Annotated in this window: 54 protein-coding genes, 1 tRNA gene and 1 pseudogene (1 of these 56 running past the window's edge); 34 read left to right on the forward strand and 22 right to left on the reverse strand. The window is 63.2% G+C overall.

Going from position 1 to position 51,636, the window contains the following annotated elements:
• Positions 1 to 188 carry the beginning of an NAD-dependent succinate-semialdehyde dehydrogenase gene (locus tag CH339_RS02755; protein WP_111432748.1) on the reverse strand. Its footprint begins 1,255 nt before the window's first position, so 188 of the gene's 1,443 nt are visible here — the first part of the coding sequence; it begins with the start codon at positions 186 to 188; its stop codon lies beyond the left edge, outside the window.
• A gap of 347 nt (positions 189 to 535) precedes the next feature.
• Between CH339_RS02755 and gph the strand changes: the two genes are divergently transcribed.
• Together gph and CH339_RS02765 are read left to right on the forward strand one after the other, a co-directional pair.
• Positions 536 to 1,222: a phosphoglycolate phosphatase gene (gene gph, locus CH339_RS02760; RefSeq protein WP_111432749.1), complete on the forward strand. Its 687-nt coding sequence runs from the start codon at positions 536 to 538 to the stop codon at positions 1,220 to 1,222.
• A gap of 87 nt (positions 1,223 to 1,309) precedes the next feature.
• Positions 1,310 to 1,384: transfer RNA gene (locus CH339_RS02765), tRNA-Val, on the forward strand.
• A 315-nt stretch (positions 1,385 to 1,699) separates the two neighbouring features.
• On the opposite strand, the gene CH339_RS02770 is transcribed toward CH339_RS02765, so the two are convergent.
• The 3 genes from CH339_RS02770 to CH339_RS24245 form a co-directional block, all read right to left on the reverse strand.
• Complete coding sequence (locus CH339_RS02770) at positions 1,700 to 2,071, reverse strand: DoxX family protein (RefSeq protein WP_111432750.1); 372 nt, start codon at positions 2,069 to 2,071, stop codon at positions 1,700 to 1,702.
• 127 nt (positions 2,072 to 2,198) lie between these two features.
• Entirely contained in the window at positions 2,199 to 2,489 is a 291-nt protein-coding gene (locus tag CH339_RS02775; RefSeq protein ID WP_170138378.1) for a type II toxin-antitoxin system RelE/ParE family toxin, read from the reverse strand.
• Positions 2,479 to 2,667 carry a hypothetical protein gene (locus CH339_RS24245; RefSeq protein WP_146610098.1) on the reverse strand — a complete coding sequence of 63 codons (189 nt, stop codon included), beginning with the start codon at positions 2,665 to 2,667 and terminating at the stop codon, positions 2,479 to 2,481. The genes CH339_RS02775 and CH339_RS24245 overlap by 11 nt, the downstream gene beginning before the upstream one ends.
• A gap of 131 nt (positions 2,668 to 2,798) precedes the next feature.
• On the opposite strand from CH339_RS24245, the gene CH339_RS02780 reads away from it, so the two are divergent.
• Positions 2,799 to 3,176, forward strand: coding sequence for a hypothetical protein (locus CH339_RS02780; RefSeq protein WP_201240978.1), 378 nt, complete (start codon positions 2,799 to 2,801; stop codon positions 3,174 to 3,176).
• Positions 3,177 to 3,304: 128 nt separating this feature from the next.
• Here CH339_RS02780 and CH339_RS02785 read toward each other — a convergent pair whose 3' ends face one another.
• Together CH339_RS02785 and CH339_RS02790 are read right to left on the reverse strand one after the other, a co-directional pair.
• Positions 3,305 to 3,583, reverse strand: a complete 279-nt coding sequence (locus CH339_RS02785) for a hypothetical protein (protein ID WP_111432752.1) — start codon at positions 3,581 to 3,583, stop codon at positions 3,305 to 3,307.
• A 560-nt stretch (positions 3,584 to 4,143) separates the two neighbouring features.
• Complete coding sequence (locus CH339_RS02790) at positions 4,144 to 4,656, reverse strand: Rrf2 family transcriptional regulator (RefSeq protein ID WP_111432753.1); 513 nt, start codon at positions 4,654 to 4,656, stop codon at positions 4,144 to 4,146.
• A gap of 260 nt (positions 4,657 to 4,916) precedes the next feature.
• Here CH339_RS02790 and CH339_RS02795 point away from each other — a divergent pair, with 260 nt between their 5' ends.
• The 10 genes from CH339_RS02795 to CH339_RS02840 all read left to right on the forward strand — a co-directional run bounded on the left by CH339_RS02795 (position 4,917) and on the right by CH339_RS02840 (position 13,679).
• Positions 4,917 to 5,885 (forward strand): SLAC1 anion channel family protein, encoded by a 969-nt coding sequence (locus CH339_RS02795; protein WP_111432754.1) that lies wholly within the window; start codon positions 4,917 to 4,919, stop codon positions 5,883 to 5,885.
• Between the two features lie 150 nt (positions 5,886 to 6,035).
• Positions 6,036 to 6,593 carry a Spy/CpxP family protein refolding chaperone gene (locus CH339_RS02800; protein WP_111432755.1) on the forward strand — a complete coding sequence of 186 codons (558 nt, stop codon included), beginning with the start codon at positions 6,036 to 6,038 and terminating at the stop codon, positions 6,591 to 6,593.
• A gap of 24 nt (positions 6,594 to 6,617) precedes the next feature.
• Complete coding sequence (locus CH339_RS02805; protein WP_111432756.1) at positions 6,618 to 6,929, forward strand: cupin domain-containing protein; 312 nt, start codon at positions 6,618 to 6,620, stop codon at positions 6,927 to 6,929.
• The gene (locus CH339_RS02810; protein WP_111432757.1) at positions 6,929 to 7,558 is read left to right on the forward strand and encodes a LysE family translocator; all 630 of its coding nucleotides are present in this window, start codon (positions 6,929 to 6,931) and stop codon (positions 7,556 to 7,558) included. Before CH339_RS02805 ends, CH339_RS02810 begins: the two co-directional genes overlap by 1 nt.
• Positions 7,559 to 7,732: 174 nt before the next feature.
• On the forward strand, positions 7,733 to 8,320 hold the full coding sequence (locus tag CH339_RS02815) for a YceI family protein (RefSeq protein WP_111432758.1): 588 nt from the start codon (positions 7,733 to 7,735) through the stop codon (positions 8,318 to 8,320).
• Between the two features lie 125 nt (positions 8,321 to 8,445).
• The gene (locus CH339_RS02820; protein ID WP_111432803.1) at positions 8,446 to 9,033 is read left to right on the forward strand and encodes a cytochrome b; all 588 of its coding nucleotides are present in this window, start codon (positions 8,446 to 8,448) and stop codon (positions 9,031 to 9,033) included.
• Between the two features lie 27 nt (positions 9,034 to 9,060).
• Positions 9,061 to 9,651: a YceI family protein gene (locus tag CH339_RS02825; protein WP_111432759.1), complete on the forward strand. Its 591-nt coding sequence runs from the start codon at positions 9,061 to 9,063 to the stop codon at positions 9,649 to 9,651.
• 247 nt (positions 9,652 to 9,898) lie between these two features.
• Positions 9,899 to 11,518 carry a fumarate hydratase gene (locus tag CH339_RS02830; RefSeq protein ID WP_111432804.1) on the forward strand — a complete coding sequence of 540 codons (1,620 nt, stop codon included), beginning with the start codon at positions 9,899 to 9,901 and terminating at the stop codon, positions 11,516 to 11,518.
• Between the two features lie 360 nt (positions 11,519 to 11,878).
• Positions 11,879 to 12,487: a L,D-transpeptidase gene (locus CH339_RS02835; protein WP_111432760.1), complete on the forward strand. Its 609-nt coding sequence runs from the start codon at positions 11,879 to 11,881 to the stop codon at positions 12,485 to 12,487.
• Positions 12,488 to 12,596: 109 nt separating this feature from the next.
• Positions 12,597 to 13,679, forward strand: coding sequence for a sulfotransferase domain-containing protein (locus tag CH339_RS02840; protein WP_111432761.1), 1,083 nt, complete (start codon positions 12,597 to 12,599; stop codon positions 13,677 to 13,679).
• Between the two features lie 150 nt (positions 13,680 to 13,829).
• Here the strand turns inward: CH339_RS02840 and CH339_RS25075 are convergent, their stop codons facing one another.
• The gene (locus CH339_RS25075; protein ID WP_245408092.1) at positions 13,830 to 14,198 is read right to left on the reverse strand and encodes a gamma-butyrobetaine hydroxylase family protein; all 369 of its coding nucleotides are present in this window, start codon (positions 14,196 to 14,198) and stop codon (positions 13,830 to 13,832) included.
• Positions 14,199 to 14,424: 226 nt separating this feature from the next.
• Here CH339_RS25075 and moaA point away from each other — a divergent pair, with 226 nt between their 5' ends.
• From moaA to CH339_RS02860, 3 genes are all read left to right on the forward strand, one after another.
• Positions 14,425 to 15,453: a GTP 3',8-cyclase MoaA gene (gene moaA / locus CH339_RS02850; RefSeq protein ID WP_111432762.1), complete on the forward strand. Its 1,029-nt coding sequence runs from the start codon at positions 14,425 to 14,427 to the stop codon at positions 15,451 to 15,453.
• Between the two features lie 137 nt (positions 15,454 to 15,590).
• Positions 15,591 to 16,502, forward strand: a complete 912-nt coding sequence (locus tag CH339_RS02855) for a DMT family transporter (RefSeq protein WP_111432806.1) — start codon at positions 15,591 to 15,593, stop codon at positions 16,500 to 16,502.
• Positions 16,503 to 16,610: 108 nt separating this feature from the next.
• Positions 16,611 to 17,828, forward strand: coding sequence for a multidrug effflux MFS transporter (locus CH339_RS02860; protein WP_111432763.1), 1,218 nt, complete (start codon positions 16,611 to 16,613; stop codon positions 17,826 to 17,828).
• A gap of 284 nt (positions 17,829 to 18,112) precedes the next feature.
• Here CH339_RS02860 and apbC read toward each other — a convergent pair whose 3' ends face one another.
• Positions 18,113 to 19,237, reverse strand: coding sequence for an iron-sulfur cluster carrier protein ApbC (gene apbC, locus CH339_RS02865; RefSeq protein ID WP_111432764.1), 1,125 nt, complete (start codon positions 19,235 to 19,237; stop codon positions 18,113 to 18,115).
• A 307-nt stretch (positions 19,238 to 19,544) separates the two neighbouring features.
• Here apbC and mobA point away from each other — a divergent pair, with 307 nt between their 5' ends.
• From mobA to CH339_RS02895, 6 genes are all read left to right on the forward strand, one after another.
• Entirely contained in the window at positions 19,545 to 20,267 is a 723-nt protein-coding gene (gene mobA, locus CH339_RS02870; protein WP_111432765.1) for a molybdenum cofactor guanylyltransferase MobA, read from the forward strand.
• Complete coding sequence (gene mobB / locus CH339_RS02875) at positions 20,264 to 20,827, forward strand: molybdopterin-guanine dinucleotide biosynthesis protein B (protein WP_111432766.1); 564 nt, start codon at positions 20,264 to 20,266, stop codon at positions 20,825 to 20,827. Before mobA ends, mobB begins: the two co-directional genes overlap by 4 nt.
• The gene (locus CH339_RS02880; RefSeq protein ID WP_111432767.1) at positions 20,814 to 22,115 is read left to right on the forward strand and encodes a molybdopterin molybdotransferase MoeA; all 1,302 of its coding nucleotides are present in this window, start codon (positions 20,814 to 20,816) and stop codon (positions 22,113 to 22,115) included. The genes mobB and CH339_RS02880 overlap by 14 nt, the downstream gene beginning before the upstream one ends.
• A 115-nt stretch (positions 22,116 to 22,230) precedes the next feature.
• The gene (locus CH339_RS02885; protein ID WP_111432768.1) at positions 22,231 to 22,995 is read left to right on the forward strand and encodes a transporter substrate-binding domain-containing protein; all 765 of its coding nucleotides are present in this window, start codon (positions 22,231 to 22,233) and stop codon (positions 22,993 to 22,995) included.
• Positions 22,996 to 23,062: 67 nt separating this feature from the next.
• A complete protein-coding gene (locus CH339_RS02890; protein WP_111432769.1) occupies positions 23,063 to 24,214 on the forward strand; it encodes a trans-sulfuration enzyme family protein in 1,152 nt (383 codons plus the stop codon).
• Between the two features lie 106 nt (positions 24,215 to 24,320).
• Positions 24,321 to 25,202 (forward strand): NAD(P)-dependent oxidoreductase, encoded by an 882-nt coding sequence (locus CH339_RS02895; protein WP_111432770.1) that lies wholly within the window; start codon positions 24,321 to 24,323, stop codon positions 25,200 to 25,202.
• A gap of 225 nt (positions 25,203 to 25,427) precedes the next feature.
• Here the strand turns inward: CH339_RS02895 and CH339_RS02900 are convergent, their stop codons facing one another.
• From CH339_RS02900 to CH339_RS02910, 3 genes are all read right to left on the reverse strand, one after another.
• Positions 25,428 to 27,632 (reverse strand): DNA/RNA non-specific endonuclease, encoded by a 2,205-nt coding sequence (locus CH339_RS02900; protein WP_111432771.1) that lies wholly within the window; start codon positions 27,630 to 27,632, stop codon positions 25,428 to 25,430.
• A gap of 366 nt (positions 27,633 to 27,998) precedes the next feature.
• Entirely contained in the window at positions 27,999 to 28,511 is a 513-nt protein-coding gene (locus CH339_RS02905) for a hypothetical protein (protein WP_146610099.1), read from the reverse strand.
• 110 nt (positions 28,512 to 28,621) lie between these two features.
• The gene (locus tag CH339_RS02910; protein WP_111432773.1) at positions 28,622 to 29,641 is read right to left on the reverse strand and encodes a hypothetical protein; all 1,020 of its coding nucleotides are present in this window, start codon (positions 29,639 to 29,641) and stop codon (positions 28,622 to 28,624) included.
• 125 nt (positions 29,642 to 29,766) lie between these two features.
• Between CH339_RS02910 and CH339_RS02915 the strand changes: the two genes are divergently transcribed.
• From CH339_RS02915 to CH339_RS02935, 6 genes are all read left to right on the forward strand, one after another.
• Positions 29,767 to 31,836, forward strand: a complete 2,070-nt coding sequence (locus CH339_RS02915) for an ATP-dependent helicase (RefSeq protein WP_111432774.1) — start codon at positions 29,767 to 29,769, stop codon at positions 31,834 to 31,836.
• A gap of 365 nt (positions 31,837 to 32,201) precedes the next feature.
• Positions 32,202 to 33,137, forward strand: coding sequence for a hypothetical protein (locus CH339_RS24250; RefSeq protein WP_146610100.1), 936 nt, complete (start codon positions 32,202 to 32,204; stop codon positions 33,135 to 33,137).
• 10 nt (positions 33,138 to 33,147) lie between these two features.
• Positions 33,148 to 33,624 (forward strand): hypothetical protein, encoded by a 477-nt coding sequence (locus tag CH339_RS02920; RefSeq protein WP_146610101.1) that lies wholly within the window; start codon positions 33,148 to 33,150, stop codon positions 33,622 to 33,624.
• Between the two features lie 147 nt (positions 33,625 to 33,771).
• Positions 33,772 to 35,160 carry an FAD-dependent oxidoreductase gene (locus tag CH339_RS02925; protein WP_111432776.1) on the forward strand — a complete coding sequence of 463 codons (1,389 nt, stop codon included), beginning with the start codon at positions 33,772 to 33,774 and terminating at the stop codon, positions 35,158 to 35,160.
• A 161-nt stretch (positions 35,161 to 35,321) separates the two neighbouring features.
• Positions 35,322 to 35,981 carry a LysE family translocator gene (locus tag CH339_RS02930; protein ID WP_111432777.1) on the forward strand — a complete coding sequence of 220 codons (660 nt, stop codon included), beginning with the start codon at positions 35,322 to 35,324 and terminating at the stop codon, positions 35,979 to 35,981.
• Positions 35,982 to 35,987: 6 nt separating this feature from the next.
• Complete coding sequence (locus tag CH339_RS02935) at positions 35,988 to 36,398, forward strand: MFS transporter (protein ID WP_111432778.1); 411 nt, start codon at positions 35,988 to 35,990, stop codon at positions 36,396 to 36,398.
• Between the two features lie 249 nt (positions 36,399 to 36,647).
• Here the strand turns inward: CH339_RS02935 and CH339_RS24255 are convergent, their stop codons facing one another.
• From CH339_RS24255 to CH339_RS02945, 3 genes are all read right to left on the reverse strand, one after another.
• A complete protein-coding gene (locus tag CH339_RS24255; RefSeq protein ID WP_146610102.1) occupies positions 36,648 to 37,163 on the reverse strand; it encodes a hypothetical protein in 516 nt (171 codons plus the stop codon).
• Positions 37,164 to 37,184: 21 nt separating this feature from the next.
• The gene (locus CH339_RS02940) at positions 37,185 to 37,967 is read right to left on the reverse strand and encodes a phage minor head protein (RefSeq protein ID WP_111432779.1); all 783 of its coding nucleotides are present in this window, start codon (positions 37,965 to 37,967) and stop codon (positions 37,185 to 37,187) included.
• Between the two features lie 427 nt (positions 37,968 to 38,394).
• Positions 38,395 to 38,871, reverse strand: coding sequence for an Lrp/AsnC family transcriptional regulator (locus tag CH339_RS02945; RefSeq protein WP_111432780.1), 477 nt, complete (start codon positions 38,869 to 38,871; stop codon positions 38,395 to 38,397).
• Between the two features lie 210 nt (positions 38,872 to 39,081).
• On the opposite strand from CH339_RS02945, the gene CH339_RS02950 reads away from it, so the two are divergent.
• Complete coding sequence (locus tag CH339_RS02950; RefSeq protein ID WP_111432781.1) at positions 39,082 to 39,555, forward strand: protein tyrosine phosphatase family protein; 474 nt, start codon at positions 39,082 to 39,084, stop codon at positions 39,553 to 39,555.
• Between the two features lie 95 nt (positions 39,556 to 39,650).
• Here CH339_RS02950 and CH339_RS02955 read toward each other — a convergent pair whose 3' ends face one another.
• The 4 genes from CH339_RS02955 to CH339_RS02970 form a co-directional block, all read right to left on the reverse strand.
• Positions 39,651 to 39,986, reverse strand: a complete 336-nt coding sequence (locus tag CH339_RS02955) for a YARHG domain-containing protein (RefSeq protein WP_244668953.1) — start codon at positions 39,984 to 39,986, stop codon at positions 39,651 to 39,653.
• A 17-nt stretch (positions 39,987 to 40,003) separates the two neighbouring features.
• Positions 40,004 to 40,612, reverse strand: coding sequence for a uracil-DNA glycosylase family protein (locus CH339_RS02960; RefSeq protein WP_201240873.1), 609 nt, complete (start codon positions 40,610 to 40,612; stop codon positions 40,004 to 40,006).
• A 44-nt stretch (positions 40,613 to 40,656) separates the two neighbouring features.
• Entirely contained in the window at positions 40,657 to 41,298 is a 642-nt protein-coding gene (locus CH339_RS02965) for a glutathione S-transferase family protein (protein ID WP_111432783.1), read from the reverse strand.
• An 88-nt stretch (positions 41,299 to 41,386) separates the two neighbouring features.
• On the reverse strand, positions 41,387 to 41,878 hold the full coding sequence (locus tag CH339_RS02970) for a thermonuclease family protein (protein ID WP_170138379.1): 492 nt from the start codon (positions 41,876 to 41,878) through the stop codon (positions 41,387 to 41,389).
• Positions 41,879 to 42,031: 153 nt separating this feature from the next.
• On the opposite strand from CH339_RS02970, the gene CH339_RS02975 reads away from it, so the two are divergent.
• On the forward strand, positions 42,032 to 43,564 hold the full coding sequence (locus tag CH339_RS02975) for a sensor histidine kinase (protein ID WP_111432785.1): 1,533 nt from the start codon (positions 42,032 to 42,034) through the stop codon (positions 43,562 to 43,564).
• A 22-nt stretch (positions 43,565 to 43,586) separates the two neighbouring features.
• On the opposite strand, the gene cobT is transcribed toward CH339_RS02975, so the two are convergent.
• On the reverse strand, positions 43,587 to 44,621 hold the full coding sequence (cobT, locus tag CH339_RS02980; protein WP_111432786.1) for a nicotinate-nucleotide--dimethylbenzimidazole phosphoribosyltransferase: 1,035 nt from the start codon (positions 44,619 to 44,621) through the stop codon (positions 43,587 to 43,589).
• Between the two features lie 244 nt (positions 44,622 to 44,865).
• Here cobT and CH339_RS02985 point away from each other — a divergent pair, with 244 nt between their 5' ends.
• Together CH339_RS02985 and CH339_RS02990 are read left to right on the forward strand one after the other, a co-directional pair.
• Positions 44,866 to 45,063, forward strand: coding sequence for a DUF1289 domain-containing protein (locus CH339_RS02985; protein ID WP_111432787.1), 198 nt, complete (start codon positions 44,866 to 44,868; stop codon positions 45,061 to 45,063).
• Positions 45,060 to 45,764 carry a retropepsin-like aspartic protease family protein gene (locus tag CH339_RS02990; protein ID WP_111432788.1) on the forward strand — a complete coding sequence of 235 codons (705 nt, stop codon included), beginning with the start codon at positions 45,060 to 45,062 and terminating at the stop codon, positions 45,762 to 45,764. Before CH339_RS02985 ends, CH339_RS02990 begins: the two co-directional genes overlap by 4 nt.
• A gap of 117 nt (positions 45,765 to 45,881) precedes the next feature.
• Here the strand turns inward: CH339_RS02990 and CH339_RS02995 are convergent, their stop codons facing one another.
• Together CH339_RS02995 and dusA are read right to left on the reverse strand one after the other, a co-directional pair.
• The gene (locus tag CH339_RS02995; RefSeq protein ID WP_111432789.1) at positions 45,882 to 46,712 is read right to left on the reverse strand and encodes a sulfite exporter TauE/SafE family protein; all 831 of its coding nucleotides are present in this window, start codon (positions 46,710 to 46,712) and stop codon (positions 45,882 to 45,884) included.
• 32 nt (positions 46,713 to 46,744) lie between these two features.
• Positions 46,745 to 47,755 carry a tRNA dihydrouridine(20/20a) synthase DusA gene (dusA, locus tag CH339_RS03000; RefSeq protein WP_111432790.1) on the reverse strand — a complete coding sequence of 337 codons (1,011 nt, stop codon included), beginning with the start codon at positions 47,753 to 47,755 and terminating at the stop codon, positions 46,745 to 46,747.
• Between the two features lie 168 nt (positions 47,756 to 47,923).
• On the opposite strand from dusA, the gene CH339_RS03005 reads away from it, so the two are divergent.
• Both CH339_RS03005 and CH339_RS03010 read left to right on the forward strand, forming a co-directional pair.
• Entirely contained in the window at positions 47,924 to 49,063 is a 1,140-nt protein-coding gene (locus CH339_RS03005; RefSeq protein ID WP_111432791.1) for a tyrosine-type recombinase/integrase, read from the forward strand.
• Positions 49,064 to 49,835: 772 nt separating this feature from the next.
• Positions 49,836 to 50,324, forward strand: a complete 489-nt coding sequence (locus tag CH339_RS03010) for a protoglobin domain-containing protein (RefSeq protein ID WP_111432792.1) — start codon at positions 49,836 to 49,838, stop codon at positions 50,322 to 50,324.
• 231 nt (positions 50,325 to 50,555) lie between these two features.
• On the opposite strand, the pseudogene CH339_RS03015 reads toward CH339_RS03010, so the two are convergent.
• A pseudogene (locus CH339_RS03015) lies at positions 50,556 to 51,223 on the reverse strand (IS3 family transposase); the annotation flags it as partial.
• Between the last annotated feature and the right edge of the window lie 413 nt (positions 51,224 to 51,636).

A 51,636-nucleotide genomic window follows, 5' to 3' on the forward strand; every position in this document is an offset into this window, starting at 1 on the left:
TTCGCCCAGGCCGGGAACGCGGCCTTTGCCTTGTCGATCGCCTCGCGGGTCTCCTCGGCGCCGAACTGGGGCACCTTGGCGAGTTCGGCGCCGGTCGCCGGATCGGTGACGGCCATCGTCGGCTCGCCGACCCATTGGCCGTTGATATAGCACTGCTCCTTCAGCAGCGACGGATCTGAAAGCCGCATCGGGATTTCCTCCTTGAATGACGGTTCTGGCCGCCGAGGCCCGGAGCGCCGGCGGCGCGCAATGGTGGCAGCCGGCGGGGCGATCGGCGGTCTCCTCCGGGACGATCCCGGAAAGACGGGAACGGCGGTGTGCGGCGCTCCTTCCGGGGCCGCATGCCGTCATGATCGGCGGCACGATAGTGGAAAGTCCGAACGGCGTCGATAGGTTCCGAACGGCGCGCGCAAAGGGTTGCCGGAGCGGCGCCAGGGCCCCATTGTATAAACCATTCCCGGATCGCCGGGTCGGGCCGGCGCGCCCGCTGCCGATCCACAGCTTCCTCGCCAGACCGCTCAGATAGAGACAAAAAATGCAGAAACCGCCCGTCCTTGCCATCGATCTCGACGGCACGCTGATCGAGACCGCCCCCGACCTGATGGGGACCCTCAACGTCATCCTGGAGCGCGAGGGACTTGCCCCCGTCAGCCTCAAGCAGGTGCGCGGCATGGTCGGCCAGGGCGCCAAGATCATGCTGCAGCGCGGCTTTGCCGCCCATGGCGAAACACTCGAAGGCGCGCGGCTGGAGACCCTTTTCGAGGCCTTCCTGGAGCACTATGCGGAGCATATCGCGGTGGAAAGCCACCCCTTCCCCGGGGTCGTCGAAGCGCTCGAAGGCTTCCGCGCGGAGGGCTGGAAGCTCGCTGTCTGTACCAACAAGCTGGAGGCGCTGACCCGGCGGCTGCTCGACGAACTCGACCTGACGCGGCTGTTCGACGCGATCGGCGGGCCGGACACCTTCGGCGTGCGCAAGCCCGACCCGCAGCACCTCATCAAGACCATCGAGGCGGCCGGCGGCGAAGCGACCAACGCGATCATGGTCGGCGACTCGGCCGCCGACATCAACGCGGCCAAGAACGCCGCCGTCCCCGTCGTCGCCGTCGATTTCGGCTACACCGACATCCCGGTTGCCGAGCTCGGGCCGGACCGGATCATCTCCCATTTCGACGAGCTCGCCGGGGCGGTTTCGGAGCTGCGCGGGGCGATGACCGCGGGCTGAGGCCACGCCGGCGCGGCCATTCGGCCGGCGTGCACTGCAAAGGCTTGACTTCCCGGGGGGCCAACCCTTAAATCCGCGCACCCAATCGGGCGGTTAGCTCAGCGGGAGAGCACTCGCTTCACACGCGAGGGGTCACTGGTTCAATCCCAGTACCGCCCACCATTTTTTCGCTCACGGTCAATTCGCTTCGCTCATGACCTCCGCGGGGGCCTCGCATCGGCTCGGGCGCGCAGTCGCGCTTGCGAAGCCAACGGCTTCGATTTCTCTCACGCCAAACTCGCTTCGCTCGCTGGCTCCGTGAGGGCCTCGCATGAGCTCTGGCGGCCGGTCGGCCTTGCGAAGCCCTTGGCTTCGTTGGGGCATCTCACGGCAGTTCGCTTCGCTCACGCCTGCGATGGCGCGGCGCATAAGCGCCGGCGGCCGGTCCGCCTTGCGAAGCCCTTGGCTTCGATTTCTCTCACGCCGACTTCACTTCGTTCAACGCTGCCATCCGCGCCACAGCGTCCGAGGGCTTTGCGCGGCAATCGCCAATAGCCCGCCGGCAATGGCCCAGTTCTTGACCATGATCGTGACCTGCCAGGGATCGGCGCGGAGCTGCCAGTGGAACCAGCTCGTGAACAGGCAGTAAACTGCCAGCGCCAGCGCCCACAGCCGGATGTGCGGCCCGGCAACGAGGCAGACCGCGGCAACGGCGTTGAACGCCGCGACCGGCCAGACGAACCATTCGGGAAGACCGATGCCGGCGATCATCTGCTGGACGGGCGCCGGGTCGAGGATTTTTTGGACCGCACCGCCCACGAACAAGAGAGCAATCAGGACGCGGCCGGTGATGCTGAGAAAAGCGTTCATCACTGCCTAACTGCGGTAGCCGGCAGGCACGGCAAGAGCGGAGGCGCTCAGTCACCGTTGTCAGCTACCTTCAGACCTGCGGCAGAAACGATGCCTATCGAGATCGAAAGGCCGACAGTTTCTCGCGTCAATGGTCTTGCCGCGGATAGATCATACGTGTGTGCAACACTCCAATCACATCGACTTCCGTCTCGCTCGCGATCCGGTAGACGGCGAAATACGGCAGACCGGGAATAGTTAGTTCACGGGTGGAACGCACCCTGCCCGGTCGCCCAATCAGCGGAAATTGCTCAAGCATTGCAATGGATTGCAAGATGCGGGCAATCGTGTTTTGCGCCGACTGCCGGTCATGTTCACTAATGAAGCCGTGTATGTTTTCCAGATCGGCCAGCGCGTCGGCCGTGAAGCTAATGTTCAAGGCCGAACTTTTTCCAGACGTCGCGCATGGATACACGGCCGTTCGGGTCCGCGTCGGCAGCTTTTAGCGCGCGTTCGATCTTTGACTTGGCAAATGCCTGGTATTCCGGATCGTCGGATTCGGGTTGTTCCGTCACCAGATGCGCCGGTACCGGCTTCTTGTCAGCGATCTCGTCCATGACCGGATCATACCAATCCTTCCTCTGCACTTCCAGATCGCCACAACGATTCCCCTAGCACTCATTCGTGTTTTTGAATTAGTCTTCCCGAATAAGACAAACAAAAAATCAATCGGGGGGGGAAACCGACCATGAGGACGAGGTTTCTTGTGACGTTTGCGGTGCTGTGCACCGCCCTTTTTGCGCTGTCCGACGTTGCGTCGGCGGCGGCCGAGACGCTGACCTGGCAGGTGCGCAGCGAGCATCCGAACACCGTTGCCGTGGAGTTCTACTCCCAGGACCGCAACGCGGCCTGGCCGGGCGACGGCGAGGTCTACCTGATCCGCGACTGGGACACCCACACCTTCAAGCTCGACTGCCGCCGGGGCGAATCCATCTGCTACGGCGCCTGGGTCCGCAACCAGAGTTCGAGCTACTGGGGTGTCGGCAAGGACAATGCCAGGGGCTGTCAACGCTGCTGCTATGTCTGCGGCGGCGGCCGGACCAAGACCCAGGTGCTCAATCCTTGACGCGCACCGGGCCCTGACGCACGTCGGGCCACAACAAAGCAAAGGGGCTCCGCGGATCGCGGAACCCCCCGTTGCCCCAGACATGCGGCGACCGGTGCATGCCGGCGCCGTCCGGGTCGTGTCGGCGGCTACTGCCACCAGCACTGTTTCTTGACGACGACGACCCGTTCGCCGAGATCCTCGTCGTAAACGGTTGTCGGCAGGTTCTGGCAGACCCGGTAGCGCACCATGCCGGGGGCGCGGGCGCCTTCGACCCAGGGGCCGCCGCGAGCCTCGTCGCGGTCGAGTTCTTCCAGCATGGCGCGGTCGGAGCCGGTGTCGCGCCTGCCGGCGGAGGCGGAGGTGGAGACGACCGCGGAGCCGGCGATGGTCAGGGCAATGATGGCCAGGGTGGTCTTCTTGAACATCGGATTTTCCTTTCGTCGCTGTTCCCTCGAGGACCGGCCCCATCGGCGTCGCCTCGTTGTCCCCAATATGCGGAGATACGCCGGCGCCGACTGTGACGGCCGTCACGTTTTGAGGGTTTGCCGAAGGGGAAAAGAAAAATCCGCGGAAACCGGCAGGTTTCCGCGGAAAAGTTAGTCCGGCCGCTCGCAGAAGAAGGGAGGCTGCGACCGTCGACAAACAGAGAGGAACCCCGAAAAGCCTCGGGGGAGCTGCATCAGGACATTCAGGAGGACCGCCGCCGGCTCCCTCGGAACAAAACAGTCCGCGGAAGGAACGCTCCGGCCATCGATCCGCTACACCACTGGATGGATTCTAATATAAGCTATTACTCAAATAAGAATAGTGTATTTCTGCAACAATGTTAAGCGCAGGTTGCGCGATTTCCTCGCATTTCCTGGGGAATACAATCTATACGCGATCTACCGTTGCGCGAAGGGCACAGAGCCGTCTGCTGCGCGCCGTTTTCGGCAGCAAACCGGCCGTTTCGGCGATATTCCGGGAGAGGCGCGGCCCGCCTGACTCAGCTGGCGGCAACCTGGCGGATGGCCTTTGCCCCGTCGCCGCGGCCGGGCACCACGGGCGCGCCCTCGGCAGCCTCTTCCTCAAGCCCGAGGCCGGAGCGCAGCGGTCCCGGCGAGGCAATGAGGTCGGCAAGGGTGTAGCCGTCGAGCACCGACAGAAAGGCGTCGAGGCCACGCTCCAGGATCGCCTTCAGCCGGCAGCAAGCGGCGATCGGACAGGTGTTGGTGCCGTCGTCGAAACACTCCACGAGGCACAGATTCTCTTCCGTCACCCGGATCACGGCGCCGACATTGATGTCCTCGGGCGCCGCGGACAGGCGCACGCCGCCATTGCGGCCGCGGACCGTCTCGATGACGCCGATATGCGACAGGCACTGGGCGATCTTGGTCAGGTGGTTTTCCGAGATCCGATAGGCCTTGGCGATGTCGGCGATGCGCGATACCGGCCGGTCGGACAGCGCGCAGAACATCAAGAGCCGCATCGCATAGTTCGAATGATGTGTGAGGCGCACTGGTTCCGGACTCCTGAACCCATTCCGATGGTTGTATAAATGAGCATTAACGGCGCCGCTTTAGCCGGTGTCAAACGGGATTGGCGTTTTCGTCGTGGAATCCGGAAAAACGGGACGTAAGGTCGCAATAAACTGGGTTGGAAATTGCTAATTAGCATTGATTTCGATCATAGCCCCCCTGTAAACGACGCATATTAGCGACCTCGAATGGACCCGAGTCGCCATTCCCGAAACACGGCCGAAACCATGGAGTGACCCGGATGGACGCGGTGAATAGCGGTGCGCGATTGATACATTTCCCGGTTTCCTTTTTTGCCGTGGTCATGGGCTTGTCCGGCCTCACCCTGGCGGTGGAACGCATGGAGGCGACCCTCGGCGTGCCGCATGTCTGGAGCCTTGCGTTCGTCGTCGTCTCCGTCGCCGCCTTTATCATCATCGGTGCCTTCTACCTGACCAAGCTGTTGCGGCACCGGGCCGCGGTCATCGCGGAATGGAACCACCCGGTGCGCATCGCCTTCTTCCCGGCGATCACCATCGGCCTGATCCTGCTGGCCACCGCGCTCCGGCCCTACCAGCCCGACGTCGCCCGCATCCTCTGGTTCGTCGGCACCGCCGGACATCTCGGTGCCACGCTCGCTGTGATCTCGACCTGGATCGGCCACCGCTCGTTCGAGACACCACACATCAACCCGGCCTGGTTCATTCCCGCCGTCGGCAACGTCATCGTCCCGGTCGCCGGCACGGATTTCGGCTATACCGAGATCTGCTGGTTCTTCTTTGCCATCGGCCTCGTCTTCTGGGTCATCCTGCTGGTCCTCGTCTTCAACCGCCTGATCTTCCACCATCCGCTGCCGGAGCGGCTCTACCCGACGCTGGTCATCCTGATCGCGCCGCCGGCGGTCGCGTTCCTCGCCTATATGAAGCTGACCGGCGGGCCGATCGATGCCTTTGCCCGCATCCTCTACTATGCGGGCCTGTTCTTCACGCTGCTCGTGACCATGCAGCTCGACCGGCTGGCGCGGCTGCCCTTTGCCATGTCGTGGTGGGCCTATTCCTTCCCGATGGCCGCGATCACCATCGCCACCTGGGTCTATGCCAAGGGAACGCAATCCGGCTTCCACACCGGCCTCGGCTTTGCCCTCTTCGCGGTCCTGTCGGCGATCATCCTGATCCTGCTCTACCGCACCACGAAGGCCATCGCCGGCGGGGAAATCTGCCAGCCAGAATAGCGCCCCGTTGCCTTGCCCCGAGGCCGTTCCGGCCGGCGGATCGTTCGTGATAGGCTGGCGCAAACGGAAAGGCCGTTCCCAGGGGCCTTTCCGATCGGCCCTCGCGCCACATCTTCTGGTGCCGGGCGACATCACGGACGGAGGCAAGGTATGGGCATTCTCACACGGACTGCGGTGACGGTTTTCGGGCTGTTGATGAGCGCTGCCGCCGCGATCGCCAATTCCGGGCTGCCGCACGCGCACTATGCAGATCAGCAGGACCGCGCCGTCAGCACGCTTTCGGCCGAAGACGTCGAGGCGCTGAAGGCCGGCGCCGGCTGGGGGCTGGCACGGCCCGCCGAGTTCAACGGCTATCCGGGCCCGCGCCACATCCTCGACATGGCGGACGAACTGGCGCTGAGCCCGCAGCAGCGCGACGACATCGCAGCGCTGTTCGAGACGATGCAGGCCGATGCGCAGCGGCTCGGGCCGGAACTGATCGCGGCGGAAAAGGCCCTCGACGCGGCGTTCCGCGCCGGCACCATCGATGCCGAGACGTTGCGGGCGCGGGTCGCGGCGGCCGAAGACGCGCGCAGCAGATTGCGGGTCGTCCATATGGAGGCGCATCTTGCGGCAACGCCGCTTCTGACGCCGCACCAGCGCCACCTCTACAACACGCTGCGCGGCTATGCCGGCAACGCCCACGACATGCACCACCCTCACCAGTAGCCCGACGCGCGGACGGATCCTTCCATGAGCCTCATCGACTGGCGCGATTTTTCCGGCACAGCGGCGTGGGACGCGCTCGACATTGCCGAGGTCGAGGGCGCCACGGTCCGCGTCCACTGGACCGACGCGCCCTATCGCTGGCACGTCAATGACGGCGAGGAGGTGTTCGTGGTGCTCTCCGGCACCGTCGACATGAAGCTGCGCGAGGGAGGCATCGAGAAATCCGTCCGCATGACCGCCGGCGACATCTTCCATGCCGGCGTCGGCACGGAGCACGTCGCCCATCCGCTGGAGCCGTCGCGCATTCTCGTGGTAGAAAAGAAAGGCAGCGTCTGATGTCCGCGTTTTCCCTGGAAGGCCTTGTCATCGGCTGGGTCGCGCTGCTCGCCGCCGCGGCGGCGCCCGGCCCCAATCTCCTGGCCGTCGCCGCCAGCGCGCTCGGCAACGGACGCCGCTTCGCGCTTGCCGTTGCCGCGGGCGTTGCCGCCGGCACCTTCTTCTGGGCGCTCGCCGCCGTCCTCGGCCTCACCCTCGTCTTTTCCGCCTATCCCTGGTCGACCGACATCCTGCGCATTGCCGGCGGGGTCTATCTCATCGTCGTCGGGGCGCGGGCGATCCGGGCCGGCCTTGCGGGCAACGCCGCCCTGATGCGCAACGGCGCGGCGTCGGCGAGCATCGGAAATTCGTTCCTGCGCGGCTTCGTCGTCGTCGGCACCAATCCGAAGGCGATGCTGTTGTGGACCTCGATCGCGGCCCTTGTCGTCGTGCCGGGCATGCCGCTTGCCGTCGCCGTTCTGTTTGCCGGCGTCTCGATGGCGATCTCGTTTGCGGTTTATGCGATTTATGCACTGGTCTTTTCGCTGCCGCGCCTGCGCGCCGGCTATCGCGGTTTCGCCAACCAGCTCGAGATCGCCTTCGGCGCTGTTTTCTGCCTGTTCGGAGCGCGCCTCCTAGCCAGCCGCTAGGCGTTCGGCACTCTATTAGCGTTCACTAACGCGCGACCCAATGCACCTCACGCGCCTGTGACTGTTTCGCACCGGTAAACAGTCAATCCACGCCGGTCATATTGATGGCAGGCGGCCACGGTGCCACCTAGCGGGAACACACATTCCTTTTTCCTTCCACGAGGTACGTCCCGCATGATCCGCAACACCGCTTTTGCCGCCGTTACCGCCCTCGCCCTTTCCGGCGCCTTCGCCGCCAGCGCACTCGCCGAGCCGGTCGACTACGCCTTCGACAAGACCCACGCCAACATCACCTTCACCATCAACCATCTCGGCTTTTCCACCGCCCATGGGCGCTTCAACACCTTCGACGGCGCGCTGACGATCGACGAAGAGACGCCGGCGAACTCCGCCGTCACGGTGACGATCGCCACCGACAGCCTCGACACCTTCTACGACAAGCGCAACGAGCACCTGAAGAGCAAGGACTTCTTCAACGTCGCCGAATTTCCGGAGATGACGTTCAAGTCGACCTCCGTGGAAAAGACCGGCGACGATATGCTGAAGATGACCGGCGATCTGACCATGCTCGGCGTCACCAAGCCGGTGACCCTTGACGTCACCGTGCCCAAGCTCGGCGCACACCCGATGAGCGGCGCCAAGGCCGTCGGCTTCCATGCGACCGGCACCATCAAGCGCTCCGAATGGGGCATGACCACCTTCGTGCCGGCGGTCAGCGACGAGGTCGACATCGTCATCGACCTGGAAGCGGCGGCCAAATAACTGTCAGCCGATAGCGGCCGCGATGCCGTAAAGATTGACAGACGGGCGGCGCTGCCCTCCTCTCCTTCCCCCAGGAACGGGTGGCGCCGCCCGACCCTTTCATGTGCGAACCGAGGCATTCGACCATGCTGCGCAACACGACATCCGGTTACGGCCTTGTGGCCATCGCGCTCCACTGGCTGATCGCGGCGATGATCGTCGCCATGATCGTGGTCGGCATGTATATGAGCGGGCTGGAACTCACCGACCCCAACAAGTTCCAGCTCTACCAGCTCCACAAGTCGTTCGGGCTGACCCTGCTCGGCCTCGTCGTCGTCAGGCTCCTGTGGCGCTTCGCCAATCCGGCGCCGCGGCTGCCCGCCACCCTGCCCGACTGGCAGAAGGCCGGCGCACATCTCACCCACCTGGCGCTCTATCTCCTCCTCATCGCCATGCCGCTTTCCGGCTGGCTGATGGTGTCGGCCTCCACGCTCGGCATCCCGACGCTCTATTTCAATCTGTTCCAGGTGCCGCACCTGCCGGTGCCGGGCTTCCTCGGCGAGCCGGCGGTGGCCGAAGCGACCCTGAAGGAAGTGCACGAGGCGCTCGCCTATCTCCTCATCGTCGTCGTCGTCCTTCACATCGCCGCCGCGCTGAAGCACCATTTCGTCGACCGGGACGATATCCTCACGCGGATGGTCTCGACCGGCCCCGGACGCTACGGTATTCGCTGACCCAACCTCGAAAACGACGGAACCCGCATGACCCTTTTCTCCCTTTCGCTCCCCCGCCTTGCGCGGGTCGCCTCCGCGATCGCCGTTGCCGCGCTCCTGGGCATGCCCGTTCACAGTGCCGCGGCGGCGGCCAGCGGCTGGATCGTCGATCCCGCAAAGAGCACCGTCGGCTTCACCGCGACCCAGGCCGGCAAGCCGTTCACCGGCACCTTCAACGGCTTTGAGGCCGACATCACCTTCGATCCCGCCGACATGAACGCCGGCAATGTCGACGTCGTCTTCGACACCACGAAGATCGAGACCGGCGATGCGCAGAAGGACGCCAACCTGCCGGCGCCGAACTGGTTCAACGCCAAGGCCCACCCGATGGCCACGTTCACGGCATCCAGCTTCACCAAGACCGGCGACGACAGCTACGAGGCCAAGGGCGAGCTGACGATCCGCGACATCGCCAAGCCGGTGACCCTGCCGTTCACGCTGACCGTCGACGGCAACAGCGCAAAGATGTCCGGCAAGACCACCGTCAAGCGCACCGATTTCGGCCTCGGCACCGGCGTCCCGGTGGAAATGATCGGCGACGACGTCATCGTCACGATCTCGCTGACCGCCACCAGATAGCGGCGGCGGCCGCGCCCGGACCCCCTTCGATTGCAGCCCTTCCGGGACCCATGCGCGGCAGCGCATGGGTTGGCGGAGCGTGCTCCGTGGTCTACATACCGGACATCCCCTCCCCGCCAGACCGGGACAGAATCCCCTGGGAGATATTCCAATGTCCGATCCTGAAAGCCCGCCCGAAAGCCCCAATGCCGACCTGTCCCCCTATCGCAAGATGGGCCGCGAGCTGATCGACGAACCGGAGACCCGGATGCCCGCCTTCGACCACACCCCGCTGCTGCCGCTCGGCGCCGACGACACGCCCTATCGCAAGCTCACCGGCGACTACGTCTCGACCTCCGAATTCGAGGGCAACACCATCCTCAAGGTCGACCCGGAAGGCCTGAGGCTTTTGGCCGAAGAGGCGTTCAAGGACATCAACCATTACCTCAGGCCCGGCCATCTGAAGCAGCTCGCGTCGATCCTCGACGACCCCGAGGCGACCGACAACGACCGCTTCGTTGCCTACGACCTTTTGAAGAACGCCTGCATCTCCGCCGGCGGCGTCCTTCCCATGTGCCAGGACACCGGCACCGCCATCGTCATGGGCAAGAAGGGCCGGCTCATCTGGACCGATGGCAGCGACGAGGCGGCGCTGGCAAAGGGAACGCGCGATGCGTATCTGAAGAAGAACCTGCGCTATTCGCAGCTCGCGCCGCTGGCCATGTTCGAGGAGAAGAACACCGCCAACAATTTGCCGGCGCAGATCGAGCTCTATGCGGAGGGCGAGGACGCCTACAAGTTTCTGTTCGTCGCCAAGGGCGGCGGCTCGGCCAACAAGACGTTCCTGTTCCAGGGAACGCCGTCACTGCTGACCGAAGACAGGATGCTGTCCTTCATTGCGGAAAAGATCCTGACGCTCGGCACCGCGGCCTGCCCGCCCTATCACCTTGCCGTCGTCATCGGCGGCACCTCGGCGGAAATGAACCTGAAGACGGTGAAGCTCGCCTCCTGCCACTATCTGGACAATCTGCCGACCTCCGGCTCGGAAGCGGGCCATGCCTTCCGCGATCTGGAGTGGGAGGAAAAGGTCCAGATCCTGACCCGCAAGACCGGCGTCGGCGCCCAGTTCGGCGGCAAGTATTTCTGCCACGACGTGCGCGTCATCCGGCTGCCGCGGCACGGCGCCTCGCTGCCGATCGGCATTGGCGTGTCCTGCTCGGCCGACCGCCAGGCGCTCGGCAAGATCACGTCCGAGGGCATCTTCCTGGAACAGCTCGAGACCGAGCCGGCCAAGTACATGCCGGAGTTCGACGAGTCCAAGCTGGGCGGCGACGTCGTCAAGATCGATCTCACCCGGCCGATGCCGGAGATCCTTGCCGAACTCTCGCGCCATCCGATCAAGACGCGGCTGTCGCTGACCGGTCCGGTAATCGTCGCGCGCGACCTCGCCCACGCCAAGCTGCGCGCCCGCATCGAGGCCGGCGAGGACCTGCCCGACTATTTCAAGAACCATCCGATCTACTATGCCGGCCCCGCCAAGACGCCGGAGGGCTACGCCTCGGGCTCGTTCGGCCCGACCACGGCCGGGCGCATGGACGCCTATGTGGACCCGTTCCAGGCCCTCGGCGGCTCCATGGTCATGCTGGCCAAGGGCAACCGCTCGCCGCAGGTACGCGATGCCTGCGAGAAGCACGGCGGCTTCTATCTCGGCTCGATCGGCGGCCCCGCCGCCCGGCTCGCCCAGGACTGCATCAAGAAGGTCGAGGTCGTGGAATACCCCGAACTCGGCATGGAGGCGATCTGGCGCATCGAGGTGGAGGACTTCCCGGCCTTCATCGTCATCGACGACAAGGGCAACGACTTCTTCAAGGAACTCAACCTCGGCTGATGCCGGGACGCGAATCGTTGCACCGGAGCAGATGTCCGACGCCCCGACCGGGCGCCGGATGTCGCCTTTCTTCCCGGAATCCTTAACAAAGCCTTTCCAGACCGGGTGCCGAACCGGCTCGAATGGGCCTTGCACCGTGCGTCACCGTGTCCTGTCGACAACACAACATCCAAAATTCGCAAACGCCGGCCTGATCGCAGAAATGTCAGTTGCCATGGAATCGCCGCATTATCAGAATGCCGCGCTGTACCGCTACGTGCCGGTTGGCCGAGGCGGCCCGAATTCGACCCGATGAATTCGACCCGATGAATTCGATCCGATCCCGACCGGGATTCACACTGACGGACTGAAGGGCTTCAGATGCGAAAAATCACTCTGGCGTTTGCCGCTTTGGCGCTCGTTTTCGGCGCGACGACCTACTCGACCATCGCCGGCGCCTACACGGTGCGGCCGGACGGCACGCTGAAGATGCGCGAAGACGGGATCATCAAGGTTCCCGCCTATTTCGGACGCGGCAGCGGAAAGTCGCCGATCCGGCGTACCGAAGTGTCCTATGACGGCGGCCACCGGCCGGGCACCATCATTATCGACACCAATGAGCGCCGCCTCTACTACGTCATGTCCGACGGCAAGGCGATGAAGTACGGCATCGGCGTCGGCCGTCCGGGCTTCCAGTGGTCCGGCACGCACCGCGTCACCCGCAAGGCCGAGTGGCCGGGCTGGACGCCGCCGCCGGCCATGCGCAAGCGCCAGCCGGGCCTGCCGCACTACATGCCGGGCGGCCCGAACAACCCGCTCGGCGCGCGCGCCATGTATATCGGCTCGACCATCTACCGCATCCACGGCTCCAACGAGCCCTGGACCATCGGCCAGGCGGTCTCCTCGGGCTGCATCCGCCTTGCCAATGAGGACGTCATCGACCTCTACAAGCGGGTGAAGGTCGGCGACCGGGTCGTCGTCAAGCGCTGACGCGCCGCAGACGCTTTTGTGGACAAGAAGGCCGGTGCTTCGTTAAGCATCGGCCTTCTCTTTTGTCGGCCCGGGCGCCTCGCGCCGGGCAGGATGACGTGCGCGAGACATGACGGCAGACATGACGGCGGCAAGCGGCGGCACCGGGCCGGCCGGCCAGGTTCAGGCCGGGCGGCGGGCGATCCTGCATATCGGCCTGCACAAGACCGGCACCACCTATCTGCAGCGCTGCCTCTTTGAGAATATCAAGGCGCTTGAGGATCTCGGCTTCTTCTGCCCCTCGCCGTCGGGAAGCCGGGTGGTCGCCGCCCACAATCTCGCCCGCGAGGTGCGCAAGACCAGGCAGTTCGAGCCGAACGGCATGCTCTGGCACCACGTGTTGCCGGCCTTTGCCGCCTCGAACGCTGAAACGCTGCTTTTGACGTCCGAGTGCTTCGACCTGTCGCTGCCACGGCACATGGCGCGTTTTCGCGAACTGCTCGGCAGCATGGAGGTCACCGTCCTCCTCTGCCTGAGGCATCCGATCGACCTCATCCAGTCGATGTATTCCCAGATCACCAAGAGCGAACGCGACGACGATTTCGCCGCCTTCGTGGAGCACCGGGTGACCAAGGACAACCGGCTCCGCTTCGACCGCCTCCACCGCCAGTGGTCCAAGGCGTTCGGCGCGGAGAACGTCCGGGTGCTGTTCTACGAGGAAATCCGGGACAATCTTTTGGAAGTGTTCCTCAGGGAGATGGGTGCCGAGGCGCTTTTGGCAAAGGGGGCGCCGCGGCTGCCGGACGCCAGGGTCATCAACGCGTCCGCCGACGAGCGGCTGATCGCGCTCCGGGTCGCCTGTGCGGCGCGGGCAAAGGCCACCGGCATGGACCCGGCGCGTTATCGCGACGAGATCGAGCCGGCCCTCCTGCGGCTTGCCACCCGCCGCGGCTGGACCGACAGCAAGCTGAAGCTGGTGACGCCGGCGCTGGCCGCGCGCATCGAGGACGCCTGCCGGCCGGAGATCGAAGCGCTCAACGACCGCGTCCCCCTGCCCGCCTCGTATTTCACCTTCCCCGCCAACCGCGATGCCGCAACGAGCCCTGAAGACGCCCTGATCGACGGACTCGCCGATGCGCTCCTTTCCGGCGACCTCACCGTTGCGGGCGCAGCCCGGCCGTCGCTGCTGTCGCGATTGTTGGGGCGGGGGTAGCGATCCGGGCCAAAGACCCCACACCAGGAGCAAAAGTGCGTCTGGATTTCCGCGTCGGCCTGACGGCCTCCTCGCAATGACATTGAATTCATTGCAATTTCCGTCATTGCGAGCGCAGCGAAGCAATCCAGAAGGCCACACGCACCGGCCTTACGGCTCGCGCGACAGGCCCTGGGCCTCAAGTTCGCCCAGATAGCGCTGCCACAGCGCGTCCTGGCGATGGCCGACATCCCAGAGATAGTCGTAGGTGTAGAGGCCGGTGTCGTGCAGGTCGTCGAAGGTGATCTTGACGGCGTAGTTGCCGACCTGCTCCAGCGACAGGATCTCCACATTGCGCTTGCCCGGCACCGTCTTGCGCTGGTCGGGCGAATGGCCCTGGACCTCGGCGGAGGGCGATGCGATGCGCAGGAACTCGGCCGGCAGGGCGAAGGTCTCGCCGCTGTCGAAGCCCACCGTCAGGGTGCGCCGGTCCTTGCTGAGCCGGATTTCCGTCGGCCAGGGATGGTCTTCTGTGGTCACGATGGTTTGTCTCCCGCGGTTTCTCAATTCGTTATACCGGTCATAGGCTTTTGACTTCGCATGACAAGCCGGAGCGTATATATGTGTGCGCCGAAGGGTGGTCAAAGGGACGCATCTGCGCCAAATCGACGGGGCGCACGCGCCCTGGCGCGTTGCCGTCGACAAAAGAACCGCCCCGGCGCCGAAGCTGCGCCAAGTAAGACCCCTCCGGCCGCAGGAGCATCGAATGCCTTTCGATCCCGAACTCGTCCCCGCCACCGGAACGCTGACCGACCCTTTCGGGCGCGACATCACCTATCTCAGGGTTTCCGTCACCGACCGCTGCGATTTCCGCTGCGTCTATTGCATGGCGGAGAACATGACCTTCCTGCCGAAGCGCGAGGTGCTGACGCTGGAAGAGCTTGAGCGCCTGTGCAGCGCCTTCATCCGCAAGGGCGTCAAGCGGATCCGCATCACCGGCGGCGAGCCGCTGGTGCGCAAGGGCATCATGGAGCTGTTCCGCTCGCTCGGCCGCCACCTCGATGCCGGCACCCTCGGCGAGGTGACGCTGACCACCAACGGCTCGCAGCTTTCCCGCTATGCCGCCGAACTTGCCGACTGCGGCGTCAGGCGCATCAACGTCTCGCTCGACACGCTGGATGCGGACAAGTTCCGCTCCATCACCCGCCGCGGCGACCTTACCAAGGTGCTGGACGGCCTTGAGGCGGCGGACCGCGCCGGCATCGCCATCAAGCTCAACATGGTGGCGCTGCGCGACTTCAACGAGGCGGAAATCGAGCCGATGCTGCGCTATGCCCACGGCCGCGGCTACGACATGACGCTGATCGAGACGATGCCGCTCGGCGAGATCGACGACGACCGCTGCGACCGCTACCTGCCGCTGTCGGAGGTGCGGGCAAGGCTCTCCGAACGCCTGACGCTCACCGAATCCGCCTACTCCACCGGCGGTCCGGCGCGCTATGTCGGCATTGCGGAGACCGGCGGCCGGCTTGGCTTCATCACGCCGATGACCCACAATTTCTGCGAAAGCTGCAACCGGGTGCGCGTCACCTGCACCGGCATGCTCTATCTCTGCCTCGGCCAGAACGACAGCGCGGATCTGCGCGAGCCGTTGCGCGCCTCGGAGGGCGACGAGCTCCTGTCGCGGGCCATCGACGATGCGATCTCGCGCAAGCCCGAGGGCCACGACTTCGTCATCGACCGGCAGAACGCCGGCCCCAACGTCATCCGCCACATGTCGGTGACCGGCGGCTGATTGCCGCCGCCGGGAACCTTTCCCGACGACGTTTCCATCCCTAATGTCTAGCCGGCGCATCGCCCGCCAACCGACGTGGGTCCGTTACCGCCGTGTTCGACTTCGCCCGCCTTCAAGAGACAGCCGTCGGCCGCAACATGGCTGGCGCCCTGGCCATGCTGGTCTCCGGGCTCGGCTACACGGTCAACGACGCTTTCACCAAGACGGTGTCGGAGGACCTGCCGACCGGCGAAATCATCTTCGTCAGGGGCATCTTCGCCTCGGCGATGATCGTCGCGATCCTCGTCGCCACCGGCTCCTTCCGGCGGGTCCGGGTGCCGCGCTCGCAGGCCGTTGCCTGGCGCATCTTCGGCGAGGTCGGCGCCACGGTGCTGTTCCTTGCCGCGCTCTTTCACATGCCGATCGCCGAGGCGACAGTAATCCTTCAGACCGCGCCGCTGGCGGTCACCGCGGCCTCGGCCGTGCTCCTGAAGGAAGCCGTCGGCTGGCGGCGCTGGACGGCGGTCACCATCGGCTTTTGCGGCATCCTCCTCATCGTCCGGCCGGGATTTTCCGGCTTCGACCTGTGGGCGCTGGTCGCCCTTGCCGCGGTCGTCTTCATCGTTATCCGCGACCTCGCCACCCGGCTGATCTCAGCCGACATCCCGACGCTGACGATCACCATGATGACGACCTTCACCGTCACCGTGCTCGGCCTTGCCATGGGGGTGTTTGAGAGCTGGGTGATGCCGAGCGCCGCAGAGGTGTTCTTCCTGTTTTCCGCGGCCGTCTTCATCATCATCGGCTACTTCTTCATCATCGTCGCCATGCGCGTTGCCGACATCGGCTTCGTGTCACCGTTCCGCTACGCCATCGTGCTCTATGCCGGCATTCTCGGCTATGCGATCTGGGGCGACGTGCCGGATCTGCCGATGATCGTCGGCGCCGCCATCGTCATTGCCACGGGCATCTACACCTTCCACCGGGAACGGCTGGTGCGCCGGGCCGACCCCGAGGCCGCGCCGCCTCCGCGCCCGCCGGGGGCCGGCCCGCCGCTCGCCAACGGCTGATCATCGTCGACGGCAGTTGCCTTTTTCGGCCGCCGGGGAATATGCTAGCGGCAAGGTGCCGCAGCTTCTCCCGCCGCGGCCGGCCTCCCCTCATTTCGAAAGCCCACCATGCCGCCCGCCGTAGCCGACACTTCGATTCGCCCGCCGTCGCTCGCCATCCTGATCGCGGTCTCCTGGATCAATCCCCTGGCGCTCAACATCTTCGTGCCGTCGATGCCGGGCATGATCGTCGCGCTCGACACCAACGCGGAGGTCGTGCAGCTCACCCTGTCGCTCTATCTCGGCGCCGTGGCGATCGCCCAGCTCGTCCTCGGCCCGCTGTCCGACATGTTCGGCCGCCGGCCCGTAGTGCTCGCCGGCATGGCCCTTTTCATCGTCTCCAGCCTGATCTGCGCGCTTGCCGGTTCCGTTGAAGTGCTGATCGCCGGGCGCATCCTGCAGGCGGCCGGCGGCTGCGCCGGCATCGTGCTGGCCCGCTCCATCGTCCGCGACCTCTTCGAGCAGGAAAAGGCCGCCTCGATGATCGGCTACGTCACCGCCGGCATGGCGATCGCGCCGCTTTTCGCACCTGCCATCGGCGGCGTGCTCGACCAGTTCTTCGGCTGGCGCTCTAGCTTCTTCTTCGTTGCCGCCCTCGGCGTCGCCGTGCTCATCGCCGCCTGGTTCGGCCTGTCGGAGACCAACATGAACCGCGGCCGCTCCAGCGGCTTTGCCCGCATGTTCGACGGCTTTGCGATCCTGGCGCGCTATCCCCTGTTCTGGGCCCATTCGCTGACACTGATGCTGACGACGGGCGTCTTCTTCGGCTTCCTCGGCGCGGCCCCCTTCATCTCCTCGCACGTCATGCACCTGACGCCGAGCCAGTACGGGTTCTATTTCGCCCTCATCGGCCTCGGCTACATGACCGGCAACATGTTCTCCGGGCGCTATGCGTCGCGGATCGGCACGCGGCGTCTGATCGCCATCGGCACCGTGCTCGCCCTTGCCGCCGCCCTCGTCATGCTCGCCGCCTTCCTTGCCGACATCGTCCATCCGATCGCCATGTTCGGGCCGATGCTGTTCATCGGCATGGCCAACGGCATGGTCATTCCGGCGACCATGTCCGGGGCGGTCAGCGTCCGGCCCGACCGGGCGGGCGCGGCCTCCGGTCTCGCCGGCAGCCTGCAGATCGGCGGCGGCGCCATCGCCAGCTACATGATCACGACGCTGATCACGACGGAAAGCGGCGAGATCATCGCCCTGCCGCTTGCCATCGCGTCGACCTCCTTTGCCACGGCGGCGCTCATCGGCGGCATTGCCACGCGCTTCCTGCACCGCGAGGAGTGAGTCAACGAACTGACACAACCATCCGGTTCCGCGGTGGTTTTTTCACCTGTTGCGAGACAACTTTCGGTTCATGACACTCCGCATGAACACGACCGGTGCGTGAAGATATTGATTCCGGTTTCTGCGGCAACGGATTGAGCAGGAATCGGTTTTCCGCACCGCGCCGCCGGGCGCCGTTTTCGCACCGGAAGCGGCCCTTCTCACGTCAAAATGCGCACAAAAGAAAACGGCTGCGGAACAGAGTCCGCAGCCGCCGTCAAATCATTGCCGAGAATTGGTTTTCGTCAGTCCATGACGATCTTCGGCGCGGCGCGCTGGGCGCCCTGACGGGTCGTCACCTGCTCCCACACCTTGCCGGCGATGTCCTTGAAGATCTTGGCGTGCGGGCCGTCCGGGTCGGAGACGACGACCGGCGTTCCGGCATCCGACGTCTCGCGGATGGCCATGTGCAGCGGCACTTCGCCGAGGAACGGTGCGCCGAGCTTTTCGGCCTCGGCCCTGGCACCGCCATGGCCGAAGATGTCGGAACGCTCGCCGCAGGACGGGCACAGGAAATAGCTCATGTTCTCGACAATGCCGAGCACCGGCACGCTGACCTTCTTGAACATGGCAAGGCCCTTGCGGGCATCGATCAGGGCGAGATCCTGCGGCGTGGAGACGATGACGGCGCCGGCCAGCGGCACCTGCTGGGCCATCGTGAGCTGGGCGTCGCCCGTGCCCGGCGGCATGTCGACGACCATGACGTCGAGATCGCCCCAGTCGACCTCGCGCAGCATCTGGGTCAGCGCCGACATCACCATCGGTCCGCGCCAGATCATCGGCGTGTCCTCTTCGACGAGGAAGCCCATGGACATGACCTTGAGGCCGTAGCCCTCGAAGGCCTTCAGCTTGCCCTCGGCGGGCGGCTCCGGCATCCGGTCGATCTTCAACAGCCGCGGCAGCGACGGGCCGTAGATGTCGGCGTCGAGCACGCCGACCTTGAGGCCATTCGCCTGCAGGCCGAGGGCGAGGTTGATCGCCGTCGTCGACTTGCCGACGCCGCCCTTGCCGGAGGCGACCGCGATGATCGTCTTGACGCCGTCGACGCCGGGCTTGGCCGGATCGGGACCGGGGGCGGCCGGACGGGCCTGCTGCGGCGCGGGCCCACCGCTGCCGGGCTTGCGCTCCGCCGTCAGCGCGACCATGACGCTCTCGACGCCCGGAATGCGCGACACCACCTCCTCGGCGGCCTTGCGCATCGGCTCCAGGTCGTTGGCCTTGTCCGCATCGACCGTGATGGAAAAGGCGACCCGGCCGCCGGAGACGAAGATGTCGGACACCAGCCCCAGTTCCACGAGGTCGCCGTTGCCGTCCGGTCCGCGCACCTTCTGCAGGCGCTCCAGAATCATTTCCTTGGTGACTTCACTCATTCTTGCCGTCCCTTTGTCCCTTTTGTCCGCCGCACCGGCGCCGGCTTATATTCGAAACCGATAATGTAAGTCCCGCGCCCGCAGCGTCAATGTGTCGGCCTTCTGCCTTGGGTAAATCCCCGGGCTCAAATTGTGAAGTTCGTAATACCGAATTTTCACGATTGTCGCGCAGCGCACTTGCCGCAGGGGGCAAGACTTCTCATAACCACATGATGCCCGGAGACATGTTGTCCAGTACGGTGACCGGATTCGCTGCCCCGTCGCGGAACGCGCCGGCCTTTCGGCGTCGGCTGCAGGGGGCGAACGGATGACGTCCGGCCGCGATCCCGTCCCCGGCCTTTCGCGCGGCCCGATCACCGGCCTTGACGAGACCCTCGTCAACGATCCGGCCCGTTATGCGCCGATCGTCGCCGGCTGCGTCCTGGCCGGCGGGCAATCCCGGCGCATGGGCGGCGGCGACAAGGGGCTCCTCGACCTCGGCGGCCGGCCGATCCTCGCCCATGTGGTGGAGCGGCTTTCTCCCCAGGTCGGCGCGCTGGCGCTCAACGCCAATGGCGACCCGGCACGGTTCGACGCCTTCGGGCTTCCCGTCATCGCCGACCCCGTCGAGGGCTTCGTCGGGCCGCTCGCCGGCATCCTTGCCGGCATGCTGTGGGCCCGCGAGGCCGCCCCGAAGGCGTCCTTTCTGGTGACGGCGGCGGGCGACACGCCGTTCTTTCCCAAAGACCTCGTTGCCCGCCTCGTCGGCGCCGCCGGCTACGCGGAGGACCTCATCGGGCTTGCCGTTTCCGGCGAGCGGCTGCAGCCGGTGTTCGGGCTCTGGCCACTCGGCCTCGCCGGCGACCTTCAGGCCTGGCTGGAGGGCGGAAAGAGCCGAAAGGTGCAGGATTGGGTAGCGCATCATACGAAAGTCGAGGTACGCTTTTCCGGTCCTCTCATCGACGGCATCGAAATCGATCCGTTTTTCAACATAAACGCACCGGAAGACAAAGAGACGGCTGAAGCCGTCCTGGAAGGACTGACAGCATGACGAAACTCTTTGGGGCGAACGAGACCCCGGTGGTCGGCGTGACCGGCTGGAAGAACTCCGGCAAGACCACCCTGGTGGCGCGCGTCGTCGCCGAACTGACACGGCGCGGCTACACGGTCTCCACCGTCAAGCACGCCCACCACGCCTTCGACGTCGACCATGAAGGCACAGACTCCTACAAGCACCGGGAGGCCGGCGCGGTCGAGGTGGCCCTCGTCTCCGGCTATCGCTGGGTCTTGATGCACGAGAACCGGGACGACGAGGACGAGCCGGGCCTTGCCGACTTCCTGCCGCGGATGGCGCCGCGCGACATCATCGTCGTGGAAGGCTACAAGCGCGAGGACTTCCCCAAGATCGAGGTCCGGCGCAGCGCCGCGCGCAAGCACGATCCGCTGGCGCTGACCGACCCCACCGTCATCGCCATCGCCTCCGACCACCCCGTCGACGAAACCGACAAGCCGGTGTTCGAGCTCGACGCCATCGCCGAGATCACCGATTTCATCGTCCAGACCTTCGCGCTGCGCACCATCGCGCCCGAGGAAAAAGATGCCGCCCAATAACAGGTTGCCCGATAGCAGGCTCAAGGACGACTGCTTCGCCACGGACCGGGAGTGCCTGACCCACGCCGAGGCGCTGGCCCTGCTGAAGGCGCAGGTCGCACCGGTCGTCGACAGCGAGACGGTGCCGCTCATCGCCGCCGGCGGCCGGGTTCTCGCCGAGGAGATCGTCGCGCCGCGCGACGTGCCGCTGGCCGACAACACCGCCGTCGACGGCTACGCCTTCAGCCATGCCGACTATATCGCCTCGGAAGGACGCCTTCCCGTCGCCATGCGGATCGCAGCCGGCCATCCGGCCGGGACGGCGCTTGCACAGGGCACCGCAGCGCAGATCTTCACCGGCGCGGTGATGCCGCCGGGGGCCGATACCGTCGCCATGCAGGAGGACTGCCGGATCGACGACGGCGAGCCGCCGATCGTGAACGTCCCGCCCGGCCTGAAACAGGGCGCCAACCGGCGCCGGGCCGGCGAGGATGTCGCCGCCGGGTCGGCCCTTTTGGTGCCCGGGCTGCGGTTGCGGCCCCAGGACGTCGGCGCCATCGCGTCCACCGGCAAGGCGGAGGTCACCGTCTATCGCCGGCTCCGGGCCGCGCTCGTCTCCACCGGCGACGAGATCGTGCGGCCGGGCAATCCGATCGCGCCGGGCCAGGTGTTCGACGCCAACCACTACCTGCTTTCCGAACTCCTGGCCGCCGCCAATGTTGCCGTCAGCGATCTCGGCGTCCTTGCCGACGACCCTATCCTCATCCGGGAACGCCTTGCCGAGGCGGCCGCCTCCCATGACATCCTGATCACCTCCGGCGGCGTCAGCCATGGCGGCGAGGACCACCTTGCCGATGCGGTCGCCGCCCTCGGCTCACGGCATCTGTGGCAACTCGCCATCAAGCCGGGGCGGCCGGTCAGCTTCGGCCAGATCGGCGACTGCGTCGCCGTCGGCCTGCCGGGCAATCCGGTCGCCGCCTTCGTCTGCTTCCTCAACTACGCCATGCCGGTGCTGTCGGCGATGGGCGGCGCCGGGTTCCAGACGCCGATCCCCTACCGCATTCCCGCCGCCTTCGATTTCGCCAAGAAGCCGGGACGCCGCGAGTTCCTGCGCGGCATCCTCGAGCGCGACGCCGACGGCCATATGGTGGTGAAGAAATTCGCCCGCGACGGCTCGGCGCTGATCTCGTCGCTGCGCGAGGCCGACGGGCTGATCCTGCTGGCCGAGGAGACAACCTCGGTGGCGGCGGGCGAGACCGTCGAGTTCATCCCCTTTTCCGCCTACGGCATCGCCGAACGCACCCTTTAGCCATGACATCCGACGTTCAGCAACTTGAAACCTTGAATTGCAATACTGGGACGGGCACGCAAATCGCGGGCGTCCCCGCCTGCCCGCAAGTGGTACCGAAGCCGAAAGACAGACGATGCGCCTGCTGAGCGCCGCCCTGACGGCGGTCGTCGTTGTCCTGGCAGCATTGCTGCCGGCGGCGGCAAAGGACTGGAAGACGTTGCGGATCGGCATCGAGGGCGCCCATCCGCCGTTCAACTATTTCGATGCGCTGGGCGAACTCCGGGGCTTCGATGTCGACATCGCCCGGGTCATCTGCGCCAAGCTCAAGGCCGAGTGCACCTTCATCGTCCGCGACTGGCCGGAAATCATCGACGGGCTGACCACCGGCGCCTATGACGCCATCGTCTCCTCGCTGGCGATCACCGAGGAGCGCCGCAAGAGGATCGCCTTTTCCAAGCGCTACTACCGCACGACATCCGTCTTCGTCCTTGCCAAGGCCTCTCCGGTCACCCTGTTTTCCCGCTCCGCCCTCGATCACCGCATCGTCGGCGCGCAGGAAGGGACGATCCACCAGAGCTATCTGGAAGAAACCTACTGGAGCACGATCATCCGCCCCTATCCGACGGAGGAAGAGGCTTTTCTCGACCTTGCCGCCGGCAGGATCGACGCGATTTTCGTCGACAAGCTGGCGGCGACCTACTGGCTCGCCAAGCATGACGACGGCCGCTGCTGCAAGATCGCCGGCGCGGAGCTGACGATCAGCCAGGGCATCGGCGTCGGCCTGCGCCAGGAGGACGAAGACCTGAAGCAGAAGATCGACGAGGCGATCGACGCCATGCGCGCCGACGGGATCTACAGGACCATCAACGCCAAGTATTTTCCGTTTTCGATCGACTGACCGGCGGTCCGCCCGCACGCGGCGGGCCGCCGCATCTCTTCCCCGCCCCTTTGCCAGCGAGCCCGCCATGACCCAAGCCTCAGATCCGCGCATCGAGACGCTGCTTGCCCACGGGCCCGGCAGGGATGCCGCGAGCGGCGGCGTGGTGCCGCCGATCCAGCCCTCCACCACCTATTTCCGGAACGAGGACTACGCGCTGGCCGCCGACGGCCATCTCTACGGCCGCGACGACCTGCCGATCCCTGCCGACCTCGATGCCCTCCTTGCCCGGCTGGAAGGCGTTGCCGACGCCATCGCCCTTCCCTCCGGCATGGCCGCCATTGCCGCCGTCTTTCGCGCCGTGCCGCGCGGCGCCACCGTCCTCATTCAGTCCGGCATCTATTGGGGAACGACGGGTTTTCTACGCCAATTCTGCCCCAAGAACGGCCTCGGCATGGTCGAGGTCGATGCCACCGATGCCGCAATGCTCGCCGCCGCCATCGCGCGGGAAAAGCCCCACCTCGTCTTCCTGGAAGTGCCGTCCAATCCGTGGCTGCGGGTCGCCGATATCGAAGCGGCGGCACAAGCCGCCCGTGCTGCCGGCGCACTCCTTGCGGTCGATGCCACGGTGGCGACGCCGGTGCACATGAAAGCCGCCAGCCTTGGCGCCGACATCGTCGTCCATTCCGCCACCAAGGCGCTCAACGGCCATTCGGACGTGCTGGCCGGCGTCGTCGCCAGCGACCATGTCGAGGCCGACTGGTGGCATGCGATCCGGGGAGAGCGGCGCCAGGCTGGCGCCATGCTCGGGCCGTTCGAGGCCTGGCTCCTCATCCGCGGGCTACGTACCCTTGCCCTCCGCGCCGAGCGCATGGCGGCGAATGCGCAAGCGATCGCGGAATTCCTGGCCGGCCACAGCAAGATCGAGGCGGTCCACTATCCGGGCCTCAAGACCCATCCGGACCACGCGCTTGCCATCAGCCAGATGACCGGCGGCTTCGGCGGCCTGCTGTCGTTCCAGATCCGGGGCGACGCGGCGGCGACCCTTGCCGTTGCCGGCCGCCTTGAGCTGATCACACGGGCGACCTCGCTCGGCGGCGTTGAAAGCCTGATCGAGCACCGCCAAAGCGTCGAGCCGCCGGAGACCGGCATGCCGGAGAACCTCTTACGGCTTTCCGTCGGCATCGAGCATGTGGACGATCTGATCGCCGATCTCAACAACGCCTTCGCCGCAATCTGAGCGCCCCCTGACAGCGTCGACGCGATGGGCTAGAACTGGATAAACCTTTGCGGGCGGCGACCGCCGGCCCGCCTATCAGCCACGACAGGAAGCGCGGAGCGGCAAAATGGCGAAAGTTGCATTCATCGGCCTTGGCGTCATGGGATACCCGATGGCGGGCCACATCAAGTCGCGTGGCGGACACGACGTCACGGTCTACAACCGCACGAGCGAAAAGGCCGAAAAGTGGGTGGCCGAGCATGGCGGCTCCCATGCGCCGACGCCGGCCGCCGCCGCAGACGGCTGCGACTTCGTCTTTGCCTGCGTCGGCAATGACGACGACATCCGCCAGGTGACGCTGGGTGAGGACGGCGCCTTTTCCGCCATGAAGGAAGGCGCGATCTTCATCGACAACACCACGGCGAGCGCGGAGATCGCCCGCGAGCTCGACGCCACCGCCCGCGAGCGCGGCTTTGCATCGCTCGACGCGCCCGTCTCCGGCGGCCAGGCCGGCGCGGAGAACGGCGCGCTCACGGTCATGGTCGGTGGCGACCAAGAGGTCTTCGACAAGGCCAAGCCGGTGATCGACTGCTACGCCAAGATGGTCGGCCTGATGGGGCCGGCCGGCAGCGGCCAGCTCACCAAGATGGTCAACCAGATCTGCATTGCCGGCCTCGTCCAGGGGCTCTCGGAGGGCATCCACTTCGCCAAGACGGCCGGGCTCGACGTTGCCGCCGTCATCGACGTCATCTCCAAGGGCGCAGCCCAGTCCTGGCAGATGGAAAACCGCTGGCAGACCATGCTGGACGGCAAGTTCGACCACGGCTTTGCCGTCGACTGGATGCGCAAGGACCTTGCGATCTGTCTCTCGGAAGCCCGCAACAACGGCGCAAGGCTGCCCGTCGCGGCGCTCGTCGACCAGTTCTACGCCGAGGTGCAGACCATGGGCGGCAAGCGCTGGGACACGTCGAGCCTGATTGCGCGGCTGGAGAATGCGGAGAAGGGGTGAGGGGCTGGCCGAAAAGGTGAACCGGGCGATGGGCCATCGCCGACGCGCCCGGCACGCCCTTGATGGGACAGAACAAGGCACCTGAGACGCTTTCCCAAAAAAGTGACGGACTTTTTGGAGAAGAAATCGCGTTAAGACAAAATCCCAAAGCATGTTGAGTGTTTTAGAAAAAACCCAACACGCTTTAAAGGCGGAGAACTGCGGCGAACTCTTAGTTCTCGCATATCAATTCTTGATGCCGTCCAGCCGTTCCAGGACACGCGGCCCGGCATCGTTCGCCATCACGTCGGCCCGCAAGATGACGTCGTCAAATTTGACCCCGGTGATGCGGGTCAGTTCCGCAAGCGAGCGTTGCTGTTCAACGAACTCGCCGATTTCGAAACGCTCCTGGTCTCGCATCGCCTCCAAGCCGTTCCGGTTGATGGTCGTTTCCTGCTCCAGCAAAAACCCGTAGGCCTTCAGCTTTGGAGTGCGACGGTTGTCGCGCCGTTCGCCGACCAAGACGACCTTCCAGAAATCCAGGGGTACGTTGAAGGTACCGCCGCCGAAATCGTGGGGGATCGCCCGATCGATGTCGAGCACGGGACCGGAGAAGATCGTCACACGATTGCCGACCGCCCTCGCCTGTTTTGCGATGTGTTGCTCGAGTTTTCCCCATATGCCTTTGTATTGAAAAATGGCGCGGTTGAAATGTTCGTGCTGAGGGGTGCAATTGGTCCAGTGGAAGGTATCTGAATTGGCGTATTCCATCTCCTCCACGGTCGCGCCCCAGGCATTGTCGTCGCGTCGAACGACATGCCCGCGGTCGAATTTCTTGGCAGGTGCGTAGAGTTCGGGGTCGTCTATTTGAAGCGATCCGGGAATTCTCGGATCTTCGATCCACTTGTCGCTGCCGAAATCGTCTCTGGAATAATTGAAACGAACCTGTGGACTGTAGTCGGAATTGGCCGCCGACCACATTAGCAGCATCCACTCCTTGTTCATGACAAGCGAGAAATGATGGTAGTCCAGAATGTGGGGATTGCCGTGTCTGTCCAGATAGATCTCGTTCAGCCGATCGCCGTCGATTTCCGGCAGGGGTAACGAAAAGCCGGGCAGAAAATTCTCGTCGTATCCGCGACGGTGCGCGTAGTGCGGATCGCGTTTCAATTGCCGCTCGAGAAGGTGCGCTCTGGTTTCGGCAGCGCCGGCTCGCCGGTCATCTGCCGGCGCCGCCCGCGAATACTGGTTCACGGTTCCGAAGTAGATTTGGGCGTCGCCCGCCACGTTGATCACGGCACGGCCGGCAACGTCGGTTTCTTGCGCCTCGATGCTTGGCAGTTTGCGGGTGGAAACACCGGCACCGTATGATGACGGGCGAACGTCAACGGGCGCGAAAGGCTCTCCGTCGGCCGGGTTCAGCAACTCGGCATCCAAGATATCGGTGCGAATTCCCGTTATGGAATCCCGCAGGGCGCGCTGCTCGTCGGAGGCAAAAGCGACCGCGTTGAGATGCGCCAGGATCTTCGAAATGCGGACGCCCTCATTCGCAATCCAATTGATCTCGGCGTCGCCCTGCTCCCTGCGCCAAGGCTGGTGCTGGCGGTTAAGGATGACGTCGCCGTCCATATCCGCGACGCCGCAATGGTGCAGACCAACAACCTCGAACTCGATATTGAATGCGGGCGAACCGGACGAGCCCGGCTCCGTGTCCGTCAGGTAATGGAGATGTTCGTCAAGGATATCGACGACCATGTTGTTTGTGTTTGCATATTTCTTTGGGCCGCCGCTCGGATGTTGGATAATCGTGACCGTATGGCCCTTCAGGATTTTGCCCGTCTGGCCGACCAGCTTGTGGTGCCCCCATTTCGCCAGATTGGTGTTCGTGAGGCTCTTCGGCCTGACTGCAACGACGGCATAGTCCAGACCTTCGTCGGCAAAGAAAAACGTGTCCGCATCGAGTTCAAAAAGCTCACCGGCAGACAGGCCGGTGCCGACCTTTTCATATCCGAACTGGATCCCACAGCCCAGCGTATTGCGGGCGGTCTCAAAGACATGATGATTGGTGATCATCAAGCACGGCGTGATCAAAAAGCCGGTCCCGAAACCGAACAGATCGTTCGGTCCGTTTCCGATCTCGACGATCCGTCCGACCGCTTGTCCGGCCAGCCGTTCTTCCGGCGAGACCGGTTCCTCCACCAGGTCGTTGGTACCGAGAATACGCTCAATGAAGGACGATCGGATATTGCCAAGGGCTCGCTCCCGCACATTGCGGACGCCGGCGCGCTCGATAAAGTCTTCAATAGCCCTGCGGTTGTTGGCGTTGCGGATGGTGCTTGTGTCGGTTGGCCTTGAGACCTCCAACCGCTCGCCTTCGCGCGCCCTCCAGCGCTCCGCGGCCTTCTTGCCGATTTCGACGCGTTTTTCCTGAATGGCCTGCAAGCGGTTCATGGCAGTCGTCCCCTGTCCACTGGATCTGCAGTCCGGCACAAACAACCAAAGCCGTCTATTACTTATAATTGTATATCTCTGTTTTATGCAATCTCTTTTGTCGGCAGCCAGGCAACGTCGATCGACTGGCGTTCAACCAATCGCATGCCTACGATCAACTGTCGGGTTATTAGCCAACAAAGATCCTTCGCTTCACTCCCCTTCCAATATCTCCCCCTTCAACCCGCACAAATCGATCACCTTGATCGTCTTCTGCTTGTAGGTGCCGTCCATACAGGAGGTGTTGAGGTCCTTGGCCTGGCCGAAGGCGAGGCGGCAGCCGTTGGAGGGGGGGGGGACGGCTATTGCCGGCGTGCCGAGATAACCTCAGAAAATGCTCTGTCCTCCCATCAAGTCCAGACCTTTCGCATACGCCTCGGCTTCTGCGGTCGCATCGCCTTTGCCATCGAAAATGTCCCGGACGGCACGGCCGATCTCTCCGTCCTTTTCGAAGAGGAAAGGCCCGCCAACACAATGCCGTTGCATTATGTGAAGCGGGTCTTGATCTGATGTTTTCGATGCCCCAGTCGCCGATCTCTCCAAAGCCACGACATACGACGAAGTCACGACATACGACCGCTCGAGATAACGTTTGTTGTATTCAATGATCTCGATGGTTTGATTGCTTGGCGCGTCGCCCGCCAGAACCTCGTCGATCCGGAAGGTGAGCTTCACGACGTAGTACTTCGTGCCACCGGTGTTTCGTTCCACGACCCGACGCGCCGTCAACTCGCCCACGACGACGGCATCCGCTTTCAGAATATCGCGCAGGTCCATGCGGATGGGAGCCAGACACGCCAGACTGGCGTCCGGAACGACGATTGCCAAGATCAGGAACATCGCCCTCAAAATCATTTGCGCCCCTCCGAACCAAAACTTTCGCGCCCAGAACAACGTCGCCCACATGTCAGAATTGTGGTCCGGTCGATTGTCGCCGGCACGACGCCTCCTCACTCCCCCTTCAAGATCTCGCCCTTCAACCCGCACAGATCGATGACCTTCACCGTCTTCTGTTTGTAAGTCCCGTCCATGCAGGAGGTGTTGAGGTCCTTGGCTTGGCCGAAGGCGAGGCGGCAGCCGTTGGGGGAGACGGCGAGGTTTTCGGTGAAGCCGGCGGCTAGCTTGATCGGGTCGCTATCGGGCGGGACCAGAAAAATGCCGGAATCGCCGATGCCGCCGTCGCGGTCGTATTCGCGCTTGTCGAGGGCCCAGCCGAGCGCGGTCTTCACCACACGCGAGGACTTCATCTCCGGCAGGCAGGCCTCCTCGCTCGCGCCCTCGCCCGGCACCAGGCGCCAGACATGGCGGCAGTCGGCGCCTTTCTTGGTGCGGGCGAATACCAGATAGCCGGTCCCGTCAACGGAAATCCCCTCCGGCTTCACATTACCCTGGCTGAACGGCAGCGTGATCGCCTGCCCGTCCGGCGTCATCAGGCGGCCCGGATCGGCCGTGCGCCGTCTTCCCAGGTCAATGAGGCCGTCGCCGGGTCGCAACGGCACCAGGATGTGCTCGTCGAGGCCGTCGGACCGTTTCTCAAAGCCGCAGGTGAAGGGGTTGAAGACCTGCCCCTCCTCTTCGGCCGAAAGCGGCGTCTCGGCCATCTCACCCGGCTTGCCGAAAAAGAACGTTCCATCCGCCCCGTCCGCCTCGACCCGGTAGGAGAGCGTGCCGCCCGCATAGCAGGGCTTGGTGAGGTCGCTCGTCGCCAGCGTCTCCTCGCCGCCGCCCGCCGACCAGACGGTCAGCGGGAAGGTGAAGGCGGCCCAGGGGTTATCCTTTTCCTCCCGCTTGGCGTCGTACTCCATGCGCTGGAACAGCAGCCGGTCGTTGTCCATCCAGAAGAGGCCGTAGTCGACGAACGGCACCTTGGTATCCGTCATCCAGTGCTTCGGCGGCTCCCGATCGCAGGCGCCGAGGAGGAGGGCAAGGACGAGCGCCGGCCAGAGGCGACGGGCAATAGGGGACGGCATGGCGAATTCCTTCGCGAATTGGACACGGTCTTGGGGACGGCCGGAACGCTAGTCCCCTGCCCCGCCGCTTTCACTGAAATCGGTCAACGCTTGCGAACAAAACCAAAACGACGTTTCGTGAGGCCATGGATGCCCTGACCGATTCGCCCGACACCCAAGATCCCCTCGTCGGCCTCAACGCCGAACAGCGCCAGGCCGTGGAGCATGGTGGGGGAAAAATCGCCGGCCCGCTGCTCATCATCGCCGGGGCCGGCACCGGCAAGACCAACACCCTCGCCCACCGGGTCGCGCATCTGATCGTTGCCGGCGCCGATCCGCGCCGCATCCTCTTGATGACCTTCTCGCGCCGGGCGGCGGCGGAAATGACGCGGCGAGTGGAACGCATCGCCGGCGAGGTCATGGGCCCGAAGGCGACCGTCTTGACCGAGGGCCTCACCTTCGCCGGCACCTTCCATTCGATCGGCGCGCGGCTCCTGCGCGAATACGCGCCCGCCATCGGCCTCGACCCCAACTTTTCGATCCACGACCGGGAGGATTCGGCGGACCTGATGAACCTCGTCCGCCATGAGCTCGGCCTTTCCCAGTCCGCCACCCGGTTTCCGAAGAAGACCACCTGCCTGCAGATCTATTCGCGCACGGTGAACGCGGAGGCCGAGCTGCAATCCGTCCTCGACAAGCACTTTCCCTGGTGCGCGGGCTTTGCCGAGGAACTGAAATCCCTCTTCGGCGCCTATGTGGCGGCCAAGCAGGCAGAGAACGTCCTCGACTATGACGACCTGCTGCTCTGGTGGGGCGAGATGTGCGCCGAGCCGTCGCTGGCCGAGGAGATCGGCGGCCGCTTCGACCATGTGCTGGTCGACGAATACCAGGACACCAACCGCTTGCAGGCGCGGATCCTGACCCGCCTGAAGCCGGACGGGCGGGGCGTCACCGTCGTCGGCGACGACGCCCAGTCGATCTACGGGTTCCGGGCGGCGGAAGTGCGCAACATCCTCGATTTTCCAAACCTCTTTTCGCCCCGCGCCGACATCGTCACGCTGGACCGCAACTATCGCTCGACGGACGCGATCCTGGAGGCCGCCAACGCCGTTATTGCGGAAGCCCCGGAGCGCTTCACAAAAACCCTCTGGTCGAGCCGGGCCTCAGCGGCGAAGCCGCAGATCGTTACAGTGAAGGACGACGCGGGCCAGGCCGATTTCGTCTGCGACAGCGTGCTCGCGGCGCACGAGGAAGGCACGGCCCTGAAGCACCAGGCCGTGCTGTTTCGCGCCTCGCACCATTCCGGCGCGCTGGAGATCGAGCTGACAAGGCGCAACATCCCGTTCGTGAAGTTCGGCGGCCTCAAATTCCTCGATGCCGCCCATGTCAAGGACGTGCTCGCGGTCCTGCGCCTTGCGGAGAACCCGCGCGACCGGGTCGCCGCGTTCCGCGCCTTCCAGCTCCTTCCCGGCATCGGCCCGACGAGCGCCGGCGCGGCGCTGGAGGCCATGACCCAGCTCGAGGACCCCGCCCTCGGCCTGCAACTGTTCCGGCCGCCGAAACGGGCCCAAAGTGACTGGCCGGCCTTCGCCGAGCTCTTTTCCCGCCTGCGCGCAAAACCCGGCTGGCCGGCGGACCTGGAAGCCGTGCGCCTGTGGTACGAGCCGCATCTGGAGCGCCTCCATGAGGACGCGCGGATGCGCCGGACGGACCTTTCCCAGCTCGAACAGATCGCCGGCAACTACCCCTCGCGCGAGCGCTTCCTCACCGACCTCACCCTCGACCCGCCGTCGGCCACCAGCGACGAGGCCGGCCCGCCGCTCCTCGACGAGGACTATCTCATCCTCTCCACGATCCATTCGGCCAAGGGCCAGGAATGGTCGAACGTCTTCGTCCTCAACGCCGTCGACGGCTGCATCCCCTCGGACCTCGCCGTCGGCGAGCGCGACGACATCGAAGAAGAACGCCGCCTCCTCTATGTCGCCATGACCCGCGCCAAGGATTCTTTGGCCCTCATCACCCCCCAACGCTTCTACGTCCAGGGCCAACGCGCCGACCGCCACGTCTATGCGTCCCGCACGCGGTTCATCCCGGAGGGGATTCTGGGACGGTTCGAGCAGGGGGCCTGGCCGAAGGCGGAGACGGCGGGGGAGAGAGGGCCGCACGGGACGGTGCGGGTGGATTTGAAGGGGAGGATGCGGGGGATGTGGGGGTAGAGGGAGCGGGTTTTGGATGGCGTCGTAGAAACACGATCGAAACGACGAAAAATGAACTCGATCCAAGCTGGTTTCCAAGGCCCTACCCCGCAGCCAAAGAGGTCGAGAACGAAACATCTCGCTGCGGTTGGACGCCACAGAGGAAGAATTCCCATCACTCGAAATACTGAAAAAGATGACGAACGTTCGACGCCTACGTGGCATCAACGTTGGCACCAATAAGAGGACGATTTCCGTACATTGTCCGGTTTCAAACGGGCACGGACGTGCGATTTCGCGGGAAAATTCGCCGCACGGCATGATTCCTAATTCGACTATCTTTTTAGTTGTGGCAATCTTCCTGAACTTTCTGGGAGAAATGCGATATGGCGGACAAGAAAGACAAAACTCTTAGCTATCGGCGGGCAACTTGGTTCAATGAAAATTCGAAAAGCATTGACCTGCAATCGTGCATTAAGGAAGCGACGACCAAACTAAAAAGTATCGACGACCGTACCATCAAGCGTGGTGACGACAAGCTCGTGAAACTTTTGAAATTGAGCAATGACAAAAATGGCGCACTTCTGCTGCATTTGACAATCGAAACACCAGGTGAGGCTGCATCTATTGTTCCGAGCCTAAAAGACGTCGATAATGCTGATGTTGCCACAACAATGCCTCCCGAGGAAACCGAATTCATGGATGGCGACGCCTTTCTCTACGTTCGAGATGACGATGTATGTCTATGCTCTACTCTTGTCCGAGATGGTGCCATCAAATATTTTCTTTATGAATTGTTTAAAAAGGCAAAAATTAGAAAAGACTCCAATAAGTTTGATTTAGTAAAGGTGGCTGACATTGATAAAGTAATGCTGCTACATGCACAGGGTGTCAAAGAGGTTGTTATTAAGTCCACAATATATGAAGCCACAGCGCAATATGCGCGCAGAAAATCACAAGCGGCCGGAATCCTTGGTTCGTTATCAAAGAATTTAAAAGCTTTTTGGGGTAATGAGAATGATGTGAATCAGGACTCATTACATGTTTTGCTCGAGATCAAAACAGATGCAAGACGCAAAGGATTAAAACTCGGAGAAGAGCGAATCGAAGCGCTCGCGGAGGACCTTTTAAGAAATACGGAATACAACGATGATTTTGTTATTATTACGAAAGAAGGTCAACGAATCGGACCTGAGGAAATCTACATTAGAACAAAAGTAGGGGTAAAGGCTAACGGAAAATCTGTTGACCGAGATTCTGCATGGAAAGAATTGTCAACGTTTTTTAATACACTCGAATCTATTGGTGCTACGGTCCAGTAATATGCGAATTATGTTCATCATATTTTGCGCCGTAGGAGCTGGAACAGGAGCTTTTTATGGACAGCCGTTGCTGAAAGATAATCCAAATGCAGTAATGATTATTGTCACGGTGCTATCTGTTTTTGCTGGCTTTCTCGTGGCAATTGTTACGATTTTGGGCGATCCGACCATGATCCCCGACGGCACCTGGAGAACCGCAGAAGTCAGGCGGGAGAACATCGAAGCGAGCCTGATTAGACACGGCTGGCTTTTTATAGTCTACCTTCTCGCTATTGGCTGTCTTTTCTCTGGTATTCTAATTGAGAAATCCTCCGTTTCAGCGTGTTTTAAGCTGTGGTTTGAACGAATTTACCTTTTCCTAGGTATTTTTTCTTTCTTGTTAACATTCGCTTTGCCGAGCATGTTGCTCAAGATGCAGATGGCTAGGCTTGATGCAGAAATTGAACGCCGTCGCCGAAGCGCCGGAATTGACGCCGGAAAGAAATGACTGCCAAAAGTTTCGGTGGTCATACTACTAATGACTTCTTGAAACATGTGCGGATCGATTTCATTGCGCTTGTAGCTGTCGATACGCCATCCTTGACCCAACTTCCCGAACACGCCACAGCTCGGCCTTTACGGTCTGGAGCCTCCTTTGACACCACAACCCAACACCCCCCTCACCACCATCCTAGAACCCGAACGCCACATCGACGTCATCCACCACACCGACGTCCTCGTCGTCGGCTCCGGGCCCGGCGGGCTTGCCGCCGCGCTCGCGGCCGCGCGGGCGGGGGTTGGGGTGACGCTGGTGGAGCGGTTCGGGTGTTTCGGGGGGAATCTGACCGTCGTCGGGGTGGAGGGCATCGGCTGGTATCGGCACGAGGAGACCGTGGAGGCGAACGGGATCGGGCGGGAGTTCGAGACTCGGGCGTTCGCGATGGGCGCCGCCGTGCCGGAGTCCCAATCAGAATCCTATGAGATCGACGCGGAGGGGTTCAAGCGGGTGGCGGACGTGCTGGTCGAGGAGGCCGGCATCCACCCGATGCTGCACCGGATGTTCGTCGCGCCGATCCTGGAGGGCGATCGTATCGCCGGCATTATCGTGGAATCGAAGGCCGGGCGGGAGGCGATCCGCGCGCGGCGGGTGATCGATGCGACGGGCGATGCCGACATCGCCGCGCGGGCCGGCGCGCCGACCTACCTGACGCCGAAGGAGCAGATGATGGCGACCTCGGTGATGTTCCACCTCGCCGGCGTCGACAAGACCGCCTTCCTGGCCGGCGTCGCCAGCGACCCGCAGCGCTATGCCGACTGGCGCGGCGGCGGCGAGTGGGACATAAAAACCTCCGGCAAGGAGGACGAGATGTTCTCGCCGTTCCTGAAAAAGCCGTTTCGCCAGGCGATCGAGGCCGGGCTGATCCCGCCGGAGCTGACGACCATCGCCGGCACCTGGGGCGCGATCCACGACAGCGGCGAACTCACCTACATGAACCTCATCCACATGGACGACTGCGACGGCACCGACCCGGACGACCTGACGCGCTTTGAGATCGAGGGACGGCGCCAGGCGATGCTGGCGATTGCGGCGCTCAGGCGCTTCACGCCGGGCTGCGCCGGCGCGCGGCTGCGCAATTTCGGCATGACGCTCGGGATCCGGGACACCCGCAAGATCGACGCGGTCTACAACCTCACCGAGGACGACACGCGCAACGAGGGCCGCTTCGAGGACTCCATCGGCATCTATCCGGAATTCATCGACGGCTACGGCCTTCTCGTCCTGCCGACCACCGGCCGCTACCTGCACATCCCCTATCGCGCCCTGTTGCCTAAAAAGGTGCGCGGCCTCCTCGTCGCCGGGCGCGCCATCGGCGGCGACCGGATCGCCCACGCCGCGACCCGCAACATGTCGGCCTGCGCCGTCACCGGCCAGGGCGCAGGCGTCGCCGCGGCGCTGTCGGTCAAAGCCGGCTGCGAGCTCGACGCGGTGGATATCGGGGCAGTGCAGAAGGAGCTCGACCGGCAGGGGGTGCGGCATCAGTGAGGGGCTAGCCTCGCGCCGACGTCGGTTCGCAGGCGATCAAGGCGCGCCCTCCCCCTTACCAGGCTCCGCTCCGTTTGCTAGAAGCCGGAGGTGAATTAGCGGCCCGCCGCGACGCCGAAGAGGTCGCGCCGACGCCCGTCGTCCAACAGGCAAAAAAGCCGATGATCGATCCGGTCACCCTCACCCTGTTCGTCGCCACGGTGGCGGTATTCGTCGTCACGCCCGGACCGAACATGATCTTCTGCGTCTCAAAGGCGATCGTCGGCGGCCCGTCCGCCGGGGTGATGAGCGCCGTCGGCGTCTGCCTCGGCCTCGTCGTCCATGCCGGCGCTGCCGGGCTGGGCCTTTCCAAGCTGTTCCAGTATTTCCCGATTGCCTATGACGTGCTGCGGGTGTTCGGGGCCGCCTACCTGCTCTGGCTGGCGTGGAAATCGCTTCATGAAAACGGGGGACTGCCGGCAGAATGCCGCGAGGCCGAGGCCGCCGACCGCAAGTACAAGAGCGGCCTTCGCTTCGTCGTGGAAGGGGCCCTCAACGCCCTTTTGAGCCCGAAAGCGGTGTTCTTCTATATTGTGCTGTTTCCGCAGTTCCTGGACCCGGCCAGGGGCAGCGTCTTCGTCCAGAGCCTCGTCCTGATCGCCATCATCAACGCGATGAACTTCACCGTGATCTCCATCCTGTGCCTGTTCGCCGGCAAGACCTCCGCCTGGCTGGCGCAAAACCCGAGCGTCCTACGCTGGCAGCGCCGTATCGTCGCCGGCGTTTTCGCGGGGCTGGCCATGCGGGTGCTGTTCAGCAGGCAGGCGGCCTCAAGCGTCTAGCGGCGCTTGCCGGCGCCGGAGACGCGTTCGGCCATTGCCGCCTCGCTGCCGGCGAAGACAGGCTGTGACGCGGTCTTTATCGGGGTCTGGTGGTTCTGGGGCTTTGCCGGCTGGTCGGGCACCCTCGTCGGGCTGACGCTGTCGACGGCCAGGCTCGCCATGGCGCTGCTGCATGGACTCGGCACCGGGCCGACCGTCGCCCGCTGGGGCGAGCACCGGCTGGCGCTCGTCGGCCTTACCGCAGCCGCCCTCTCATGCGTCGCCTTCGGCCTCACCACCTCCACCGCCCTCGTCTTCCTCCTCCTGATCTTTCACGCGATCGAAGGCTTCGTACACCCGAGCATCGCCGCCCTGATGTCGAAGGGCCTGCCGGAGGACACCCAAGGCACCCTGCAGGGCGGCATCGCCGCGATCTAGAGCCGCTCCGGCCTTTTCGGCACCGTGCTCTTCACGCAGATTTTTAGTTGTTTCATGTCGGCGGACGCGCCGGTGCTGAGCCCGGATGTGGCGTTTTTTGTCGCCGGGGGTGTGCTTGCTGTGGCGTTTGGGTGGTTGTTGGTGAGGGGGGATTGATTGTCGTCCGACCCGAGAGCTGAAAGGATGAGAATGGAAAGGGGACCGTTGCATCCAACTGTCCGTTTCCTGCCTGGAGTGTCCATTGTCCGGCTACCAGGCAAAAAGTTTCGTTGAACACCATTGATCGGAATACTCGGGGAGTTCCATTAGCCACCGCATAACAATTGTGGTCCCGTAAGCGCCGGTTCCGAGGCCGACATTGGCCGGACCAGCTTCAGAAACAAGCAATTCATAAGTTTGCCTATCTCCCTTTTCATGCACCAATCCGAGGTCGGTGCGCCATGCGAACCTGTAGTCCTTATCGCCCGTCTCACCGATAGCCGTCCCATAAAGGGTTGTGTCGGTTATATAAATCGGCCACACATCAGCTTTCACAAGGGGGGTTCCATCCGGCAATTTGGGAACAACATAGGGTCTCCAATATGGCCGGCTCAGATCAAAAACTGCGTTGTATCCGATACTGATCCCGTTCTTGAGATGAACGCAGCGGTTTTTCTCGCTGTAGCCAAATACTGGAAATGACAGATATGCTAAAAGAAGTAGAATTATCGTGAGCACCACCGAACCACAGCCGTATCTTACTACTTCTTTTACAACATTCGCCACAAGCAAACACCTTTGTGGAAGTTATCCAAACCTACTAGAGGAAGCATCCGCATAGATTTTCCCTTCGAACCGTCCCTGCCAATTATCATATATTCGATATGATTTTGAACGAGCCAATTCCAGGTTGTCGCCAGGTATTATGTCGAATATATCTAATGGGTCTCGGAAAAAGTCCTCAAGGTAGAAATCCATTTCCCCGGAAACGGACAAAATTCCATTTTCCTCTGAGCTATTTCCAGTGTATTTTCCGCCAATCGTGGTATCTCCAAGGCTGAAAACAACATCTGTCATGTCATACGTATTGTAAAAGTTATTCGAGAACGACCCGTTTTTTGTCTCTCGTGCTTTTCGGGCGATCTGTTTTGGCAATCTTGTTGGATCGTCGATAACAATCTTGCGATATTCAGCCACAATGGACCGCAGGTGCCCCGTCTCCCGCACAGCGACACCGCGACCGTTGCCATTGAAATAATGATGGACAAAATCTCGACTGCTCCAAGGCGAACCGATATCCGATATGCCAGACAGTGCGATTTCAATGTGCTCATTTATGTTCGCAACGTAAGGTTCTGCGATACAACGACAACCATAGTCCTCGCCCGGATGGCCGGTCGGCGGCGGATTATCCCAGGCGAATATCTTGCCGTCATTGGCAGCATGGCTTGGCCGGACTTTTCCATCTCCTCTGGTCCGCCAGACGTAATGCGAGGTCGGGTGGGTCTGTTTTTGGGATAAATTGATCGGGATGCCTTTGCGAATATAAGTTTCGAAGGCCCGTCGATAGGAAATGCTGCCGGTATCCATGCGGAAACTCCTTGTCTGTTAGAAGAATCGCAGTCGCGCTGACGGGGCCTGCCGTCCGGGGCATGTTCATTCGCGCCGACATGCGAATGTCGGTGCGCCGGCGGCATGCAAGCACAACAAAAATTAGATTCTTGGGGGGGGAGGGGGAAGTTACTCGCAAAGGTAGCGCCAACCGTGACGCTGGTCAATATTGGTATGAATTAATTCCTATCCGATACGCCTGACCCGAAGCGCTCAGCGCCTGGCATTGTTGAGGCTTTGACATGCAACAATCGTAGTGGTCGATATTCCTGATAGATTTCGGATGCTGATATTGGCCGCCCCGCATAAAACAGCGGCAATGGACTCAAAAACTGCCGCCTGTTATGGCCAAGGTGTGGCATGCTCACACGTGTGAATTACGCCGAAGCTACCGACAAATATACCCCTACTCCTTCTTATCCTCAATATAGCTCAGCGGCAGCGCGGTCGTATATTTGATCTGCTCCATGGCAAACGATGAGGAGACGTCGGCGATGTCGATTTTGGCGATCAGGCGTTTGTAGAAGGCGTCGTAGGCTTCGATGTCGGGGACGACGACGCGCAGCATGTAGTCGACCTGGCCGCTCATGCGGTAGAACTCGACAACTTCCGGAAACTCGCTGATCAGTTCGGCAAAGCGCGACAGCCAGTCTTCCGTGTGCTTGTCGGTGGTGATGGCGACGAACACCGTCACCTTGGCGTTGACCTTCTTGGGATCCAGCACGGCGACGCGGCCCTGGATCACGCCCTCCTCCTCCATCCGCTGGATGCGGCGCCAGCAGGGCGTCGTCGACAGGCCCACCCTTCGGCCGATCTCGGCGACGGGCACGGTGCAGTCCTTTTGCAGGATGGACAGGATCTTGCGGTCGACACGGTCGATCATCGGCTCACTCCTGGAAAACCATTTTCCTCTATCACCCCCTATTTCTCTCAATATTTGCTCAAACAGGCTATCGCAAGCGGAAAATTAGATTTTTCTTCTAATTTCGGCGCGCGCCGGCCTTGAGTTGCACGCTCGAACGGCTACCTTTGAACCCAACGACGAAGGTCGGCCGAGAGCGCTTTTCGCGCCCGCCGCCAAGGAGACCGAACGATGACCACATTCACCCAGCTGACGCCGCAGATTTCCATCTCCCCGGCGCTGTCGGAGACCGATATCGCCCGGGCGGCGGCCATGGGCTTTCGCACCATCCTCAGCAACCGGCCGGACGACGAGCCGGGCGTTGCGTTTTCCTCCGAGGCCGCGCGGCACACCGCCGGCGTCTTCGGCATGGCGTTCCACCACGTGCCGGTCGCCGGCTACGAGATCACCGAGCCGGATGCCATCGACGCCGTTGCCGACGTGCTCTCCGGGGCGACCGGGCCGGTGCTGATGTACTGCAAGTCGGGAATGCGCTCCGCGTATCTGTGGGCACTCGGAACGGTCGGCGAGCTCGGCCTGGCCGAGACGCTTCAGATCATGGATCGGGCCGGCATCGACGCCTCGATCGTCGAAGACGAGCTCATCGAGCGCGCCGCGATGGCGCCTGCAATGGCCGATGCGGCCGCCTACGCCGCAGCCGTCTGAACACCCTCTTCAAAAGTTGCGATGCCCCGCAACGCCGTCCGGTCCTACACTCTGGGGCCGGGCGGCGTTTTTCGTTGGAAGACGCGGTTTGCCGGTCAACGGCAGCCGAGATTGCCTTCCATGCGCTTGATGCGGGCGACGTTGCTGCTCTCGACGCGCGAGAACGGCGGATTGCTGGTCGAGCAGCCGGAATTGTCGAAGAAATTGCGGCCGCGGCGCGTCTTGAAGCAGTAGCCGTTGCGGTAATAGATCTCGTTGCGCGCCACCCAGAGGTCCTGGCAGCTCAGGGTCTCCAGCTCCCAGTCGGCGAGCGCCCGCTCCGAGCTGTCGGGAAAGACCGTAAAGGCCTGGGCATTGGCGGCGCCAACACTGATCGCCATCGCCGCGCCGGCGCAGGCCGCCGTCAGGACCGCGGAAAACGGTTTTGTCATCTCATTGCCTCCCGTCTTCAACGCCCGGTCAGCCGGGCCACCTCGGCCCTCAGGATAGGCAGGATTTCCGCCTCGAACCATTGATTTTTCTTCAGCCAGCCGGTGTTGCGCCACGACGGATGCGGCAGCGGCAGGATCGCCGGCTTGGACGACCCGGCCATGATCTCGCGCCAGGCGGCAACCGTCTCGGTCATGGAGCGCCGGCGCAGCGGGCCGAGGTGATAGGCCTGCGCATACTGGCCGATGGCGAGGACCAGTTCGAGCTGGGGCATCGCCGCAAACAGCCGGTCGTGCCAGGCGCTGACGCATTCGCGGCGCGGCGGCAGGTCGCCGCCCTTTGCGTCCTGGCCGGGAAAGCAGAAGCCCATCGGCACGATGGCAAGGCGCGAGACGTCGTAAAAAATCTCGCGGTCGATCCCCATCCAATCGCGCAGCCGGTCGCCCGAGGGGTCGTTGAAGGGAAGCCCGGTGGCATGGACGCGCGTGCCCGGCGCCTGGCCGCAGATGGCGAGCCGTGCGGTGCGCGACAGGCGCACCACCGGGCGCGGCTCGTGCGGCAGCGGGGGGCCGTCCGGCGCATCGCGGCAGATCCGGCAGTTCGTGACGCCCCGGGCGAGTGCTTCGATGCTCTCCGCCCCGCTCGCCCTTGTCCGCGCTTTGGTGCCTGCCGTCAGTTTTTCGCTCCCGTCGCCCTGCCGGTCGCCAGCGCACTCGGCCGGGCGCCGATCCGCGCCTTCCAGTCGAGCAGATAGGTGCAGTCATCCGGCACCACCATGCGCGCCGGGCGCAGATATTCCACATAGCAATAGGCGCTGATGTCGGCGATGGAAAAGCCGTCGCCGGCAACGAAAGGCCGGCTTGCCAGTTCGCCGTCCAGCAGCCGCAGGAAATCGAGCAGCCGCGGCCGGTTGGCCTCGGCCCAGTCCGGCACCTGGGGCACCTCGAAGGCGGCCATCGCCGGATGGGTGTGCCGAAACACGGCCATCACCGCGGCGCCGAGATTGAAGTCGACGCGGCGGTTCCACATCTCGACCAGCGCCCTCTCCTTCGCCCCGGTGCCGAACAGCGGCGGCTCGGGATGCGTCTCCTCGAAATAGCGGGAGATGGCGACGGATTCGGAAATCGCCGTGCCGTCGTCGAGCACCAGCACCGGCAGGCGTTTCAACGGGTTGATGCCGGCAAATTCCTCCGAGAGGTGCTCGGCCTTGCCGAGGTCGACCCGTTCCAGCGGCACCTCGATACCCTTTTCGGCGAGGAACATGAGCGCCCGGCGCGGGTTGGGCGCCCCGGACCTGTCCACATAGAGCTTCATTGCGACCTCCCCTTCCCGCGGGTTTTTTCCGTTCTCCGATCAAGCGTCGCACGGCGGCGCTGGCCTGTTCAATCGCTGCGATTGCAGCTCATCGGTTCGGGTGGAGGCGCCGCCAGTCGCGCGGACTCTGGAACGGGCCCTGCCAGATACCGCGCCCGGCAAGCCGCGCGCCGGTTTCCGCGATGAGGAAGCGCCAATCGGCCGTCGCCCAGCCGGCCCGGACCATTTCCCGGTTCAACAACACGCCGCGGCGCCGGCACCAGCCGAGCGCGCGGTCGTACCGGTCCCGCCCTGAAATGCGGCAGGAAACCTTATCCCCGTTTACCAATTCGGCGAGGGAATCGCGCGCGCGCCGCCCGCACGGATAGGGCTTTTTGCCGTTCGAACAGTCCTGGCGCAGCTCCGGCGCATCGATGCCGACAAGGCGCACGCGGCGGTCGTCGAAAGTGAGGCTGTCGCCGTCAACCACATAGGGCGTTCCGGCAACGGTTTCCTTGTCGTTTTCGATGCCAGCAAGCTCCATCAGGTCGTCCAGGTGGAGGCCGGCGAGGACGATGCCGAGGACCACGAGGACAAGCAACGGCCTGCGGGGCGTCGCCCTGTTGTACCGGTTCGGCCTCATCATTTGCCGTTAACCATAAAATTGAGGTGGTTGTTAACGTTTAAGGCGAAGAATTGCGCCGATTGAAAGCGGTTTTTTCAACCCCTTGCAAACCCTGAGGTATGGCGGCCGATGGCCGAGACGACGGTCACAGCCAGCGACGACAAGACCCTCATCAGTCGGATGCGGGCGCAAAAGCGACGCGACGTCACGCGGGCGGTGCGCGACGTGCGCGAGCGCATGACGTCGCAGACCGGCACGCGCGCCTCGTTCGACTACGAGCTGACGCTGGCGCACGCCCGCAGCGGCCTCAATTCCATCCTGCTGTTGCCGGCGCTGGCGGTGCTTGCCGCGTTGATTGCCTCGCTGTGGGTGGAAAAGGGTTTCGTCGTCAGTTGGCTCAGCCTGGTGCTTGCCACCAGCGCCTTCAAGCTGTCGCTGTTCCGCAGCTTCGTCGGCAAGCCCCAGAAGGACGTCCGGCTGAAAACCTGGCGCCAGCGCTTCGTCGCCGCGGCGTTCATCCAGGGCCTTTGCTGGGGTGCGTTCTTCTTCCTGCCGTCGAGCGACGGCAACGCCTTCGTCACCTTCCAGTTCGCGGCCCTGCTCATCGTCGTCGCGGTCGTCACCATGCTGGCCTCGAACATGCCGACGGCGATCTGGACAGGCACGGTGCCGATAACGATCTGCGCCATGCTCGCCCACATGGCCTCCAACGTGCCGGTCCACTACGTCATGGCGGTGACCTCGGCCGGCGCACAGATCTTCTTCCTGATGCTCGGCTACCGGCTCTATTCCACGGCGCTCGCCGCGCTCTCGTTCCAGGCGGAGAAGGACGCGCTGATCGCCGAACTGGAGCAGGCCAAGGGCATCTCCGACGAGTCGCGCCGCCGGGCCGAAGAGGCGAACCTTGCCAAGTCGCGGTTTCTGGCCACCATGAGCCACGAGCTGCGCACGCCGCTCAACGCGATCCTCGGCTTTTCGGAAGTGATCAAGAACGAACTGCTCGGCCCGCTGGAAAATGCCACCTACAAGGACTACGCCAACGACATCCACTCCTCCGGCGAGCACCTTTTGAACCTCATCAACGAGATCCTCGACCTGTCGCGGATCGAGGCGGGGCGCCAGGAGCTGCAGGAGGAGGCGGCGACGCTCCTCTACATCGTGGAGGACTGCCAGCACCTCGTCGCGCTCAAGGCCAAAAACAAGGACATCCGCATCTTCAACCAGTTCGAGCAGAATATGCCGAAGCTGTGGGCGGACGAGCGGGCAGTGCGCCAGGTCATCCTCAACATCCTCTCGAACGCCGTGAAGTTCACGCCGCCGGGCGGCGAGATCACCATCAAGGCCGGCTGGACCGCCGGCGGCGGTCAGTATGTCTCGGTGCGCGACACCGGTCCGGGCATCCCGGAAGAGGAGATCCCGATCGTGCTGTCGTCCTTCGGCCAGGGCTCGATCGCCATCAAGTCGGCAGAACAGGGCACGGGCCTCGGGCTGCCGATCTGCCAGGCGCTGATGAAGATGCATGGCGGCACCTTCGACCTCAGGTCGAAGCTGCGCGAGGGCACCGAGGTGATCGTCACCTTCCCGCAGAGCCGTGTGCTGGAGGTCATGCCGGCGATCGCAGAGCGCAAGGCCGCCCAGCGCAAACGCGCCAACATGCGCTAGCCGAGCAAGCGCCCTACCCCTCTCAGTCGCTCGATTTCGCCGCGACGCCGGCTTCCTCGAAGGTCGCCATGCCGGAATGGGTGGCGGCGGCCACCCGGATGATGCCGGCGGCGAGCGCCGCGCCGGTGCCCTCGCCAAGCCTGAGGCCCAGGTCGAGCAGCGCCGTCTGGCCGAGGCATTCCAGCATGCGGGTATGGGCCGGTTCGGCCGAGCGGTGGGAAAAGATGCAATGGGCGATGGCGTCCGGATTGACCGCGTGCAGCGCGCAGGCGGCCGACGTCGCCACGAAGCCGTCGACGACCACCGGCACCCGGTGATGCCGGCCGGCAAGGATGGCACCGGCCATGCCGGCGATCTCGCGGCCGCCGACGCGGCGCAGGATTTCCAACCCGTCGGTGACGCCCTCCGCCTTCATCCGCTTTGCCGCGGCATCGACGGCGGCGATCTTGGCCTGAAGGCCGGGGCCGACGACGCCGGTGCCGGGACCGACCCAATCTTCCGGCGCGCCGCCATAGAGCGAATGGGCGATGGCCGCGGCGACCGCCGTGTTGGCGATCCCCATCTCGCCGATGCACAGGAGGTCGATGTCGCCGTCGATCGCTTCCATGCCGTAGGCGATAGTGGCCGCGCAGTCGCGCTCGCCGAGCGCATCGGTCTCGGTGATGTCGCCTGTCGGATGGTCCAGCGCCAGCTCATAGACCCTCAGCGAGAAATCCTGGGAGGCGCACATCTGGTTGATGGCAGCGCCGCCATTGGTGAAGTTGGCGACCATCTGCTTGGTCACCTCGGGCGGATAGGCGGAGACCCCGCGCGCGGCAACGCCGTGGTTGCCGGCAAAGACGGCGACGCGGACGATGTCCACCTTCGGCACCTCGCGCCGCTGCCAGGCGGCCAGCCATTCGACGATCTCCTCCAGGCGTCCGAGCGATCCCATCGGCTTGGTCAGAACCGCCTCACGGGCGCGGACCGCGGCGACGGCATCGGCATCGGGTCCCGGAACGGACTGCAACAGCGCCCGGATGTCGTCGAAGGGCGCCTGCGTTGCACTCGATGTCATCGGTTTGGCTCCTTTGAGGTGCTGGAGATTTCAGTATGGCGAGTCGTGAGCGGCACTCTATAACCGGCCAAGTTTTGTCGGCAACAGGCGCACCGGCGGCACGTCCAAGAAAGCTGCAGGCAGCGCCGGCGTATTGACGCACGGCCGCCGCACCCCCGATGCCGGCGGTAACGGTTGCCTTTTCTCCCCGTCCCCTTATCTGAAAAGAGCCCTGCCCCACAATCACGAGCACGCGACCGCAGCCATGGCCGTCCCCTCCCCTTGCATGAACATCTGCCGGATCGACGCGGCCAGCGGCTTTTGCGAAGGCTGCGGCCGGACGATCGAGGAGATCGCCCGCTGGTCGTCCTATTCCGACAAGGAAAAGCGCACCGTCCTGGAAGCGCTGGAAAACCGCGAGATCCCCACGTCCGCGGCCGACACGCGCGGAGGGACGCAATGAAGCGGCCGCTCGTCTGGGCGCTGCTTGCCGCCCTCGGCATCACGCTGATCGTTGGCGCGCAACTGATCTGGCCGCCGCAGCCGGAAGATATCCTCGATTTCGAGGGTCCTCGGATTGCCGCGCTCGTCGCCCTTCTCGTCGTCCTCGGCGGCTCCATGCTCGCCTCTCGGCCGAAGATGGGCGAGGTGTTGAAGGCCATCGTCGTCTGGGGTGGGCTGGCGCTGGTCCTCGTCGGGCTCTACGCGTTCCGCTACGACCTGGAGATGATCGGCCGGCGCACGATGGCCGCGCTCATCCCCGGCATGGTGGTGGAGACGTCGGACGGCTCCGGCGCCGTCTCCGTCATGCGGGCCAACGACGGCCATTTCCATGTCGATGCCGATGTCGACGGAGCGAGCCTTTCCTTCCTCGTCGACACCGGCGCCAGTTCCATCGTGCTGACCCAGCGCGATGCCGAGCGCGCCGGCATCGACGTCGACAACCTGCACTATTCGATCCCGGTTTCCACCGCCAACGGGCGGGCGCTGGTGGCGCCGGTCCGCCTCGACAGGATCTCGGTCGGCTCGCGCATCGGGCTCAGCAACGCCGAGGCCTTCGTCGCCGCGCCGGGCGCGCTGCAGACCAGCCTTCTCGGCATGGACTTCCTCAACGCCGCCTCGTCGTCGGAGATCCGCGGCGACCGGCTGATCCTCAGGCCTTAGTGGTTTGCAGCGGGCATTGAACGCGGCCTTAACGTCTGGAACGGCCCTGCCCGCCATATCCTCCGAATGTTCCTGCAACGAAGGTCGTCAATGCCCGTAAAAAGGGGGCTTCGCCCCTCAGAGGAACAGGCTGAGGACGAAGCGGACGGCGACAATCAGCAAGAAGATGCCGAAAAAGAGCTGCAGGCCGCGGCGCGACAGCCGGTGCGCGAGGCTGACGCCGAACGGGGCCACCAGTACCGTGATCGGCACCACCAGCAGCATCGCCAGCAGATTGACGTAGCCGATCGAAAAGGGCGGCAGGCCGGGAGCGCCCCAGCCGGCCCACATGAAGCCGATCATGCCGGGAACGGAGATCAGCGTGCCGGTGCCGGCGGAGGTGGCGACGGCCTGGTGGATCGGCCGGCCGTAGAGCGTCATGAAGGTGTTGTTCATGACGCCGCCGCCGATCCCCATCAGCGTTGAGACAAGGCCGATGAAGCCGCCGATGATGGCGCGGACCGGATTGCCGGGAATGTCGTCGCCGAGGCGCAGGCCGCCGCGGTCGAACAGCATCTTGGCGGCGACGACGGTGGCGATGACGGCAAAGATCAGCTTCAGCCCGTCGGCCGAGACATAGGCGGCAATCAGCGAGCCAATGACGACGCCGGCCGGCACCGGGATCGCCCAGGTCTTCAACAGCTCCATATCGACGGCACCGCGCGCCTTGTGGGCCATGAACGAGCGGATCGAGGTCGGGATGATGATGCCGAGGGAGGTGCCGACCGACAGGTGCATGCGCACCGCCTCGTCGACACCGAGGAAGGCCAGGAACTGGTAGAGCACCGGCACCAGGATGGCGCCGCCGCCGATGCCGAAAAGGCCGGCAAGCACTCCGGCAACGGCGCCGGCGGTCGCCAGCGCGGCGGCGAGCATGACGATTTCGCCGATCGGTGCGGTCAGTTCCATGGTCGGTTCCTGTATCCCGGGAAAACGCGTGGTCAGCCCTGCGTTGCGACAGAAAGGCGCGCGGCGGCTGGCCCTGTCTCGCGCAAATCGTCGGCCGAGTCCAGCGGCCGGGCCGCAACCGCGGCGAGCGCTTCGCGCAGGACCTCAGCCGTCGCACCGGGTTTCACCGACTCCACCGTCAGAATACGGCGCCAGGCGCGGGCGCCCGGAACGCCCTGGAAAAGGCCGAGGATGTGGCGGGTGATGTGCGACAGGTGCGCGCCGCGGGACAGCTCCGCCTCGATATAGGGGATGAGGGCGTCGACAACAGCGAGCGGGTCCGCATCCGGTCCGGTCTCGCCGTAGATCACCCGGTCGACGGCGGCGAGCAGGCCCGGGGATTTGTAGGCGGCGCGGCCGAGCATGGCGCCGTCGACGTGGGAAAGGTGCGCGCTCGCCTCGTCCAGCGTGGCGATGCCGCCATTGATGCCGACGAAAGTGCCCGGCAGCCGCGCCTTCAGGCGGTACACCCGGTCGTAGTCGAGGGGCGGCACATCGCGGTTTTCCTTCGGGCTCAGCCCTTCCAACCAGGCCTTTCGGGCATGGACCCAGAGCGCGTGGGTGCCGGCACCGACGACCGCATCGGCGAGCGCATCGAGGGCCATTTCGGTGTCCTGGTCGTCGATGCCGATGCGGCATTTGACGGTGACGGGGATTTTGACCGCCGCCTTCATCGCCGCGACGCCCTCGCCGACGAGTGCCGGCTCGGCCATCAGGCAGGCGCCGAAGCGGCCGGACTGCACCCGGTCGGACGGGCAGCCGACATTGAGGTTGACCTCGTCATAGCCAAAGTCCTCGGCAATGCGCGCGGCCGCGGCAAGCTCGGCCGGCTCCGAGCCACCGAGCTGCAGGGCGACGGGGTGCTCGGCGGCGTCAAAACCAAGCAGCCGCTCACGGTCGCCATGGATGACTGCCCCTGTCGTCACCATCTCGGTATAAAGCAACGCCCGGCGCGTCAGCAGCCGATGGAAAAACCGGCAGTGCCGATCCGTCCAATCCATCATCGGCGCGACGGCGAAACGCCGAGCTGCGCTAAGCTGCGATATGCTTTCTTTTTCCACTACTTATGCCTTTTCGAGCACTTTATCGCTTGCCACATTTCGTCTCTTTTCGTACCGTTTTGCCGAAGGGTACAACAAATGTTGTACCATTTGGGAGAGTGTTGTACCGATATGGGCACAATCATTAAACGCTCACGCAAGGACGGATCTGTGGCATGGCTCGCACAGATCGTTGTTAAGCGCAAAGGCACCATCGTCCTGCGCGAGAACAAAACGTTCGAGCGCCGATCAACAGCTTCTGCCTGGCTCAGCCAACGGGAAAAGCACCTTGGGCAACCCGGAGCCTTAGAATCCGAACTGCAAACCAAGGCGAACGACAATCGGGCACCCAAACTCTCGGACGCGATAGATCGGTACATTCGCGAAAGCAACAAGAAGATCGGCCGCACGAAAACGCAGGTGCTAAAAAGCATCAAGGACTTCGACATCGCCGACAAAGCATGCGCCTCCATCACCAGCGCCGACATAATCGCGTTTGCACGCGAGAAGCTCGAGACAGGGGTTCAGCCGCAGACCGTCTCCAATTATCTTTCCCATCTTGCTGCCGTGTTCGCCATAGCGCGCCCTGCCTGGAACTATCCTCTTGACCGACAGGCCATGCAAGACGCTTGGATCGTCGCCAGCAAGCTCGGACTGACAACAAAAAGCCGGGAACGAAACCGTCGCCCAACCCTCGACGAACTCGATCAACTCATGAAGCATTTCAAGGATCGGTCGACCATCAGACCCTCTTCAATTCCTATGCATCGGATTATCGCCTTCGCTATCTTCTCAACCCGCCGGCAGGAGGAGATTATCCGGATCACCTGGAAAGACCTCGACAAGGAAGGCAAGCGCGTCCTTGTGCGTGACATGAAGAGTCCAGGGCAGAAGATTGGCAACGATTTTTGGTGCGACTTGCAGGAGGAAGCACTGTCGATCATTGAGGCGACGCCCAAAGTTGCCGATCAGATATTCCCTTATACAACGGATGCGATTGGCGCGTCCTTTACGCGCGCCTGCAAGCTTCTGGCGATCGAAGACCTTCATTTTCACGACCTGCGGCATGACGGGGTTTCTCGACTGTTTGAATTGGGCTTGAACATTCCGCAGGTCGCGTCCAATTCCGGCCACCGGTCCTGGACGTCCCTCAAGCGTTATACGCATCTGCGCCAGACCGGGGACAAGTATGAGCGGTGGAACTGGCTCACAGAAGTCACCAAAAAAGACCCTGCTCTGAAATTCGCCAACCGACCTGCGAAGGTCATTTGACGATGCGTTCCGCCATCTTCCATGGGAACAATTCATCGAAACGGTTGACCGGATCGTCGAGTATGCAAGCAAGGTCGCCGCACAGCTAAGCATTTGGATCGTGTCTGCTTAGCATTGCAGCTTTGATCAACCACAGGATGCTGGCGGCTTGCCAAACGCCATCGCCTGGACCGGTGTACAGCCAGTTCTTGCGGCTTTTTGCGGCCGAGAGTGATCAGCCGGATGGCGCGCTCCACAGCCTGTTGTTGTGGATCTCGACAGTGCCGTGGCCTGCCCCCATCGGGTGGTCCGGGGTCAATCTTAGTGCAAGGTCGGCCTTGGCGCCATGGTCGGCTTGGCCGGCGACACCGGTTCGTTGAATGGCATCGGCCGTTGAACGAGTTGCGGCGCGGGTGGTCTGTAGCCGAGTGAGGAGTGCGGATGCGCCGTCTTGTACACTAACGAGCGTCCCCATTCCGCGCTGGAGCGCTGGACACCCAGACACACAAACGGGCTGGCGAGTAACGAGAAACTGACGTCATTACAAACAAACTCAATATACCTTAACCAAGCCGTTAAATTTTACGGAAAACCAAGATCACTCATGGTATGGCATGCCTCCTGCTGTGCTTGACGCTGTAGCTACGACATGCCGCCTCCCGATTGACCTGAAAACAGAATTCCCTACCTTCAATTGGGCAGATCAGCCATTCATATGGGAAATGACAGTTGACGCCGTTGCGCCTGAGGGTGCTAGGCGAAGGAATCGAGGCAGACAATTCAGAAGTTGTCTATGGCTTCCGGAGTGAACAAAGTGCGTAGAGAACATATCGATATTTGGGCCAATCCGGACGACATCACGACTGATGTACGCGATCGATTGTGGTTTTTCATCTCCCGTGATGTCGATATGATCATGGATAAATTCTATGCACGGATCAACAAATCAAACCTAAGTTACTTACTAAACGGTGTGGACTTAGAGCGGCTAAAAGAAAAGCAGAAGTCGCATTGGCGCCGGCTGATTCTCTATCGAATGGATGAGAATTACGATCTTCGGCTAAAAAATATGCATGCTTATCACGTCAAGGTCGGCCTACACCATGGACACTATATCTCTGGTTACTTCATGTTTATGAATCTTTTCCAAAAGTCGATTTTAAAGCGCGTCGCCGGCCCGAAACAGGCCTATGAAATGATTGTCGCATTGCAGAGCATAATCTCAGAAGATATCACCCGCGCTCTCGGCGTCAACAACTACACCGCAGAAGATACTGCCTAAAGCCGCCATATCGCCTCTTATGCGACGAAACCACATCGGCTCTATAGGAAGATCATCGAGCATCGATTAGACGTGATGAAGTGCTACCGTCTTTGGACCGATGTGACTCGGCATATCAGGGATGCCTGCTCAGGCGGTGTAAGCTGCCGATGAGCCTTTCATGAGAGAAATCCGCAGCTTGGTGCCAATAGCGTTATGGACTGCCCCCGGATTGGCAGACAATCCCCATCCTCACGCTGCGGCGCTTTCGAACGCCTCGGGACTGACGCCGCCAAGATGAGAGTGGCGGCGGGTTCGGTTGTAGAAGACCTCGATATAATCGAAGATGTCGGCTCGGGGGAGGTCTCGCGTTTTGTAGATGCGTTTTCGGATGCGCTCCTTCGTCAGGCTGCTGAAGAAGGATTCTGCGACGGCGTTGTCCCAGCAGTTGGCGCGCCTGCTCATGCTCGGCTCCAGATCGTGGGCTTGGCAAAACCGTTTGAAGTCGTCGCTGCCGTATTGGCTGCCCTGATCAGAGTGAACGACAACACGACCGGCGGGTTTTCTGCGCCAGACAGCCATGAGCAGCGCATCCAGAGCCAGCTCTTTTGAGAGACTGGGTTTCATCGACCAGCCGACGACCTTGCGTGCAAAGAGATCGACGACGACTGCCAGATAAAGCCAGCCCTGCCAGGTCCGGATATAGGTGATGTCGGTCACCCAGACCTTGTTGGCCGCATCGACGGTAAACGCGCGCTGTAGCCGGTTCGGAGCGATGATCGAGGGCCGGCCAACAATAGTCCGAGCTTTTTATAGCCGCGCACGGGCTTGATGCCGTTTTCCCGCATGATGCGCTCGACACGGTGGAGCCCGCAGCTCTCTCCGGCGTCACGAAGGTCGCCGAAGATGCGACGCAAACCGGAAAAGTCCGGTCCAAACCGGTGCTGATCAAGGGAAAGATCAATTGCTGGGAACCAATTAATCCCGCCTGCATCAGCGGCGAACAACCTATATTTCGACTTTCCGCAAAATAATTCTTGACGCCGTTGAACGCGCGGTCTGTAAAAAGGCCGAAGAGGGTTCCATCCACTGCTGTCCGGTTTAATTTTGTAGACATGGTGCATGACATTGATTCTACTTGGTTTCAGACGTTTCGCGGCGTTTGAGACACCAAGCGGAGACCAATGCCATGCGGCACCACAATAGCGTCTTTCACGGCGTCCTGAAGCATGTTCCCTGGGGCCTGTTCGACAAGCTGTCCACTTAAGCTTCTTGGCTTACGAATAAGTTGATTGTCTCGATGGGTCTGCGGCCCTGGTTTCGGTAGCCGAGA

The sequence above is a fragment of the Rhodobium orientis genome (genome assembly GCF_003258835.1).
Classification (GTDB): domain Bacteria; phylum Pseudomonadota; class Alphaproteobacteria; order Rhizobiales; family Rhodobiaceae; genus Rhodobium; species Rhodobium orientis.

Coding starts and splice junctions, on each gene's coding strand:
- gph (WP_111432749.1), top strand. CDS start 536: ATGCAGAAACCGCCCGTCCTTGCCATCGATCTCGACGGCACGCTGATC.
- CH339_RS02770 (WP_111432750.1), bottom strand. CDS start 2,071: ATGAACGCTTTTCTCAGCATCACCGGCCGCGTCCTGATTGCTCTCTTG.
- CH339_RS24245 (WP_146610098.1), bottom strand. CDS start 2,667: ATGGACGAGATCGCTGACAAGAAGCCGGTACCGGCGCATCTGGTGACG.
- CH339_RS02780 (WP_201240978.1), top strand. CDS start 2,799: ATGAGGACGAGGTTTCTTGTGACGTTTGCGGTGCTGTGCACCGCCCTT.
- CH339_RS02785 (WP_111432752.1), bottom strand. CDS start 3,583: ATGTTCAAGAAGACCACCCTGGCCATCATTGCCCTGACCATCGCCGGC.
- CH339_RS02795 (WP_111432754.1), top strand. CDS start 4,917: ATGGACGCGGTGAATAGCGGTGCGCGATTGATACATTTCCCGGTTTCC.
- CH339_RS02800 (WP_111432755.1), top strand. CDS start 6,036: ATGGGCATTCTCACACGGACTGCGGTGACGGTTTTCGGGCTGTTGATG.
- CH339_RS02805 (WP_111432756.1), top strand. CDS start 6,618: ATGAGCCTCATCGACTGGCGCGATTTTTCCGGCACAGCGGCGTGGGAC.
- CH339_RS02810 (WP_111432757.1), top strand. CDS start 6,929: ATGTCCGCGTTTTCCCTGGAAGGCCTTGTCATCGGCTGGGTCGCGCTG.
- CH339_RS02815 (WP_111432758.1), top strand. CDS start 7,733: ATGATCCGCAACACCGCTTTTGCCGCCGTTACCGCCCTCGCCCTTTCC.
- CH339_RS02820 (WP_111432803.1), top strand. CDS start 8,446: ATGCTGCGCAACACGACATCCGGTTACGGCCTTGTGGCCATCGCGCTC.
- CH339_RS02825 (WP_111432759.1), top strand. CDS start 9,061: ATGACCCTTTTCTCCCTTTCGCTCCCCCGCCTTGCGCGGGTCGCCTCC.
- CH339_RS02830 (WP_111432804.1), top strand. CDS start 9,899: ATGCCCGCCTTCGACCACACCCCGCTGCTGCCGCTCGGCGCCGACGAC.
- CH339_RS02835 (WP_111432760.1), top strand. CDS start 11,879: ATGCGAAAAATCACTCTGGCGTTTGCCGCTTTGGCGCTCGTTTTCGGC.
- CH339_RS02840 (WP_111432761.1), top strand. CDS start 12,597: ATGACGGCAGACATGACGGCGGCAAGCGGCGGCACCGGGCCGGCCGGC.
- moaA (WP_111432762.1), top strand. CDS start 14,425: ATGCCTTTCGATCCCGAACTCGTCCCCGCCACCGGAACGCTGACCGAC.
- CH339_RS02855 (WP_111432806.1), top strand. CDS start 15,591: ATGGCTGGCGCCCTGGCCATGCTGGTCTCCGGGCTCGGCTACACGGTC.
- CH339_RS02860 (WP_111432763.1), top strand. CDS start 16,611: ATGCCGCCCGCCGTAGCCGACACTTCGATTCGCCCGCCGTCGCTCGCC.
- apbC (WP_111432764.1), bottom strand. CDS start 19,237: ATGAGTGAAGTCACCAAGGAAATGATTCTGGAGCGCCTGCAGAAGGTG.
- mobA (WP_111432765.1), top strand. CDS start 19,545: ATGACGTCCGGCCGCGATCCCGTCCCCGGCCTTTCGCGCGGCCCGATC.
- mobB (WP_111432766.1), top strand. CDS start 20,264: ATGACGAAACTCTTTGGGGCGAACGAGACCCCGGTGGTCGGCGTGACC.
- CH339_RS02880 (WP_111432767.1), top strand. CDS start 20,814: ATGCCGCCCAATAACAGGTTGCCCGATAGCAGGCTCAAGGACGACTGC.
- CH339_RS02885 (WP_111432768.1), top strand. CDS start 22,231: ATGCGCCTGCTGAGCGCCGCCCTGACGGCGGTCGTCGTTGTCCTGGCA.
- CH339_RS02890 (WP_111432769.1), top strand. CDS start 23,063: ATGACCCAAGCCTCAGATCCGCGCATCGAGACGCTGCTTGCCCACGGG.
- CH339_RS02895 (WP_111432770.1), top strand. CDS start 24,321: ATGGCGAAAGTTGCATTCATCGGCCTTGGCGTCATGGGATACCCGATG.
- CH339_RS02900 (WP_111432771.1), bottom strand. CDS start 27,632: ATGAACCGCTTGCAGGCCATTCAGGAAAAACGCGTCGAAATCGGCAAG.
- CH339_RS02905 (WP_146610099.1), bottom strand. CDS start 28,511: ATGTTCCTGATCTTGGCAATCGTCGTTCCGGACGCCAGTCTGGCGTGT.
- CH339_RS02910 (WP_111432773.1), bottom strand. CDS start 29,641: ATGCCGTCCCCTATTGCCCGTCGCCTCTGGCCGGCGCTCGTCCTTGCC.
- CH339_RS02915 (WP_111432774.1), top strand. CDS start 29,767: ATGGATGCCCTGACCGATTCGCCCGACACCCAAGATCCCCTCGTCGGC.
- CH339_RS24250 (WP_146610100.1), top strand. CDS start 32,202: ATGGCGGACAAGAAAGACAAAACTCTTAGCTATCGGCGGGCAACTTGG.
- CH339_RS02920 (WP_146610101.1), top strand. CDS start 33,148: ATGTTCATCATATTTTGCGCCGTAGGAGCTGGAACAGGAGCTTTTTAT.
- CH339_RS02930 (WP_111432777.1), top strand. CDS start 35,322: ATGATCGATCCGGTCACCCTCACCCTGTTCGTCGCCACGGTGGCGGTA.
- CH339_RS02940 (WP_111432779.1), bottom strand. CDS start 37,967: ATGGATACCGGCAGCATTTCCTATCGACGGGCCTTCGAAACTTATATT.
- CH339_RS02945 (WP_111432780.1), bottom strand. CDS start 38,871: ATGATCGACCGTGTCGACCGCAAGATCCTGTCCATCCTGCAAAAGGAC.
- CH339_RS02950 (WP_111432781.1), top strand. CDS start 39,082: ATGACCACATTCACCCAGCTGACGCCGCAGATTTCCATCTCCCCGGCG.
- CH339_RS02955 (WP_244668953.1), bottom strand. CDS start 39,986: ATGACAAAACCGTTTTCCGCGGTCCTGACGGCGGCCTGCGCCGGCGCG.
- CH339_RS02965 (WP_111432783.1), bottom strand. CDS start 41,298: ATGAAGCTCTATGTGGACAGGTCCGGGGCGCCCAACCCGCGCCGGGCG.
- CH339_RS02975 (WP_111432785.1), top strand. CDS start 42,032: ATGGCCGAGACGACGGTCACAGCCAGCGACGACAAGACCCTCATCAGT.
- cobT (WP_111432786.1), bottom strand. CDS start 44,621: ATGACATCGAGTGCAACGCAGGCGCCCTTCGACGACATCCGGGCGCTG.
- CH339_RS02985 (WP_111432787.1), top strand. CDS start 44,866: ATGGCCGTCCCCTCCCCTTGCATGAACATCTGCCGGATCGACGCGGCC.
- CH339_RS02990 (WP_111432788.1), top strand. CDS start 45,060: ATGAAGCGGCCGCTCGTCTGGGCGCTGCTTGCCGCCCTCGGCATCACG.
- CH339_RS02995 (WP_111432789.1), bottom strand. CDS start 46,712: ATGGAACTGACCGCACCGATCGGCGAAATCGTCATGCTCGCCGCCGCG.
- dusA (WP_111432790.1), bottom strand. CDS start 47,755: ATGATGGATTGGACGGATCGGCACTGCCGGTTTTTCCATCGGCTGCTG.
- CH339_RS03005 (WP_111432791.1), top strand. CDS start 47,924: ATGGGCACAATCATTAAACGCTCACGCAAGGACGGATCTGTGGCATGG.
- CH339_RS03010 (WP_111432792.1), top strand. CDS start 49,836: ATGGCTTCCGGAGTGAACAAAGTGCGTAGAGAACATATCGATATTTGG.